The sequence below is a fragment of the Candidimonas sp. SYP-B2681 genome (assembly GCF_003971065.1).
In the GTDB taxonomy this organism is placed as follows: domain Bacteria; phylum Pseudomonadota; class Gammaproteobacteria; order Burkholderiales; family Burkholderiaceae_B; genus Pollutimonas.
In genome coordinates this window covers 172,173-228,427 of the sequence record NZ_RYDV01000002.1, presented here as the reverse complement: position 1 = coordinate 228,427, position 56,255 = coordinate 172,173, and the positions used below count along the sequence as shown (strand labels likewise).

Here is a 56,255-nt window from a genome sequence, read left to right as displayed (position 1 = left end):
TAGCTGTAGGAATAGAAAGCCGGAAAATCGACGCCGCCCCCGCCCGGCCAGAAACCCGCCGACGAAACCTCGTGGCTGTAGGCCTCGCGGGTAACATCATCGGGTAATCCCGCCGCGCCACCCGGGTGTCGCGGCGCGGCCCGCCCGGAGAAACGGGTCACCGCCAAATCAAAGCTACCCCAGAAAAGATGAACGGGACTGACCTTGCCGAGAAACGAGGTCCGAAAGCGCTTAAACACGCGATCTACATGGGCGCACGCATGGAAGTAACGGGTCACCGCCTCGGCATCGTACGGCCGCTCCGCATGATCGTCGACAAAGGGAATCGGGTTGGGCACCTCGTTCGGGCGGCCGTGAAAATTTGTTGCGGCCCCAAGTTCGCGTAAGACATCGGTAAATCGCTCGTGGAAAGCTGCGACTGACATCGGAGCGAGTTTGAACCGTGCTGCCCTCCCCCCAGTTCCTAAGCCAATCACCGCGTGGTCGATCAGGTCGAGCATGATCTCCACGTCGCCAGACGCTTCGGGAACGGGTGAGGTAGTAAAGCCGCGCGCATTGACATAAAGGGTCGCATGCCAGGAATGATTTACCCACGGCGTGCGGGCGAGCCGGTACTTGCCAAGGATTTGCGTATAGAGATGAAGCGCAGAACAGGTATCGCGCCAGGGCGCGTAGGGGATCTTCGGCCAAGGAAGCGTCATATTCGTCAGTAATCCTATAGCATGTCGCCGTTTTTATGCCGCTCCAGGCTGCTCTCGCCCCTTCGGCTCAGCTAACGCCAGCATGTCGCATGCCAGCAGCGTGACGCCGCGGAGTATATTTAACGACTGCCAATGCTCGACAGCGCTGCCTAGAGGACCGCCGCGTCGTGAAGCTCGAACTTGCTGCAATGGGGCAGAAGTTGTGGCCCGTATATTGCCGGCAGTGGTCGTACACAAAACCGCTATTTGGAACGATTCCGTAAAGCTGAAATCGAAACCCTGGCGGAGCTGCTGCAGCGCATGGTGGCTAAAGGCCTACATCCAGTAGAACGTCGTATTGATGCTTCAGCGTGGAGGTTCACCGCAATAAGAATCCGCGTAACTGTTGTCAGGTTTTACTGCTTCGAACGATACCAACTTGTGATTATTTATATTCAGCTCATTGTAAGCCTATGCGAACTTGCCCTGTGCTTTTCGGCTCACCGCCCATGAAGCTATTTGTCTCCCTGCTACTGATTGCAGCGCTGTACGGTTGCACGGCGCTGGATCCTGGCCAACCCACTTACGCAGCACTGCAAGCCCGCCAAGCGGGGTTAGACGACGGCGCGATTCCATGGCCAACGGCGCAATGGTGGCTACGATATCAAGACTCCCAATTGAATCAGCTAATTAGCCAAGCCCTCGTAGGAAGCCCATCCCTTGGCGCCGCACAGGCGCGGGTGAATATAGCCAACGCTGCCGTGACAGGTGCTCGCGCAATTCAACTGCCGCAACTGAACGCTAGCTACAACTTAGTACGCGAGCGCTTCTCGGAAAACTATATATTTCCACCCCCATACGGCGGTTCTATGCAAACCGACAACAGCCTGCAGTTAGAGCTGGGACTCGACTTGGACTTATGGGGTCGCAATCGCGCGCGCTATGCCGCCGCCGTATCGGAACACGACGCCGTCATTGCCGATCTGCAAGTCGCTCGCAACAGCTTGATCAGCAGCGTGATTCAGAGCTATTTCAATTTGCAAAATGCGTTGGCGCAAAAAGCCGTAATCACCCGGATCGTCAAGCAGCTGGAAAACGTGGCGCGCATCACGCGTCAGCGCGTACGCGCTGGGCTGGACACTGAAGTGGAAGTGGACCAGGCGGACTCGGCCGTATCGGCAGCGCGAGTGCAACTGAGCCAGGCGGACACCAACGCCGGCTTATTGCGCAACCAGATAGCGGTCCTGACAGGCTCCGGTCCTGATCGCAGCGCTAACATCGACCAGGCAAATCTCTCCAATGCTCCGGACGGTGCACCAACCAGCATTCCCTTTGCACTGTTGGGGCGACGCCCCGACATCGTTGCGGCCAAGCATCGTGTGCAAGCCAGCTCCAGCCAGATATCGGCAGCCAAGGCAGAATTTTTTCCCAACATTAACCTATCGGCGTTTGCAGGTTTCATGTCGCTGGGCTTAAGCAACTTGTTGCAATCCGGCAGCCAGGTGTATGGCGTTGGGCCAGCCATAACGTTGCCAATTTTCAGTGGCGGCGCGCTTAACGCGAGCCTGCGCTCACGACAGGCTGAACGCGACCTCGCCATTGCCGATTACAACGAAACCCTCCTGAGCGCCGTGCGCGAAGTCGCGGATGCCACGATCGCCATCAAGGCCTTGCAACAGCAAACAGTGGATCAGGCAGCCAGCCTGCGCGCGATTACCTCGGCCTACAACATTGCCGTCCAACGCTATAAGTCGGGACTAGGCAATTTTGTACAAGTCCTACTGGCTCAAAATGAGGTCCAGAAACAGGCCATCCTGAATACCGACATGCGCGTAAGGGCTTTCAACCTGAATGCCCGGCTTGCCACCGCCCTGGGTGGCGGCTACGGCGAAGCTTTTCATACCCAATGAAAGAAGAACTAACCATGACTGCTGACAAAAACATAGTCTCCCGGCGCAAACGTCTATTGGTTACCGCCACGGCCGTTTTTGTCGTTATAGGGGTCGCCTATGCTGTTTGGTGGATCTTGTTCGCGGCCGATTATGAGTCGACTGACGATGCTTATGTGCACGGCAATCTAGTACAAGTCACGGCACAAATTCCCGGCACAGTCGTAGCCATTCATGCCGACGACACTCAATGGGTGAGCAAAGGGACGTCACTGGTTCAGCTGGATCCAAGCGATGCCGACATTGCCCTGAAACAAGCTGAAGCCACACTTGCCCAGGCCGTACGGCGCACTCACACCGTTTATGTACAAAACGACGCCGCGCAAGCTGACATCGCCATGCGCAGGGCCGACATAGAGCGTGCTCAGGTAGACTTGGAAAAGGCCGGAAGCGACCTGAAACGACGTCAGGCTCTGGCACGCTCCGGAGGTGTCAGCGGCGAAGAAATCCTGCATGCCCAGACGACATTCAAAGCGGCACAATCCGGGCTGGCACAAGCCCAGGCCGCTTTTACGGCCTCTCAAGCCGCACTAAGAACCAACGAAGCATTGACCGCGGGCACGACCGCGTCCGCCCACCCCGATGTCATTCAAGCCGCTGACCAATTTCGCAAGGCATGGCTGGCCAACGCCCGCACACGCCTGCCCGCCCCCGTAGACGGCGTGATTGCACAACGCTCAGTACAAGTCGGCCAACATGTTGCACCGGGCACACCGCTGATGACTATCATTCCATTGCAACAGGTCTGGGTAGAGGCCAACTTCAAGGAAGCCCAACTGCGCCACATGAAACCCGGCCAACAAGTCAAGCTTACGGCGGACTTGTACGGCGGCAACATTACTTATCACGGCGTCTTGCAAGGCATTGCCGCTGGAACGGGCAGCGCATTCGCCCTGTTGCCGGCACAGAACGCCAGTGGCAACTGGATTAAGGTCGTGCAACGGGTCCCCGTCCGAATCACGCTGGATCCCAAAGAAATGGCCAGCCACCCTTTGAGGGTGGGCTTGTCCATGAACGTGGAGGTCGAACTTAGCGAACCAACAGCACCAAGTACCGGTGCGCCCGGCGGCACCCAACTGCAAACTGCCGTGTTCACCGACAACACAGGCGATGTCGATACCCGCATCAATAGAATTATTAACGAAAACCTGGGCTTATGAGCACTGCCGATATTGAGAACCCGAAGCCGGCGGCCAGCCCACATTCGGCGACGCCTGGGCCGCTGGAAGGACGGGCACGGGTTTTTGGCACGATAGCCTTGTCGACCGCCGTGTTCATGAATGTTCTTGACTCTTCCATCGCGAATGTGTCGATACCCACCATAGCAGGCGACCTGGCGGTGAGCGCCACGCAGGGCACCTGGGTCATTACATCGTTTGCGGTCGCCAACGCCATTACCGTTCCCTTGACGGGATGGCTCACCCAGCGATTTGGCCAAGTGCGCCTGTTTGTAATGTCGGTGCTGCTCTTCGTTCTATTTTCATGGCTCTGCGGTTTCTCATGGTCGCTGGAATCACTGGTGGCATTCCGGGTCCTGCAAGGCGCTGTCGCGGGCCCCATGATCCCCTTGTCCCAGTCGTTGATGCTGGCCAGCTACCCTAAAGAGAAGGCCGGAATGGCGCTGGCGATGTGGGCCATGACTATCCTCGTTGGACCGGTCGCCGGTCCGCTGCTGGGCGGATGGATATCCGACAACTACAGCTGGCCTTGGATTTTCTACATTAATGTACCCGTAGGGCTATTGGCCGGCTGGGCTTCCTGGCAGCTTTATAAAGACCGGGATTCAGAACGGTCCAAGCTGCCTATCGACACCACGGGGCTGGCGCTACTGGTGCTATGGGTAGGCGCTCTGCAACTCGTGCTGGATAAAGGTAAAGAACTTGACTGGTTCGCAAGCACGACCATCACCACCCTAGCCGTCGTCGCTGTCGTGTCCTTCGTATTCTTCGTTATCTGGGAGGTGACCGCCAAGCATCCGGTGGTGGACCTTACCCTTTTCAAGGACCGCAACTTTACCGCCGGGGTAGTGACGATTTCGGTAGGGTACGGCTTATTTTTTGGCACGGTGGTGTTGCTGCCGCTATGGATGCAAAGCACACTGGGGTACACCGCCACTTATGCGGGCATTGCATCAGCGCCGGTAGGCATACTGGCCATTATGTTCTCCCCTTTGGTGGGGAAATTGCTTAGCAAGCATGATCCCCGACGAATCGCCACGTTTGCCTTTCTGATATTCGCACTTATCAGCTATATGCGCGCCAACTTCAATACTGAGGTGGACCTGGTCACCATCATGATTCCTACCTTTATCCAGGGTGCAGCAATGGCCACTTTCTTTATCCCGCTCACCACCATCACATTGGCGGGATTGGAGCCCCATCGCATTCCTTCTGCTGCTGGGCTTTCGAACTTTGTACGCATACTTTTCGGCGCCTTCGGCACGTCCATCACGACCACTATGTGGGACAGCCGGGCAAGCCTGCATCACGCACAACTGACCGAAATCGCGCGACCCGGCGAACCCGCCTTCGATGCCACCATGGCGGGCCTGCGGCAGAAAGGCCTGTCTGTGGAACAGTCGGCGGCCGTTATCAACAATATGATCAACCAACAAGCGTACACACTTTCAGCGACTGATATCTTCTACGCCTCGGCCATACTGTTCCTGATTTTGATGGGCCTGGTATGGGTCGCCCGTGCGAAACCCGCTAAAGGCGGCGCAGGTGACGTGGCAGCGGGTGCGCATTAGGCACACCACATATAACGCTGAGCACCGCATCCTCTACGCTAAGCGGGTCAGCGTCAATGCCGGCCTATGACTTGCTGACCATCCAAGATCAGCGTGGGGAGAGTAGACAAGCGACTCCACGGCCCACCCTCGTCAACAAAGCGTTTCAGTGAAGAGGTTGCCGCTGGGACTAAGGAGATCTCTATGGGGAAATGCGATTCATGCGGCAATGAATACGACAAATCTTTCCAAGTGAGCATTGCGGGAAAAACGTATACGTTCGACAGCTTTGAATGCGCGATTCGGACCGTCGCGCCACGTTGCGAGCATTGTGGAGTGCCGATTATCGGGCATGGGCTAGAGAAGAACGGAAGAATGTTCTGCTGCGGCCACTGCGCCAGTGGAGAAGGCGTGACAGAGCTGCGTGATCGTTCCGACTAAGCGCCTCAGATATAAGACGGTTGCCAATCATAAACGCCGACAAGCAGTTAGTGGAATTTGTCGCATTGGGCGATATAGCGACCGGCGGTGCTGATATCAAATCAGCGGGTAAAGCGTTATCGAATCTCTCCGTACTGGTGCAATGGGCCGACGATTCGACTCATGCAACGCGCCGCGACTGTGGCAGACCCCCATGCCCCATGGAAGTCGCTTGCGCATGTATCGGCCGATTGCGAATGTAGCTTCCTGCCTGGCCTGACTGAGATTACAACCGGCTGAAAACATCCAACATCGCCGGAGAAACATCGGTGTGGTGATGGACAATCTTCCACGCTCCAGCTTCTCGCTGATAAATGTTCGTGACGCGGTGCTCAATGGTAATTTGCTGTCCGGCAAGCTTAAGATGCCCATGCTCTATGCCCGCTTCGCAGGCCACATCGCCTGCGAGCCGTATGAATTGATCTTTCAATTCAATCTTCCCTTCCGAGGCCAGTTCAGCCACTTTCTGAAATGATGCCCTGACTGCATCCCAACCGACTTCCCGACCGCCGATAGGGTGCATGGCCATCACGGCCGCGCTGTGCGACCAGATGTCTGCCAGTGAATTGCCATCTCCATTGGCCATGCGGTTTAATCCGGTGTAGAACTGCTTTGATGCGTTGCGAACTTCGTCTTCTGTTGACATGATCATCTCCTTCTACAAAGGTTTGATAAGGCTTAACGCCCATTCCGCATCGCACCATCAGTTGATGCCCTCGCGATGGGCAAGATCATCAACTCTCCTGGCTGATACGCAATTGGAGGCTGTGGGATGTTGACGGCGACCACAGTACAGCTTCTGATTCAGCAGGCGCCTAAGGCTGAAGCCGCCTGCTGTCGGCTCCAACGAAGTATGAGGCATTTCGCTGTCAGTCGTCCATCAGTTCTCGAGGAAGTAGATGTCTGGTTTGTCGACCACCCCTACTTCTTGCATCTTCTCGCGCAGGTCTGTAGATGCCGCAAACGCTTTCGCTCGCTTGAGATCCTGCGCTTCAAAAAGGATAACAACCTCGTTGGCGTCGTCTGAGCTGCAAAGCAGGTATTTTTCGGTAAGACCTGCTTCGGTGCGTTTTGGCTGGTGACCGTCGTAACCGGTCTTCCAGGTCTTGAAGTCCCTCACTTTGTGCCTGATCAGTAAGAATGCCATGACTGACTCCTTTTGTAGCAGGTGTCAGCAGATTAGAGGGGCGCCTAGGTATCGCTGACAAATGCCTAGCGTTATATAGACTTCAAACGGACCAAAGCAAATCCTGAACCAGTCGACGAGGAATGTCAAAGAAACAGAGTGACGGGCAAACAGAACAACGGCACGTGCGGCGCTTCAGTGACAGCCAACGCTACATGGCAGTCGCCAGCGCCGGGTACCTAACTACCGCTTCAGGCCGATTTGTCTTCCCTCTCCTGACGAGGGTCCTAGCGGCAGGATGGTGTACTATTTGCCAAAATATTCAAGCAAAACCTGAGGGACCTTTCGCGACCCCTCATTACTCAGGCTTAGTACGCTGCCTCTCGCGTTCACTGGCCAAGAGATGATGAAAGATGGCTGAGAAAGCAGAATTTCACCTCGGAAGCTCAAATCACAGCTTTCTGTCACCCGAGTTCGAGAAGGCACTGCGCACTCACGCTCGCCTGCTTCGAGTGCCGAAAAAAAGCACGCTCTTCACCTATGGCTCCAAATCGGACGGCCTTTATTGCCTGGAACGAGGGATATTGCGCCTCAGTGTCACGGCCAGCAATGGTCGGGAAGCGGTGCTTAGCGTCCTGTCTCCCGGAAGATGGTTCGGCGAAGCCTCTTTACTCGGCGAAGAACCACACGTTCATGACGCACGCGCAGTGGTCGATTGTGAGGTGATCGTTGTGCCGGCAGCCGCGGTCCATCAGGTACTCGAGAACAGACCGGATTTTCTCCTGGAACTCGCCCGGCTTGTATGCAGACGCTATAAACAGTCGCTCCAACGGATTGACGCAACCATCTTGCTTCCACTACCGGTGCGTTTGGCCAAGCGCTTACTCGAAGTCTGTAAAGCTCAACATCCACACTACGCTGGTACAGGCACTCCCGTATTGAGACTATCCCAAGAAGACTTAAGCCAGATGCTGGGGGTGTCCAGGCAAAGCATCAACAAATTGCTGAAGGACTGGGAAGGGCGCAGTATTGTTGGTGTCAAGTATGGGCAAATCACACTTCTCGACCACGACGCCCTACAAAATCTAACGTAGCCCCTGGCAAGCCTACTGTAATTTGTCGTTCCGGCGATATCCAGACACCAATAATGGCCAATTGCCATTAGGCGACAGTTCTCTAGATTCATTCATCCCATAATTCCTGCAATAACCGCGCAACATAAGTGCGCTAGATCAGGAGTCATGGATGGATACGCATATGGGACAGACCCCGACCGGCGGTCAAATAGAACATTTCGACGTCGTCATTGTCGGAGCCGGAATGTCCGGCTTGGCAGCGGCGTATCACCTGCAACGAACTCTGCCGCATCTTAAATACGTGATACTCGATTCGCTGGAGAGCTACGGCGGTACTTGGCTCACCCATTCATATCCCGGGGCACGGTCGGACAGTGACCTTTTTACTTTCGGGTACCAATTCAAACCTTGGAAGGGCAACCCGATTGCGACACGCAGCGAAATTCTCTCGTATTTGGGAGAAGTCATTCAAGAGAACGGACTTGAACCGCACATTCGCTTTCGCCATCACATTGCTTCAGCCGCTTGGTCCAGTGAGGATGCTCGATGGAACCTTGAAGCATTTGCTGGGGATTCAGGCGAGTCTGTACGCATTTCCACGTCGTTCCTTTGGATGTGTCAGGGATACTATCGTCATTCCGAGGGTTATACGCCCGGCTGGCGGGGCATGGACGATTTCAAAGGCGAGATCGTCCATCCGCAAAAATGGCCCAAGGATCTTCAATATAAAAACAAACGTGTGGTCGTGATCGGTTCGGGCGCAACCGCAGCAACACTGCTACCTGCGATTGCAGAAGAGTGCGCGCACGTGACGATGCTGCAACGCACCCCAACCTACTTCTCCACGGGTCGCAATGCGGACAAAATGGCAGATGAACTGCGCCGGCTACAGATCAAGGACGAGTGGATTCATGAGATCGTCCGCAGAAAAGTCGTCTGTGACCGCGCCGCGGTGCTGAAGCGAGCCAAGGAAGAGCCAGAAACACTAAAGCAGGAATTACTGGCACAGGTGCGCGCCGTGCTGGGAGCTGACTACGATGTCGACACCCACTTTACACCCCCATACCGTCCCCATCAGCAGCGAGTGTGCTTCGTCCCCGATGGCGACCTTTTTAAAGCGATTAGAGGCGGTAAGGCGTCGGTTGTCACCGATGAGATCGAAGAATTCACATCGGACGGGCTGTTGCTCAAATCCGGCGAACGAATTGATGCCGACATCATTGTTACCGCCACTGGCTTCAACATGAATTTCCTCGGCGATATCAAATTCTCGGTCGATGGAGAGGCTCTCGACTTTTCGAAGACAGTGACCTATCGCGCAATGATGTTCACCGGGGTGCCGAATCTCGTGTGGATATACGGATACAACCGTTATAGCTGGACCCTGCGGGCTGAGATCATCGCGCATTTCGTATGTGGGATGCTCAAGCATATGAGTAGCGCGGGAGCAAAGAGCGTGCGCCCTTCATTTCGTGCCGAAGATCATGATATGCGCATTTCTCAGTGGGTCGATCCGGACAACTTCAACCCAGGCTACTTAATGCGTGCGCAACATTTATTACCCAAGCGAGGAGATAAACCAGAGTGGCGCCACACGCAGGACTATCTATCAGAGAGTGTCGATATGAACGCGATCGACTATACGCACGAACCCTTGCAGTACGAATGAAAAGAATGACCAAGTGATTGGATCAAGCAGGACAAATCTTAAACAAAAAGGAGACAGACTATGCAACAGTTCTCAAATGGTGTCGCGGTAATTACCGGAGGCGGCTCCGGACTCGGCAAGGCTTTTTCAATGTATGCGGCAGCACGCGGCATGAAGATCGTGCTGGCCGATGTTCAGCAAGATGCACTCGATGCCACCGTGTCGGAGCTTCGCGCAAGCGGCGCGCAGGCCATAGGGGTTCGGACCGACGTATCCAATGCCGCGGACGTTCAAGCGCTGGCCGACGCAGCGATGAGCACTTACGAAAAGGTCAATTTACTGTTCAACAATGCTGGCGTCACGGCTGGCGGCGTAGTTTGGGAAAACACAGAGAAAGACTGGAACTGGCTGCTTGGAGTGAACTTGCACGGAGTCATTCATGGGCTGCGCATATTTACCCCTCTTATGCTCAAATCGGCGGCATCAGATCCCGATTATGAGGGCCACATCGTCAATACGGCCTCCATGGCAGGCCTGCTTGCTGGCGTCGCCTCGGGTATCTACAGCGTATCCAAGCATGCCGTGCTCGCACTGTCGGAAGCGCTTTTTCAAGATTTGAACTTGGTAAGCGAACAGGTGCACTGTTCAGTGCTGTGCCCGTCGTACGTTCCAACGGGAATTGGAAGCTCTGAGAGAAACCGGCCCGATTCGCTCTCTTCCAACACACCCCTAACGCCTTCGCAGAGGGTTGCCAAGGAGCTTTCCCAAGACGCCATCGTTAATGGGCCGGTATCTGCAAATCGCGTGGCGGAGATTACCTTCGAAGCAATAGAAAAGCAGCGCTTCTATATTTATACGCACCCGGACACTTTGCTGGCAGTCAGGAATCGTTTTGACCATATTGTCGACCAACAGAATCCCCCCCTTTCTTTCGAGGGAAATCCCAGCCGTTCCGCGCGCAGGACAAGACTGTTGGATGCCTTACAGCAGCCCGCCTAACACCAATCCAAGGCGCGATAGATATACAAGTTTTACTGATAATTATGGAGACAGTGAATGACAAAGAAATACATGCTGGCCGTTCTCAAGGCCGCCTCCCGCTGCGTGATCGGCGCGAGCGCCCTTGCGTTGGCCGCTGCAGCCCACGCGGAGGGTAACTATCCAGACCGACCGGTCACGTTTATCGTTCCCTACCCCGCGGGCGCAGCCAGTGACACCTTAGCCCGCTTGATCGCCTCGCACTTGCAGAAGGCATGGGGACAACCGGTTGTCGTACAGAATAAACCCGGTGCCGTCGGCACTATCGGAGTGAGTCTCGTCGCCCGTTCGCGCCCCGATGGCTATACCGTGCTCGTGAGCAACACGTCGCTGATACAGCTTCCTGCAATGATGAGCAAGTTGCCGTTCGACACCTTCAAGGATCTAACCCCGGTCGTTCAAACGGTGCGAATTGCAAATTTGTTTGTTGTTCCAAAGTCCTCGCCGGCAAAGAGCCTGGACGACTTCGTAAAGACCGCCAGACTTAAGCCGGGACAATACAATTATGGAACATGGGGTGCGGGAAGTTCAGCGCATATCCACGGCGAATTGCTGAGCCAGCAAACGGCCACCCAACTCGTTCCGATACCGTATCAGGGGTCGGCGCCCATGATGACTAACCTACTCGGTGGGCAGATAAATTCCGGAATTGCAGACGCTGCTTCCGTCAAACCTCACGCCGAATCGGTGCGCGTATTGGCCGTAACGGGGCCCGAGCGGATACCTGCATTCCCCGATGTCCCGACATTCACAGAGCTCGGCTACAAATCGTTCGAAGCACGCGGATGGCATGGCCTGTTCGTACCGGCCGGCACTCCGAGCGCTATCGTCGACAAAATTTCCGTGGACGTAAATCGAATCTTGAAAGACAGCGAGGTTCAGACCACGATCGAGTCCTTCGGCATTCAGCCTGGCGGCGGAACACCCGAGGAATTCGCAACGTCGATGCGGTCGGATGCTGGGATCTACTCTGCCGTTGTGAAAGCGGCCAATATTCGCTTGGATTAATGAATCCGAACTAAGAAATCATCGTGTTAGTGGGGGAAGTCACATGGCAGTTGAACAAGCGCTTGAGAGCCGGTACGTCGAGGTGGTTTTGGACCAGAGCGCGGTAAAGGTCCATTACCACGACTTGGGCAACTTACGAAGTGACCTGCCCCCAATTGTTATGTTGCACGGATCCGGCCCGGCGGCATGCGGCGCGCACAACTTCAGTCAGAATGTCGGTCATTTTATTGACCTCGGTTTCAGGGTAATCCTGCTCGACTGGCCAGGTTGGGGAAAGAGCGATTCGCTTGTGTCTAAGGGTTCGCGATCAAGCCTGAATGCACAAGTACTGCGGCGTGTGCTGGATGGCCTTGGAATAGACCGGCCGGTACATATCGTTGGGAACTCGATGGGTGCGCACAGCGCCACAATATTCGCCATTGAAAACCCCGGACGTGTCTCCAAACTGGTATTGATAGGTGGCGGCAACGGGGGCCGCGGCCTTTTCCAGGCGGCGCCCACCGAGGGGATTCAAAAAATCATAGCGTTCTACCAGCATCCCAGCCTTGAGCGGATGCGCGACCTACTGAGCACGGTCATATACAGGCGGGGCCTGATAAGCGATGAGACCGTCCAGAGTCGGTTCGAAGCGGCTATGATGCGAACAGATCATATCGAAAACTACTGCAAAAGCATTCACGTGAATCCAATGCAATATCCGGACGTGAGTGCTAGGCTGCCAGAGATAGACGTGCCCACGCTTATCTTCTGGGGCCAAGACGATCGAGTCGTGCCGTTAGATCTGGGCCTCCGTGTCGCAACCTTGATCCCTGACGCGGATATGCACATTTTCAGCCAGTGCGGACATGTTCCTCACATGGAGCAGGCATCGAAATTCAATCTGTTGGCCTCTTGGTTTTTAAACGATCGAACCGGGCAGACGTAAGGAAAGCCCACTATCCACATAACGAATTACGCAGAAAATGACGAATACTTTTTTGAGCCAGCTAGTCGACCTTCTCGGCAATGATGTCGTACAAACCGAAGCGGCTGAAATCGAACCTTGGCTGTCCGATTGGCGAGGTGTTTATAAGGGCCAAGCTCAGGCTCTGGTACGGCCGTTGACCACGCAGCAGGTTTCCGACTGTCTTCGCTTGTGCAACGAGCACAAGGTGCCCGTCGTACCTCGCGGCGGCAATACAGGCTTATGCGGGGGCGCGACGCCCGATGGATCCTCGGCAAACGTTATCCTGTCGCTTGATCGCATGAACACGGTCCGGTCGATCGACACCATTGCCAATACACTGGTGGCAGACGCGGGCTGTATTTTGGGCAACCTGCGCCGTGCTGCGCACGAGGCAGATCGCTTGCTGCCATTGAGCTTGGCCGCCGAGGATTCGTCACAAATCGGGGGCAACATTGCGACCAATGCAGGAGGCGTGAACGTTTTGCGATATGGCATGGCACGTGAACTGGTATTGGGCATCGAGGCCGTATTGCCGAACGGCGACATTTATAACGGACTCCAGACGCTGCGCAAAGACAATACCGGCTATGACTTGAAGCAGTTGCTCATCGGTTCGGAAGGCACCCTAGGCGTCATCACCGGCGTGGCGTTAAGGCTTCATGCGCCGATGCATGTGCGCTCCGTCGTGTTGGCCGCCGTGGATTCCCCTAAGCAGGCCCTCGAATTGCTTCGCCTGGTATTTGGAGCCTGCGGCCCGCGACTGCAGGCGTTCGAATTCTTCACCGACGAATGCCTTGACCTGGTTCTGGCCCATGTCGACGGGGTGCAACTGCCTTTTGATCAGCGTCACCCGGCCTACGTGCTCATTGAACTTGCCGACACCGCCAATGAAGAAGCACTTCAGACTTTGCTCGAGGATGTGATCGGCCGAGCGCTGGAACAGGAGCTTTGCCAAGATGCCGCGGTATCTGCATCAATGGCGCAATTGCAGGCACTGTGGCGCTTGCGAGAGGAAATCTCTGAAGCACAACGCTCGGACGGACCTCATCTGAAACATGACATCTCCTTGCCCATTGAACGCATTCCTGAATTCATTGACTCAGCCGAGCTGCGCTTGCGCACGGTAGCCAATGATTGCCGCTTGTTCATCTTTGGTCATTTTGGCGATGGCAACCTCCACTACAACGTATCCCGCCCCCTACACGCTGAAAAGACTTGGGCCCACGAATGGGAAGAGCGGATCGCCGACTTGGTGTTTGCCGAAGTTGCTTCGTATGGAGGCAGCATCAGTGCAGAACACGGCATCGGCCAACTGAAGCGACGCTCATTCCACGAACACAAAGATCCGTTGCAGATCCGGCTGATGGAGCAAATCAAAAAAGTGTTCGATCCGAATGGAATAATGAATCCAGGCAAATTGTTGTGACCGCCAAGCGGTGCCACCGGGCGCCGCTACTCTCAGGTCAAGCTTTCCTTGGCTGCACGATAAGAACGAAGCAGCAGTGACTTTGCGTGTTCTTCAGCGCCCGCTATGTCGCGCGCCATGATGGCTGAAGCGACGCGACGCCAATCTTCGGCCGACTCCTTACGTCGAGAGCGGGTTGCAAAACTGATAGCTTTTCCTCGGACGACTGAACGCCAAAGCGCAGCATCGCTTAACGACTCGTAGATGGTTTGTAGACGTTTGCGACTTCCATAAGAAATCAGGAATTGTTGAGCAGTTATCGAGGCATGGCCGTAATCAGCAGGGGTCGTGGCGGGGTCGGCAGCTAGCCGCTCTAACTGATCTATACGCAGCTTGAAGCTGTCCATAAGCTCTTGAGGCGCATTGGCTGCAAATAGCCTTGCGGCCAAACCAAGTAATTGCGCCCGAATCAGGAAAATCTCTTCAATTTCTCCGGCGTCGACGCTGACAACCCGGGCGCCTTGACGCGCGATTCGCTCCACTACCCCTTTGCGCTCCAGCAGCGCGATAGCTTCCCGTACCGTAGAACGGCTGACTTCAAAGCTTTCCGCGAGTAATTCTTCCTTAAGTCTCTCTCCGGGCGCCACTGAGCCATTATGAATTGCCGCCAGCATCTGTTCTGCCACCATGTCAGGAAGCGATTTGGCAGAGCGACCGGCCGGAACTGCGTTTCGTTCCAAAAAGAAAGACTTGCGGGTATCAGCGTTTTCGGGCTTCATCTTGTCGCTCTGTTTAAGGTTAGGCGTCGGGTCGCAGGTATTTAATGTCAGGTTACAAAACAAATTCAACTTGTTCTTGTCGACAATCGACGGAGTCCAATAATTTAAGTATAGTAAACGATGTAGCACCTAAGAACACTGCACTCAATTAATGTCGACAGTCGACACTCGACAGTCGACGGAACTAAGGATTTCAGATGAACAACGTAAAAATCAACCCGCTCGCCTACGCGGCCGGCGCCAGCGTGACCGGCGTAGACCTGCGAAAACCGCTTACCAACGCAGAACTCGAAGCAGTCACGAAGGCATGGCACAACCATCTCGTGCTCGTGTTTCCTGAACAAAACTTGACACCGCAAGAACTGATTGACTTTACGAGCCAATTCGGCCAAGTCGAACGCAACGACAATGTGCCCTATTACCGTCACCCGGAATTTCCCGAGGTTTTGCTCGTGTCGAACAAGCCTGTCGACGGGAAGCCTTCACAGACAAGGAATACTGGCCGCAACTGGCATGCCGACTTAACCTATACCGATCGTCCAGCGAAAGGATCTGCACTGCTTTGTAAAGAAAAGCCCAATGTGGGAGGCGACACCATGTTCGCAAACCTTTACATGGCATACGACACATTAAGCCCTGTTATCAGAAATTTTATCGACACACTGGAAGCGGTGCACGATATCACGCTCATTAAGGGTTTCAGTCGTCGCGATCCCGCGCAGATTGAGGAAATGCGACGGCTAAATCCGCCCATCGCTCATCCGGTAGTGCGCATTCACCCCGAAACCGATAAAAAGCTGCTATTCATTAGCGAGCGCGTTCGCAACTTTGTCGGCATGTCGGAAGAAGAGAGCCAACCCATACTCGATTTTCTTAATCGTCATGCGACCTCGCCCGAATTTGTCTTCCGTCATCGCTGGAGCGTTAACGATCTTGTAATGTGGGACAACCGCGCAACCCTTCACGTTGCACTGGCCGATTTCGATCAATCGCAAAGCCGCCATATGATGCGTTGCTCTTTGCTCGGGGAGCGCTCTGGCTACGTAATCAATGTCGATGAGGACCAATCAGCCGGCTCCCTCAAAAGCGCACTCGCTGCGGTCTCCTGAAATTCAACCCTGTCATTTTGAACACAAAGAGTAGGAGACAAATAATGCAACGCGCTTTTAAAACCATAGCGACATCCGTTCTCACAATAGTCTGTGGATTGACGATGTCCTTTGCTCAGGCAGCCCCGCCGATTCGAATGCTGGTCGGCTTCTCTCCCGGAGGAACCACCGACATCATTGCCCGATTGGTGGCCAACGAGATGGGGAAACGACTCGACACTCAGATCGTTGTCGAAAACCGCGCAGGGGCAAGCGGCAACATCGCAGCTGCACAGGTTGCCGACGCCGCGGCAAACGGCCTAACGATGCTATTTGCGCCAAGTAGTCATGCAACCAACGCAACGTTGTATTCGAGCAAGTTTGATAGCGAGAAGGACTTCTCAGCCGTTGGACTCGTCGCAACAACGCCATATATTTTGGTGACACATCCATCCTTGCCTGTGAACACGGTGCCTGAGCTTATCAAGTATCTTAAGGAGCGTCCCGGCGAGATCGCCTACGCGTCGGCTAGTCCTGGGACGGCGCAGCACCTTGCGGGCGAAATGTTCAAGCGGGTAGCCGGAGTAAATATGCTACATGTCCCGTACAAGGGAAGCGCCGCTGCATTTCCGGACCTAGCAGCAGGCCGCACGCCGATCATGTTCGACAACATTGCGGTTGTTTTGCCACATATCAAAAGTGGTGCCGTAAAAGCCATCGCGATGACCTCGAACACTCGTTCATCCTTGCTGCCGGATGTTCCAACCATTGCTCAAAGCGGACTACCGAACTTCGAAATGTCGGGCTGGTTCGCGCTTTTAGTTCCTGATGATACCGAGCCTGGTGTTATTTCGAAGCTAAATCAGGCGCTGAATGAAACGGTCAATGATCCAGCGTTCAAACGGCAACTGGAGAACATGGGCGCCCAAACCGCTACGACGAGTCCCGAAGAAGCGGATGCTTTCATCAAAACCGAGATTGCAAAATGGCGCGAAGTTATTAAAAACGCCGGTATTGCGACAAACTAAAACAATGCGCTTGCTCTGAAACTAGACGCAGCTAAAAAGCTCAAGCAAGGAAGCCACGAGTGGGTTCCTTGCGTCGCGACGAGAGAATTGCGAAGCTGCGCTGTGGCGGTTCCGGCCTATAACTTGCTGATTCTTTAAGCACCACGTAGGGAGCGGACCCCCAACCCCATGGTCGGTCACTGTCAACAGAGCGTTTTAGCGGAGAGGTTGCCGCTCGGACTAAGGAGACCCCTATGGGGAAATGTAATTCATGCGGCAATGATTAAGACAAATCTTTCGAGGTCAGCACTGCGCCAGTGGCGAAGGTGTGACACAACTGCGTGATCGATCCGACTAAGCGATTCAGCCATAACTAAAAGGAGTTGACGATGCAAAAGCTTAAAGATGTGATGAGTCAAAGTGTCAAAATTTTGAATCCCGAGACATCCATCAAAGACGCTGCACGGCAAATGCGTGATGGCGATTTTGGCCTGATGCCTGTCGGAGAGAATGATCGCCTGGTCGGAACCTTATCGGATCGGGACATTGTGATCCGCGCGGTTGCGGAAGGGATGGACGCCAATACGAAAGTGCGCGATGTCATGTCGACCCACGTCATATGGGCTTACGAAGATGATTCCGTGGAAACGGCGAGCCAGATCATGAGCGACAATCAGATAAGACGGTTGCCAATCATAAACGCCGACAAGCGGTTAGTGGGAATCGTCGCCTTGGGCGATTTAGCAACCGATGCTGCGGATATCAGATCAGCAGGCGAAACGTTATCGGATATTTCAAAACCTGGATAGGACGAGGATTCAAATTCAGGCGCTGACATGGCCGCGCTTAAGTGCGCAACATTAATATCGATAGGTGTATGTCAATTGCACGATATTGAGACCCGGATTCGATTTCTCGATACTAGCGTTCGAGAAATGTGAGAAACGCAGACCAAGACGACTGGTGTTGGAAAGATAGGCTCCAACACCTATATGATCTCCAAACTGAAACGCAGTGCTAATGACCTTATCTGCAAAGCGCGTTCGCGTAAACGCGGTTGGACCGACACCAGCCTCTATGTAATAGCGTTCATTCAGTGTCCATCTGAGAATTGGAATGGCACTAAACTGCCACGAGTCTGAAGGCGAACGCGACCCCTTGGCTTTCCAGTATGCGGCGCCCACCTCTGCGATCAGATCCAAGCGCCCGTAGCCCCCGGAAAACTGATGCCTCCATAGCGAAGGTGACTCCCAAGCGAGCTCAATCCGCTGATAATGCTCGCCAACTCCAGCTCGCACGCTGATTCCACCCACCATAGTCTCGGTCGCCAAAACATCCGAAATGGCGAAAGCCATCATGGCACCCGCGATGGCAACCGTTATCGGTCGGAACATTAAGTTATTAGCACTATTCATTTTTTTTAGCCCTACCTCCATAAATTCGGCCTTTCGTCACAGGCCGGACATTGCCATACGCCAGAACGAAAAGCTCACTAACCTGGGCGGCCATGAGTCCTGCACTCTTCCTTAATAATGGGCTCATACGCACCCATGAAAACACTAATCAGGTCCACCTTGCATAGAGTGAAATCGCCTGATGCATTCAAGCGCTGAGAAAGCTCCCGCGCTATCATTGCTCCATAATCCAGCAGCGAACGACCAGCGCAACGCAACGGGCACACCGCGAGTGGTATGGTAACTCCCAACCTTTATAGGAAGATAACTATGCAAAAACGTACCCTTGGTCAGTCAGGTGTCGAAATCGCTCCGATCGTGTTCGGCGGCAACGTGTTCGGATGGACAGCGGATGAAGCCCGATCATTTGAACTGCTGGACCGGTTCGTCGAACAGGGTTTTAACGCAGTCGACACGGCCGATGTCTACTCAGCATGGGTCCCTGAAAATACAGGCGGTGAGTCTGAAAACGTGATCGGACGCTGGCTGGCCAAGCGCAAGCGACGTGACGATATCGTGTTGATGACCAAGGTCGGGATGCTGCAATCTCGCAAGGGGCTCTCGGCGCAGAATATCGACGCAGCGCTGAATGACTCGCTAAAGCGGCTGCAAACCGATTATGTCGATGTGTACTTCGCACATATTGACGACAAGGACGTTGCCCTGGACGAAACGCTTGAGGCCCTCCATCGGGCGGTCAAAGCAGGCAAAGTGCGCACTATGGGCGCGTCGAATTATGATCCCGACCGTATTCGCCAGGCGCTGCAGGTTTCCAGCGACAAGAATCTGCCGCGATATGAGGTGATGCAGCCAGAGTACAACTTATACGACCGTCATGATTTCGAAAGCGGAACTGGACAAGTCGCACTGGAAAACGGTCTTGGGGTCGTGACCTATTTCTCCCTGGCGAGCGGCTTTTTGACCGGCAAATACGAATCCAAGGCCGATGCAGCCAGGGCCGCCCGCGCAGGTATGCTGGAAAAATACTTCGACGAGCGCGGCATGCGCATCCTGAAAGCGCTACGGGATGTCGCGAAGGAACACAACGCCACGCAAGCCCAAGTCGCTTTGGCCTGGCTGATTGCCAAGCCGGCCGTTACTGCGGCGATCGCGAGTGCAACAAAGCTGGAACAACTTGAAGATATTATGGGCGCTGCGTCCCTGAAGCTGTCGGCGGAAGCCATGTCGACGCTTGAGAACGCTAGCCGCTGAGCATGCTTTAGGGCTTCTGACCGTAGCTCAGACGTGACTGAATTTTAAACATGGTTCGCTTCGTATTGATGAAGTTAGGCCGCACACGACTGCTCCATTCCGTTGCCCTAACCTTCAACCACGGCTCCGAACCAAAGGTTTCCCGGTTTTCCAGCAGGTACAGGGCGTGGTAGCGTGGTGAACCTGTCGCATTGCGAAGCCGCATGGCCCGCACCGTGCCGGGTACGGCTGCCAATCCAGGAAGGTGTTCCTGAACATACCAAGCGTTGAAGTCGCGTTCCGCTCCAGACAAAACATCGGTCTCGACAACGTAGTGCCAGCCCGCCGCCCGCGTAGCTGACGCGCCGTCGATGACTTGTGTGACCTCGAGAATAGCGGCCTGAGCTCCGGGGTAAAGGGAGCTAGCTGCGTGCTGTAAGCCCGAGAGCTCGTTATTCGAGCCTAAGGCGAGTTTCGCGTACGGTGCCGTTGCCGACAGATATAAGTAGGTCTCCGGCGCGTCGACGCTGTGGCATAGATGCAGGTGCTCGGTGACCGCAGCAGCCCCATGGCCTTCGCCCGACGGAACGGCGCTTCCCAGCAACGCTAGCCCATCTTCGTGGGATAGCAGAACACCGGGTAGTTTGAGGATGATCACCTTGTCGCCTTCCCCTGAGCCATCAAGGCCAGACCTACAATACGCCGGCCGGTCCGGCTGCTTACTAGGCTGCTTACTATTAACCATACTTCCGTCCTGTTCAGTGCGCGCGCCGCTACAGGCATTCCGGCGGCCCGCACCCCCACTCACTCGTGCACCGTGATTTTTTCTGATTTGATCAGGCTAGCCCATTTTTCGCTGTCGTCGGACACCATTTTCGCGAACGCTTCAGGAGTGGTCGAGAACGACTCCACTCCCGTACTCTTCACATATTCCTGCACTTTGGGCGTTTGCATGGCCTTATTGAACGCTTCGTTCAGGCGGCTAACCGTTTCTGCTGGCGTGCCAGCCGGTGCAAAAACGCCATACCAGTTGATGGCGATCACATCAGGGTAGCCCAGTTCCTTGAATGTAGGCACCGCCGGCAGGGCCGGAGAGCGCTCTTGCGAAGCCACCCCGACCGGTGTGAGTCGACCGTCTTTCAAGAATTGCAGCAATCCCGAAATATCGCCAAAGAAGCCGTCAACCTGCCCCCCGATCGAGTCGTTGATCGCGGGGGCCGCTCCGCTATAGGGCACGTGCAACACATCGACTCCGGTAGTGCGCGTGAGCTGGGCAATGGCCATGTGCGGCATGCTGCCTATTCCCGAGGAAGCAAGGGTCACTCCGTTGCCCGATTTCGCCCGTACTTTCAGATCATCAAACGACTTCATGCCCGTCTTTGCCGAAAGCGCGAGCACCTCCGGCGTCGCAACCAGCATGGTCACTGGGACGAAATCCGCCGGCTTATAAGTCAACTTGTGATAAAGAGCCGGATTTACGGCGATGGCCCCCGTGGAGCTCAGAAATACCGCCTTGCCGTCCGGTTTGGCACGGGCGACCTCGTTGGCTGCCAAGGCGCCATTGGCGCCCGGCTTGTTCTCGACAATAACGTTACCGCCCAGTATCGGGCCGACTTCATTGGCCACGACGCGCGCCAGCGTATCAGCCGGCCCGCCCGGAGGAAAGGCGATGATGATGCGCGTCGTTCCGCTTTGTGCCATTGACGTGGCTCCCGCCGCGGCGAGGATAAGGCCGGTCAGGCCATGGATAAGTATTTTCTTTGACACGGACTGTCTCCAATTCAAGTTGACCCGTCGAACGGGCAATTGGTCTTTTAATCAGGCCTACAATGGCCGGCCTGTCTGCGCCACGCTCAGGTCGCTTACGCGGCCTCAAATCGGTAAAGCATCTGCGGATTTCGGACGAGCAGTTTTTGCAATGCCTCTTCATTGGGTGCGATACGCTCAAGCGCGTTCACCAGCGCGCCGTCATCAGGGATGTGCGTATGGTTCGGATGCGGCCAGTCCGTACCCCAGAGAACCCGATCCGGAAACCGCTCCACCAGCGCTCGTGCCAGCACTTCACCGTGGCGGTACCGCTCTTCAGGGGCTGCATCGGCGTCCACCCGGTCGATCCCGCTTACCTTAACGAAGAATTGGTCATCGTCCAGCAGGCGCATCAGTGCCTGAAAATCGACGTGTCCGGTTCCCAGCCTGGCGTCCACCCTACCCATATGATCGATGACGACAGGAACCGCACTTCGCCTAAGCGCCAGCCCAAGCTCATGCACCAGACTGCTTTCAAAATGCACTTGCAAATGCATACCGTGCTGGGCGAGACGCGGAGTCAGCGCAACGATAGAGTCGATATCGGCGCCGGCAAGGTGCTTCATAAAGTTGAAGCGCACACCTCTGAAACCGGCGCTTGCCAGTCGGGACAATTCCGCATCGGACACATCCGGGGCGACGAGCGCGATACCCAGGTACCGCCCCTGGCCGTGTTTGATGGCGTCTTCAGTTGCGCTGTTGTCGTAGCCGTGCGTAGCTGACTGCACGACTACGCAGCGTTCGATGCCGAGTCGCTTATGCAAGGCATAAAGCGCTTCCTTAGGCGCGTCCTTGGGGGTGACCTTCAGCCCTTGAGCATAAGGAAACCGGGGCCGCGGCCCGAAGACATGAACATGGCTGTCGCACGCTAAGGCCGGTAGACGAAACGTCGGCGTAGAGGGCTCGTTTAAAAAGGTCTGCACTTCTGTACTGGCTGCATTCATGGTCCGGGCCTCGTCAATGGGAAATATTGAGCGCAACAAGAAAGCGGGAAACCATGTTGTAGGCGGCGACGGTCGCTACTAATTCAACCGTTTCCTTTACGCCGTATACCTCACGTACCTTTTTCATTAATGCCTCCGGTACAGCGACATCACGCGTCATGCGGTCGGTGAGCTCGATCACCAGTCGCTCTTCATCGGTGTAGCCATGCTCCGGCTGCGCCTCGCGCAGTCCATAAATCTTGGCGTCGCTGAGGCCGGCTTTCACGGCGTGCGGAATATGCGCGTCGAACTCAAACTCGGCCTTGTTGAGCACCGCGACACGCAGAATCACCATTTCCCGAATGGCCGGGTCGATGGCGGTTTGATTTCGCACGGCCGTCAGCATGGCCTCCCACCCTTGAGCAATGGGTTTGCTGTTGAGCAACACCTGATACAACAGCGAAATACGGCCCCTTTCCGAGAGGATTTTCGCTTCAATATCGGCCAGCTCGGGGGCCGTTCCCGGCACCACAAGGGGTACTCGAATGTGATCTGTACTCATTATTCAGGCTTGATGTTGTTGGCTTTGATCAAGGCACCCCATTTCTCGGTGTCGGCGTCCAGCATTCGCTTCAATTCCACTTCGGTTGAAGCCTGCGGTTGGGTTCCAGCCCGTACGAGACGATCCTTCACGGCGTCGTTCTCCATCGTCTTACGCACCGCCGCATTCAGCCTCGCAACGACGTTATCCGGCGTCTGCGCGGGAACGAAAAGGCCGTACCAGTTGTTAGAATCCACCGCTGCGATGCCTTGCTCTTCAAACGTCGGAACGTCTGGCAGCGCCGGGTGACGTTGGGCAGCGGCTATACCCACGGCGCGCAGGCGGCCCGCCTCGATCTGTGGCAAGACAGCCGCGACGTCGGCAAAAACTCCTGATACCTGTCCGCCCACCACATCGGTAATGGCCTGCGCCATGCCGCGATACGGCACATGCAGGAAGTCGACCCCTGTCGACTGCTTCAACTGCAACATGGCCAGGTGCGGAATTCCGCCTACACCCGATGAGGCGATGGCTGGAGGCGTGCGCTCTTTACGCGATTGTTCGACAAATTCCGCGGCGTTGCGGGCGGGAAGATTGGCGTTTACCACGAACACTTCAACGTTGTTCGCGATGAGCGACACGGGGCGGAAATCCCTTTGTGTGTTGTAGGGAATCGTCTCAAATAGTGATGGATTGATGGCCGCCGTACCGACGCTGGAGATCCAGATCGTGCTGCCGTCAGCGGGTGAACGCAGCACGTCCTGGGCACCGAGGAAACCGCTGGCACCGGGCTTGTTGTCAACGATCACAGGACGATTCAATTCCTTGCCCAGCTGCTCCGCCACAATCCGGGCAACCATGTCCACCGGCCCTCCGGCACTGAAAGACACGACAATGCGGGCGGGGGCTTGGCTCTTTTGTGCCAGCACGGGTGTGGTCATGAGCATTGATGCAGCCAATGCGCACAGGAAGGTTCTTTTCTTCACTCTGGTCTCCGTAGTAATCAGATTAAAATCATGGGGTTGTAACTAATCGCAGCGCGCGGTCATGCCGCCGTCGACCACGATCTCGGTTCCGGTGATAAAGCGGGCGTCATCGCTTGCCAGGAATAATGCGGCGCCGGCCGTGTCCCGACCATCACCCATAAACCCTAGCGGTATGCGCTTGATCCTCGATGCGAGCAAAGCGTCCACATCCCCACCGGTACGCTGCTTGGCCAAACGAACCTCCACCATAGGGGTATGAAGCTGTCCTGGAACGACGGAGTTGACCCGCACACCATCGCCGGCGTGCTGTACCGCCACGACCCGCGAAAGGTGAATAACGCCTGCTTTTGTGGCGGCATAGGCAACCTGCGCGCTTCCCGTCCAGCGCAGGCCCGAGGTCGAGGATACGTTGACGATTGCTCCCGTTTTGCGCTCCACCATATGAGGCAGGACGTGCTTGCAAGTGAGGAACACGCTTTTTAAGTTCAGATCCACTTGGCTATCCCAGACCTCTTCATCCAGTTCGATGGGGCCCCCGGCAGCGGAGCCGCCCACGTTGTTGATGAGGATGTCCGGGGGACCAAAGGCGTCGACGCAGGCCTCGACCATTGCAGCCACGCTGGAGGCGCTGGTGACATCACACTGGAACGTTCGTATGGCGCCCGCGGCGTCGCCGGCTCTCTCCAGCGTCTCTTCTAGACGCGCCTCATCGCGGTCAACGGCGAACACCATGGCGCCCTCTTCTGCCAGGCGCACCGCCATGGCGCGACCATTGCCCCAGCCTTCCCCGACACAACCGGCTCCGGTGACAATCGCCACCCGTGATTCGAATCTGCGCATTAGCAACTCCCTCCATTTCATTATCCGGGCTATCGAACCCAGCCATAGAGCAAGTGTGCCAAAGGCGCGGTAAAAGGTAAACTCAATACCTCCTATATCACCTATGCCTTTATTCTATGGATCTAAAGCAGCTCGAATATTTCGCCCGCGTCGTAGAGGAAGGCAGTTTTAGCAAGGCTGCAGCGGCGCTCAACCTGTCGCAGCCCAGTGTTAGTCGCCAAATTAATCTGCTGGAACAGGAACTGGGGCAGAAGCTTTTTGAGAGAACAGGACGGGGCGTGCTGCCGACTGCTGCAGGAACTACCCTGCTAGGGCACGCGCGGACCATGCTGAATAGCGCCGCACAGGCGACTTTCGAGCTCAAGGAGTTGCGCGACGAACCTACGGGAACCATCATCGTCGGCATGCCCAACCGGCTGGCGGTTGTCTTTGCCGTTCCGCTGATCCTCGCGTTCAGGAAGGCGCTTCCGTTCGCAAAGATTTCGATTGTTGAGGGCTTGAGCCCTTATCTGCGCGACAACCTGATTGAAGGCAGTGCGGACGTTGCCCTGCTATTTGTGCCTAAGCCCACGCCGCTGCTTTCCTACGAGCGTCTCCATCAGGACACTCTCGTGCTCGTGGCGCCCCGACATGTGAACCTGCCTCCGACGCTGAAGTACCAGTCATTGCCGGAATACGAGCTGGTGCTGCCTTCCACCTCGAAACCTATACGCAATCTGGTAGACGAAGCGCTGGCGGCGAATGGAGGGAAGCTGAATATCGTTGCGGAAGTCGGCGCGGTACAAACAGCGCTACGGGTCGTGGAAAGCGGGGTAGCTTGCTCGATCATCCCAAAAAGCGCCCTGACGCTAAAGGCCCCTGACAGCGGCATACAAGTCGCGGAACTGACTGACCCGACGGTTTCGAATGACTTGTTTCTCGCCTTACCGAAGTCCCGTCCGATCAGCCGCTTGACGCTCGAGACTTGCCGGATCATTCGAGCCCTGCCATTTTCATAACGGACCGCTCTGTACGCTCTTGAAGCCGATGAGCGTTTAGAGAGAATAGCAATAGGTTCTAACAGAACGCTGCACAATCATTCCCTAACGTCAGATTCCACGTAGGCCTGGAGTTCGCCCTCATGTTACATGTTAGAGGCTCCTGTGATTTTCAGGCAGCCTCTAACATGATTAGAATTCGACCGTAGCGCCGTCTTCCGGAACTTCGACGCGATCCTGTATGCCCTTTTCTTGCACATATTCCCTCAGTTCTTTACGGCTTTGAAACATGTGATTGATGGCATCCATGTGCGTGGCGACGATTGTCGCGCCGGGGGCCGCTTGAGAGGCGCGCAGCACGTCTTCCTTACCCATGATGATGGAGCCTTCAAAGCCGCTCATGACCGCATATCCTGCATTGATTACAATGACTTGCGGATCGTACTGAGCCAGTGCCCGATCGACTTCATCGCGCCAGATGGTATCGCCGACAAGATACAGCGTCTTGTGGCCAGGCGCCTCGAATACGACGCCCATAGCAGGGCCAAGCGCTTTGGCCACGTCGGGCGAGGCAAACATTTCATCGGTTCCGTGTTGTCCGCCAGTCTTGCGAAGCGTTACGCCACCGAACCCGGCCTTATCGGACAGGACCCGAACATCGGTAAAACCCTGTTCGCGAATCATTGTCGCATCGGCTTGGTTCTGTGCGAAAAGCGGGATGTCTTTGGGCAGGAGTTTCTGCGCGGCATCATCCCAGTGATCAAGATGGGTGTGGGTGACGATGACTGCGTCGACGCCAGCCATGACATCCTTTTCGGAAATGGGAAGGTCGACGAGGGGGTTGCGCAAGCTGCTGCGGTATGTACCCTCAAACCCAGGGTAGCTGCCTTTCTTCGACAGCATCGGGTCGATCAGGAACGTGGTGTCAGCATAGGTAATTTTTACTGTGGCATTGCGAATCTGCTGCAGCCGTACCTTTTCGGTGATGGACTGCGGGGCGGCGACAGCTCGCGTTTGGGCCAATGCGACGCCGGCGGTGAGGCTCAGGGCCAGAGCAAGAGTACTGGCGAGGGTTTTCATATACATGCGGCTACTCCAATGTGTCGCTAACTAAAGAAGGGCTCCATTGTGAGTTCAGTGCGCCGGACGGAACAGTGGCCTGAATGACAATAAAAGATAGAAACGGGCCATTATTGTCCCGAACCGTCACGTAGATTAAAATTGGGCCAACTTTCCACTCTGTTCGCCCGTTACCCTATGTCTCCCATTCGAGTCGCTGTCTTCGCCTTTGAGGGCGTAAGTCTGTTTAATCTGTCTGTTCCAGGCGTTGTCCTGGGCACTGATAACGGCCCCGACCGCGCTCAATACAATTTGCGGTATTTCGCCCAAGCGCCTGGTCAAATTCGCAGCGACCAGGGCGTCTCGATCGAGATTGCCAATGGTTTGGAAGCCATGGACGGGGCCGATATCATTATCATTCCCGGCTGGAGCCATCCTGAAGTACCCGCCCCAACCGAACTCACCGAAGCACTGTGGCGGGCTCATGAAAAAGACACATTGATCGTGGGCTTATGCCTAGGCGCGTTCGTGTTGGGCGATGCGGGCTTGCTCGTTGGAAGGGAGGCCACAACCCATTGGGTAGCGCGCGAGGTGTTCGCTCGGCGCTTTCCGCAAACCCTGTTCCGGCCTGATGTACTGTATGTGGCCGCTGACAACATCATCACATCAGCCGGAACGGTCGCCGCCATTGACTGCTGCCTGCATTTGCTTCGCGAGCGTCACGGTTTCGAGGCGGCGAATCATATCGCCCGGTTGCTGGTGACACCACCACATCGGCCGGGCGGCCAAGCTCAATACATCGAGCGGCCCGTGCCTAAGCTGGTTAACGACAATCGCTTGCCCGGCGTGCTGGAATGGGCGCGTGAAAATCTGGCGGAGCCTCTGTCGCTCGACACTCTCGCCGACGTGGCGAAGATGAGCCGGCGTACCTTCACTCGGCGCTTTCGCGAAGCAACCGGCACCACCGTCACCAAGTGGCTGAATACCGAGCGTGTCGCCAGGGCCCAGCAGTTGTTGGAAGCCACCGACATGCCAATCGAATGCATCACCTCGGAGGCCGGTTTTGGTACGACCTTGGCGCTGCGCCAGCAGTTTGCCGCCCAACTGGGCACGTCGCCATCGAATTATCGACGCAACTTCTGCAAAACGTTGGGTTCGGTCGCGCAGCAGTAAGTCTTCCGTCCCGAAGCCGCTGAACTACACCGGCGCTGTCCAGGCAGTCAAGATCAGGGGCGTGCGCCACGGCGCGGTGCCATCGGCAGTACTAGCTCCAGCGGAATTATGGCGACATCGGCGTCGCACGCGGGCACCGGGCGGTAAAGAAAACACACTCTTGAATTTCCCTATCCATGTGAGTACTCCATGGAAAAGGCTTGCTTTGAAATACTGATAGCAGGCGTGCTGATTGCTGGAATACCGACCGCAGCAGCCCTGTGTGCCCTTTTCATCGAGCGGATGGTGGTCAGTCTAGTTTGAGCGCCGTGCCACAGGATTAATTGCAAGCAACTCTAGCAAGGGTCAAACGCGTGATGCCAGAACCCAAAAATACCAATACCCCTGAAACGCCGGCCGTGGAACGGGACAAGAAGCCCCTCCCACTGGGATATCGGCAAGGGATTATCACCGCCATCACGGTCTTGCTCGGCTTCTCGCTTAGTTTTCTCAGGTTCTGGGCACTTGAAGCACCAGGAGAATGGTCATCCCGGTCCATCATTCCAGCGATCACCTTGTTCGTCGCGATCGTGTTCCAGATCATCGCGCTATATCGGTCCTTGCGTCTGATCGATGATGAAGAATCTGAATACCGACAAACAGTCTTATGGTTTGTGGCGTCAGCGGTAATGCTTCTGGTGGGTGTGGCTTCGGCGGCGTGGGAAATCGCATAGAGGCGAGTAGCCGCCCCCTATGCGCATCGACGAAGAGGCCATTGTTAATCTCAAGGCCGCACGCTTCCGCCAAGGCGGTATTAGGTTGTAAACCGATGCCCACTACGATCGGAGCGAACGCTTGACTGTTTTTATGAGTCGGTGCGCTCAGCATGCCGCCGTCTGGTTCGTTTATGGCCGTCGCGACTTGGTCTGACAGTTACCTATTTACCAGCACCGGCTTGTCTCGATAACGCTCGCCAAACTCCTTGGCCAGGTTAGCTATCTTGGGCATATCGTTGAAGACGATATACAAGCTGTCTGGATGCTGTACCAGATAGTCCTGGTGATACGCTTCGGCCGGATAGAAGTTTTTCTGGTCTTCAATCGTGGTGACTATTGGCTTGCTGTATACGCCGGACTTGCCTAGTTGCGCAATATAAGCCTGTGCAATCTTATGCTGCTGGCTGTTCGTGGCAAAAATCGTTGAGCGATACTGGGCGCCCGTGTCGGGCCCTTGCCGGTTCTTTTGTGTGGGGTCGTGCGCGACCGAGAAATAGATTTGCAGCAACTGACCGTAGGTAATTTGCGATGGGTCATAGGTCACTTGCACGGCTTCGGCGTGGCCAGTGTCGCCCACGCTGACAGCGTCATAGTGCGCGGTATCAGCTTTGCCGCCGGCATAGCCGGATAAGGCCTGGCTTACCCCTTTCACATGCTGAAATACTCCTTGCACGCCCCAGAAGCAGCCGCCGGCGAAGACTGCGGTTTCTTGGTGAGATGGCGAGGCCGGTTCGTCCATGGCCGGGGGCGCGATGATGAAAGGCCGCTCAGCGGCATGCGCTGGGCGGACACCATAAAACAGCGCGGCGACGGCGAACAGGATGGCCGCGCCGATGCGTGCGGACGTAACGCGGTTTATATGTATATGCCTGGTCATGATGGGGTATCCTGAAAACGAGTGCTTTGGAGCGTGTCGGAAGGGCGATATGCAGGCCGCAGTTACGTTGTAGCAAGACGAAAATTCATGGCGATGCCATTCATGCAATAGCGCAGTCCGGTCGGCTTGGGGCCGTCGTCGAAGACATGGCCCAGATGTCCGCCGCAACGGCTGCAGTGCACTGCAATGCGCATCATCCCAAAGCTGCTGTCGCGCGTTTCACCCACGGCGTGCTCCAGCGGTTGATAGAAACTGGGCCATCCAGTGCCGCTCTCGAACTTGGTGTCCGAGGCGTACAGATCCTGCTGGCAGCCCGCACACGTGAACGTCCCCTTGCGATGCTCGTCGTTGAGGGGGCTGGAATAGGGGCGTTCGGTGCCGGCCTGGCGAAGCACCTGGTATTGCGCAGGGGACAGCAGCTGGCGCCATTCGGCGTCAGTGTGGGTAACCGGGAACGGGGTTTTTGCCGTCTGCGCCATTGCTAGCCCATGCGTGCGGCCCAGCGTGCTCAATAGCCCGGCCAAGGCGGCAGCGCCGCCCGCGCCCAGAAATAGCCTGCGTGTGTATGCCATGATGTACTCCTGGTTTGCTACTTCATGCCATTATCCGATGTGGAATCCTTGTCCATTTGATCGTGTTTCATGCCGCTTTTGGACATGCCACTCTTAGACATGCCGTCGTGCTTCATACCCTCCTTGGACATGCCACTATCCTTGGACATACCGCCCTTAGACATACCGCTATCCTTAGACATACCGCTATCCTTGGACATACCGCTATCCTTGGACATGCCGCCATGTTTCATGCTGTCTTTCGACATAGAGCTGTTGCTCATGTTGTCTTTACTCGTGTTGTCCTTGCCCATGGTGTCCGCGGCGAATGCGCTGCTCACGCCCAGGGACAAGCACATGGCGAGTACGGTAGTAGTAAGTTTCTTCATGGTTAACTCCTAGCTCCGGTTATGGTGAAAACGGGCAATATATGTTTATGTTGCACAAGAAAAAAAGAATGGCGTGCTATCAACTTCCGCCGAACCAGTTGTAGCCCTGGTCCTCCCAATAGCCTCCGGGATACGTGTTGGTGACGAAAATAGCCTGGATATGCTTGGGGTTCTTGTAGCCCAGCTTGGTCGGCATACGCAGCTTCATGGGAAATCCATATTCGCGTGGTAATGTTTTACCGTCATAGGTCAAGGCCAGCAATGTCTGCGGATGCAGCGCGGTAGGCATGTCTATACTGGTGTAGTAGTCGTCCGCACATTTGAAACCCACGTACTTGGCAGAGACATCAGCACCGACCTGCTTCAGAAAATCGGAAAATCGCACACCTCCCCAACGGCCGATGGCGCTCCAGCCTTCAACGCAAATATGCCGCGTAATCTGCTCGGTTTGCGCCATGGCGCGTAAATCGTCCAACCGCCAGCGGTGGGTGTCAGCGACGAACCCTGTCACCTCCAGGCGGTACTCTGTTTCATCTACGGCGGGGGCATCTTCCATGCCGTAAAAAGCATTAAATGGAAATGGACGAGTGATCATCGATGCGGGGTAGGTCGGAGCCAGAGCGTTCGGATCGAAAATCCAGCCTTGCACGCGGTCATTCCAGCGTGAGATTGCCGAAAGGGCTGTTTCCACATTTTCATCATCGCTTAGTGTGCAGCCAGACAACATGGCCACTCCGCCCAACGTCAGTGTATGCATAAGGAATGCGCGGCGCGATGGTTGTTCGACGCGGGGGGCAAGCAACTTACGCGCTTCCTTTAAAATAGATGCGGCATCCAGGCCGGGGCGGACAACAGGTTTTTGTATACGCATGGCGATTCCTTAGCGGCCGCGGATCATGGTGCGCAAGGTGCGCGGGACCAGAGCCACCATGACCAGGTGTACGCCCACGAACCCCACCAGCAACGACATGGCCACAAAATGTACGCGGCGTGCGGTTTCATACCCTCCCAATAGCTCGCGTAGCAAGCCGAACTGCACCGACTTCCAAAGAACCAGACCGGAAATCACAAGTACGCAGATGTCCAGTATGACGAACAGATACGCCGCACGCTGCACCTGGTTGTAGCGGCGCAGGTCATCGTGGGCGAGCTTGCCGCGCAGGGCAGCCATGGCGTCATGCAGCACCCCTCGAGGGGATACCGGAAAAAAACGGTGAAACAGCCGGCCACTGGCAATATTCAGAAAAAGGTAGAGCACGCCGTTTGCCGCCAGCAGCCACATGCCGGCGAAATGCCATTGCAGGGCTCCAGCCAACCATCCTCCCAGCGTAATCCCGTCAGGAAATGTGAAATCGAAGATGGGCGATGCGTTATAAATCCGCCAACCGCTGGAGGCCATCACAACCACGGCTAGAGCATTGAGCCAGTGCGTCACGCGCAGCCAGCCCGGATGGATGGCGCCGTTTTCCTGGTTGGCGTGCATCGCCAAACGGGGAGGATGTAAGGCAGCAGGCATGTTGTACTCCTGGGCATTGCCATTGACGGGAATTCATTGTTGCCCGCTCGTCATATCGAAGTCCTCACGCAAACTTAAAATAAATGTGATAAATCAGACCTTGGTAAGGGACGATAATAGGAAGTATGTTTTTGGAGGCCGCCTATGGACCGAGTCAAACGCGTTTTGATCGTGGAAGACGACGTCCACATTGCCGAATTACTGCTCATGCACCTGCGCGACGAGGGTTATGCGGTGGAACATGCGGCCGACGGCACAGTTGGTTTGCATATGCTCGATCAGGGAAACTGGGACGCGCTGGTGCTGGACTTGATGCTGCCCGGCGTGGATGGCCTGGAAATCTGCAAGCGGGCTCGCGCCATGGCCCGCTACACGCCCATCATCATTACCAGCGCACGCTCTAGTGAAGTGCACCGTATCCTGGGCCTGGAACTGGGCGCCGACGACTACCTGGCCAAGCCATTTTCCATGCTGGAACTGGTGGCACGCGTCAGGGCTTTACTTCGGCGAACAGATGCCATGGCGCGCAACGCACGCATGGATGCCGGTCTGCTGGTGCGCCATGGAGTGTCTATCGATCCATTGGCACGCTCAGCCATGCTGGACGGCAAGCTTCTGGACCTAACGCCACGGGAATTCGACCTACTGTATTTCTTTGCGCGCAACCCCGACCAAGTGTTCTCTCGGCTGGGCTTGCTCAACGAAGTTTGGGGCTACCAGCATGACGGCTATGAACATACCGTCAATACCCATATAAACCGACTGCGCAACAAGATTGAACTGAATCCGGCCGAGCCAAGCCGCATACTCACGGTTTGGGGGCGCGGCTATAAATTTGCCACCGGGCCTGACGAGGAGAACCCGTCGTGAAACGACTGACGCTTACCCAGCGCTTGTCTGCGGTATTCGCTGCGTTGCTATTGGCTTGCAGCGGCGTATCGATGTGGTTGCAAATCGATGCCAGTACACACCACGAGCAGGAAGTCATACAGCGGCTTTCCAGCGGATTAGCCGCGCATATCGCCGACACGGCCAATCTGATGGGCGCAAACGACTGGCGACCCGACTCCGTGAGGGATCTCTTTGACAAGCTTATGGCGGTTAATCCCTCGGTCGAGCTTTACTTGTTGTCCAGCGACGGACACATTGTGGCCAACGCTGCGCCGCAAGGCCATCTGAAACGGAATAGTGTGGATCTGGGACCGGTGCGCCAATTGCTAGCGGGCGCGCCATTGCCAGTACTCGGCGATGACCCGCGCAACACCTTGGCACGCAAGGTTTTCAGCGCCGCACCCGTGCAGATAAATGGCAAAGATGCGGGCTATGTGTATGTGGTTTTGCAGGGCGAGGCCCATGATGCACTGGCCGCCGACCTGGCTGCCAATTCGGTCTTGAGTACGACGTTATTGGCCACGGGCGTTGTCGCCTTGCTGGGTCTGATCATGGGGCTGGTCGCGTTCCGATTGATCACGCGTCCGTTACGCGCCCTCACGCAATCGGTCCGTGGCTTCGACGGAAATGGCAAGCTGGCGGCATCGTTGAAGACGGAGGCGACCCACGATGTCCGCGGCGACGAAATAACGGTCCTGCGCGACGCCTTCGCGCAGATGAAGCAGCGCATTGCCGAGCAGTGGCACGAACTGGCACGACAGGACCAGCAGCGTCGCGACCTCGTCGCGAACATTTCCCATGATTTACGTACGCCCTTGACCTCCTTGCACGGTTACCTGGAGACCTTGCGTATCAAAGACGAAAGTTTGAGCGCCGCAGATCGCCGTCGATACCTGGATATCGCACTAGGACAAAGCAGCAAGGTGGGGCGGCTTGCGCAGGAACTTTTCGAGCTGGCGCGCCTGGAATCAGGCTCAGTTCAGCCCGAGCTGGAACCCTTTGCCTTGCCTGATCTCGTGCAAGACGTACTGCAGAAGTTTGAACTAGCCGCCGAAGCGCGCCGCCAACGCTTGACCGTCGACATCCCGCAGGCCGTTCCGGCCGTGCGCGCCGACCTGGGCATGATAGAGCGCGTACTGACCAATTTGCTGGACAACGCAATACGCCATAACCCTCCGGGCACGCAAATCACGGTTAAATTGCTGGGTGGGCCGGGGGCCGTGCAGGTCGAAGTCAGCGACACCGGCCTGGGCATCTCGGCAGAATTGCGCGAAGGCCTGTTTACACATGCCTCGGTGTTACGACGAACAGCGCATGAAAGCGGCGGCCTAGGATTAATCATCGTACAGCGGATGTTGCAACTGCACGGCAGCGAAATCAAAGTAATTGATGGAGAAAAGCCCGGAGCGGTGTTTCGATTTATGCTGGCAACAGCATAGCGCCTGTGTAGGCCAACGTACGATCGGATCTTTTCTTTGTGTACCCCATACGCCACGTAGGCCCTTCACAATTAAACCAAAGCACGGCAGGAGAAAAAAACACAACAAAAAGCTTTTGCTCGCGTGCGGCGCCAAACTAAACGACGATGGCACTGACGCGGGAGGCGGAGTGTATCTTGTCGATGTCGACACGCGTGAAGAGGCCCAGGCATTGATAGACGCCGATCCGTTTCACAAGGACGGGGATTTATTCGAGCGCGTAACGATTACTCGGTGGCGCAAAGCCTATCTTGACGGTCAGTGTTACATCTAGCACGGATACCGCGATTGATCGGTTAGTTGGCTTGGTTTAGGGCTGGATCACCTTCCAGCCCTATCCCGAGTGCATTCGATGGAGAACATGTCGGATCCCGATGCCTGCCGACTCGAACTATTAACGGTACCTGTGCATCGGCGACCTCATCAAACCGCACAGCGTGCGAACTGTCTCCAAAGTGGGCGGCGGACGCTTATAAGCTGCTCCCAACGCAAGATTGAAAGGCGGTAGCCATCGAAACCATCGTGCTGGCATCCTTCCACTACGGGGAATACTTATTCAAGACGCCCGAACCCAGCTATGACGTCGCGTTGGACCTGTTCAGAAAAACCAGACAGAGCGCAATGCAAAAGACCACAAAGACGACAGCTCTTTTGCCGGTCCTTGTGGCCTCTTAAGTTTGGCGCTGACTTTGGACTATTTTCGGGTATAGAACCGTAGCTTGTCTTCGTCCAGCTGCGTACCAAAGCCCGGCGCATCGGGTACAACCATCTCGTAGTCGCGGAACGTAATAACTTCGCTCGCGATATCATCCGTCAGCAAATGCGGACCAAAAAGCTGCGCCCCTAGCGTCAGATTGGGCATCGTCGAAAAAATCTGGGCATAGGCCGAGGTACCTATTTGCCCTTCGATCATGGTTCCACCAAACAGCTTGATGCCGGCGGCCTGCGCGATGCCGGCCACCTCTTTGGTGCGCACCATGCCGCCATGCTTGGTGACCTTGACCGAGAATGCATCAGCTGCGCGTTTGCTTGCAATCAGCAAAGCTTCCTCCGGCGTACTGATGCCCTCATCGGCCATAATGGGTACCGCGAACCGCTCAGTCAGGCGGCGCATTCCTTCGTGATCGTGCCGCGGCAAGGGTTGCTCGATGACGTCGATACCGCCCGCCTCGAGCTGCGCGATGCCCCAGGTCGCCATTGCCTCATCCCAGCCTTGGTTGATGTCGACCCGCACACTTGCCTGGTCGCCAAGCGCGTTTTTTACCGCAAGCGCCCGCTTAACGTTTTCCTTTGGATCGCCACTGCCGATCTTGACCAGGAACAAACGGTACTGCTTGGCATCGAGCTTGCGCTGTGCTTCCTCGACGTCTTTTTCGATAACGCCATTACCGAGCACCCACAAGAGGGGAATTGTGTCGTGCACTTTACCGCCAAAGAGTTGATGCGCCGGCACACCCAGCACGCGGGCTGTCGCGTCCACGCACGCCATCTCGATGCCGGCTTTCGCATAGGCGTTGCCTTTGATGATTTGATCCATGCGCTGCACGATCCGACCAAATTCGCGCGCATCGTAGCCCTTCAGATAAGGCGTTAAGCACTCATCAATGAGAGACTTGATGGCGCCCGGCGCCTCTTCCCCGTAATGGGGGATGATTGCAATTTCGCCCAGGCCCTCAACCCCGCTTTCCGTGCGAATTCTTACGATCACCTGACTGTGCGCGTTAATAGTGGCCATGGACAGCTTGTGAGGCCGCGCCACCGGCAAGTCAATAATGAATGTCTCAATCGAGGCGATCTTCATGACGCCACCTGCAAAAAGCTCTTGCCGTCGACATAGGCCTTACGCCAGCGGGTGATGCGCACCTCGGCGAAAAGGTCGCCCTGATAGAAGGGGTCAGCCTCGATGAAGGCGCGCGCCTCTTGCTCGTTCTCGGCCGTGATGATGTACACGCCGCCGCCCTGGTCTTTACCATCCTCATGTAGCTTCGCGCCACACGCAAGCAGGCGGTGGGCATTGTTCTGCAAAAAGTCCAGATGGGCGGGGCGCAGCTCCTGGCGTCGCGCCTGGTGGCTGGGTTTATCAAAGGTTTCGATGAAATACGTCATGATCTTTCCAACTTAATCAATGGTGCCAGCAAGGTTGGTAATACGCAGCAATGTCCTGTGGCTCTCCAATTGCTCTTTAACCAAGTCGCTCAAGGCTTCGGGGGTGGAAGGCGTCAGCATAAAGTCCTGAGCCGTCATGAATTCCTTCACTTTTGGGTCCTCCATTGCCTTAGTAAACGCCTCGTTCACCTTAGCCACGACGTCGGCTGGCATGCCTGCCGGTCCGAACAGCCCCAACCAAGGCGCAATCGGAAAGTTCTCGATGCCGGCTTCTGCCATCGTCGGCACGTCGGGGGCGTTCAGGCTACGCTTGGGCAGCACGGTGGCGTGGACCTTGAATTTGCCGGTCTGGACATGCGGCATGCCGGTACCCGAAGTGGCAACCATGGCGTCGATATGACCGCCCAACATATCGGTGATGCCCGGCGGCTCGCCTTTATAAGGCACATTCAGTATTTCGAGCTTGTTTGCGTTCGCGACGTGAGCAAACGACAGCAACCCCGTGATGTTTCCCGAGCCATAGGTCAAGGTGCCTGGATTCTTCTTGGCGTAATCGACGAATTCCTGGAGGTTGTTACCCGGTGTTTCGGCACGGGTATACAAGAAGAACGAATAGCGACCGATGTCTGTGATGGGCGTAAAGTCGTTGACCGGGTCGTATGGCGCTTTCTTGCGAATCACCGGCACGCCGGACATAGGGCTGTTCGTGGCAATAAATAGGGTATAGCCATCGGGTGCCGAACGTTGTGCCTCTTGTGCCGCAATGGAGCCGTCAGCCCCCGGCTTGTTATGAATCACAATCGGCTGACCCAACACCTCACCCGCCCCTTGAGCCAGCGTTCGCGCAATGACGTCTGTAGAAGAGCCTGCGGGGAAGTGAACCAGCAGCTTAATGGGTTTGTCGGGATAGGCCGCCAAGGCGGTTGCGGAGAAAGCCAGCGCGGCACTTAGGACTGCGGTGCGTCGAATAAACTTTTTCATTACAGGTCTCCTGCTTGTATGGATTTAAAACCATTATAGGGACCCATACCACATGCGTATAATGATTTAGAAAGCTCAAACCGTTCGTTATTATCGATTGGTTGAAAATGAAGGAGACCCATGGAACTACGACAGTTACGCTACTTTCTCGAGGTGGCACGCCAGGAGCACGTTACGCGCGCGGCCAAAGACCTACATATCACCCAGTCCACACTATCGCACCAACTACGACAGCTGGAAGAGGAACTGGGCACGCCCCTCTTTGACCGGGTCGGCCGCCAAATCCAGCTCACGCAAGCCGGCCGCATGTTTGTGGGTTTCGCGTCGCGCGCCCTGCGCGATCTTGAAGATGGCCGCCTAGCCCTTCAGTCGCTAAGCGGCCTTCAGCGGGGTGAGCTGCGCGTTGGCGTCATCACGACCTACACCAACTCCTTGTTGCCGCAAGCCATACTGGATTTCACCAATAAATATCCCGGCATACGCCTTCAGATCGAAGATTTGCCCGCCACTCAGATTGCACAACGCGTGCTTGAGGGCTCCCTGGACCTAGGCCTGGCTTTCACGATGTCCGAGACGCCCGGCCTCAAAACCGAACCACTGTTCTCTGAACGCCTTATCTTATTGGTGAGCAAGGATCATCCGCTCGCTGATCACAAGTCCGTGCACGGACGCAATTTGTCTACCCTTAAAATTGCCTTGCAGTCCAAGCAATACGCCTCCCGCCAGCTCATCGATCGGCACTTAAGGCGCTACTTTGAAGACGGTGTATGCATGGAGCTCGATTCGATCGAGACCATGCAGCTGATGGTGGCCAAGAGCGATCTGGCCTGCATTCTGTTTGAGGGCGCCGTGTTGCCGCTACCGAACCTTCGCGCCATTCCTATTTCCACACCCGAGGTTGTGCGCACCGCAGCCCTGGTCTGGTCGCGCGAGCGATTTCACTTGGCCGCCGCCAAGGAGTTCGCGGTCGAAATCAAGAAAAGCGTGGCGCAGCGCCGGCAGCCCGCCATGACCTGAAGATGCGATCGGCTTCAGGTACCATTAAAAAGCACTCTTAATTTTTTTGGAAACATCAAGCATATGGAATACGTATTAAGTGGCGGTGTGCGCATCGCGTGGCGCAGCGACGGCGATGCCGGCAAACCTGCCTTGTTTTTATGTAACTCGATCGGCACCGACCACACCGTCTGGGATGTCATCCTGCCACAGCTCACCCAGAATTTCCGACTGATCCGCATGGATACGCGCGGCCACGGCCAGTCCGATGCCCCTCGTGCCGACTACACATTGGATCAGTTGGCCGGGGACATTGAGGCCGTAGCAACCGCTGCGGATTTGAAGCAATTTGACCTATGCGGCGTGTCGCTGGGCGCAATGATGGCCATGGCCTATGCCGTTAACCAACCTCAACGCTTGCGGCGCCTAGTGCTTTGCAACACTTCTACGAATATGGACCCACAAGCCTGGCAGCAACGCATGGACACCGTGCGCGCACAAGGCTTGGCCGCTATCGCTGACATGGCTATGTCGCGCTTTTTCACACCCGAATACGTAGAGCAGAATGATGCGACCTTGCAAGAGGTGCGTAATCGATTTCTTAAGTTGTCGCCTGAGGGATATACCGGATGCTGCGCAGCCATCCGCGATATGGCACTGACTGAGCAGTTGCCTCGTATACAAGTCCCCACGCTAGTATTGACTGGCGCACGTGATGTCTCAACGCCCCATGCCGCAGGGCAAGCCATTGCCGAGCGCATCCGTGGCGCCCAGCTTCGCCAGCTGCCAGCCGCCCATATTGCAGCGAATGAAGTGCCGGACTTGTTTTGCGAGGCGTTGGTCGACTTCTTGATCGACTGACCGCACGACCGGACGCGGAGGCAGTTGTGCCCTGCCTTCGTTGACACACCCGAGCCAGTACAACTCCAAACTGGCTTACAGTCCGGCCACCGCTTCTGCAACTCGACAACCGACGATGGGCTCCGCCAAGTGGCTGGACCCGCTTACCCACGGCTGCGCATATGTTGCGGGGAGAGTCCCACGGCCGCCAACGCCTCGCGGCGTTTCATACTACGTACAATCGCATTCAGCGCTACGCCGTACATGGGAACGAACAGCAACAGGCTGACGGCCAGCTTGATAACATAATCCACCAAGGCAATTTCGCCCCAGTTGGCGGCCATGAAAGGATTGCTGCTGCGCCAGAAGGCGATGCTAAAGAAGGCGGCGGTATCGAGCGCCTGCCCGAATACCGACGCTGCCGCCGGGGCAATCCACCATTGCGCGTAATTGCGACGCATGCGGTCGAATACCTGCACGTCGAGCAACTGGCCCAGCACATAAGCGGCGAAGCTGGCAAAAGCGATGCGGAACACAAATGCGTTGAGCTCGCCGAGCGCGCCCAAGCCGTTGAAACGGCCTTCATGAAAGAGCACCGACACAATATAAGAAACAATCAGCGCCGGAATCATGGCCCGCGCAATCACCCTGCGCGCCTCGGTCTTGCCGATCAGCCGCACCGTCAGATCGGTGGCCAGGAAAATCAAGGGAAAGCTGAACGCGCCCCAGGTGCTATGAAACCCGAAAAGATCAATGGGCAACTGCACCAGATAATTGCTGGCGATGATGATGAGGACGTGAAACGCCACCAACAGCGCAAGATAGAACTGCACCCGCGACTGCGGGACGGATACGGGCGTCATAGAGAACCTTTTTAATGGATGGGGTTAGGGAACCCATGGAAAGCAAGCCGGAATTATACGCGATGCTCACCGCTCACCTTAGCCGCCCAACCATTTCAAGTAAGCCGGACGGGTGACATCAGAGACCGAATCCAATACTTTCTGATAGTCGACCTTGTGGCGCAGCATGAGCCGGGCGTCGGCAACGCCGCGTGATTTGCAGTACCAGTGGCAACTGTGCTGGAACAAATACAGTTCGGCCAACAGACAGAAAGCGCGGTCTTTGGGTTCCAAGTTCTTTTCGTTGTCGACCACATGACGCAGGCCATCGGCATGAATCTGCAGCAGTCTGCGTAAGTCGCGTGTCAGCGCAGGCCGAAAGCGTTCTATATGCGGCACGCAAGCGCGCAGCACGCCCATGCCGGCGGCCTGTTCCCCTTCCTTTTGCATGGAATCCGCCAGGGTGCGCACTTGCGCGGCAACGGCGTGTTCGGTCTGCGCAAAGGTTTCCAGCACCTGCAGCTGCCGCGATTCGGTGTCTGCGCTGATGGCCCGGGTATACCCCTGAGTGAGCGTTTCCATGTGGCGCTCAAGCTGCAAGCCGGACAGATGGCTGCCCAGCAAAGCGATACGCCCGCGCTGGTACTGCACGCACAAAATCCGCCATATGACGGCGACCACGAAAACGCTCAATACGATATCCATTACTTGCCTTCCCTCATCCTGCTTTTTCAAGATCAACCCATTACCAAGCCACGGTCCACATACAGCACCAGCCCCGGTCATGAAGCGACTCCAGTCGGAAGCCGGAAACATCACCGGCCCGGTGCGACACAGCTTATGCATATGCCCGACGGCCCTAAGCTCGGCGCTCAGGTGCCGGCTGAAGCCGATCAGCGTCGCCTTGGCGCTGGCGATGACATGGTAGGGCACGACGGGGTGTTCCACCAAATCGCTGGCGATATTCACAATGTAGCCATCGGCGCGCCTGCGCATATGGGGGCATCGGCCTTGCAGGCGCTTTGTACCGCAGCCCTATTCTATTCGGTCGGCGAAGTCCAATCTCCGTATTGAAGAGCGGAAATAAAGTCTGTCGATTTATTCATACGGCTAGGTTTAATCGAAAAATGAGTCGAAGTCTGTCGACGTACCCTTAACTGTCTCGCTTACCCAACCGAATTGAACAAAAGTCTGTCGATCTGCCTATTGCGAGGGCCGGCTGAATTGGACGTGCCGATCACGGTTACGCCAGTCGGCTGCGTCGAGCGCCGGAGCGTCGTTCACCGTAGCAGGTCCTAGGCACCTTGAGGCCCTCGCGGCGGAATGCTCCACAGGAGCAGGATGGGCGGGCAGACGACCGTCCGGTTTGATTGGGGCGCTCGTGCTGGATGAGGCCGCCCCATCGTTTGTATTCGTCCGCAATATATTGGCCCATTTCTTGCGTGGTCATCAGATTCGGCACGGCGCCCTGCTGTAGGAAGTGATCACGCACTTCCGGAATTCCATGGTCTTTCTGCTAACGTCCTTTAAAAATAGGCTTTCGGCGCTCTTTGAACGCCGAAATCGCCTCTTTATAATCGTCGGTCGATTGCACGACCGCCATATGCGCCGATACTGCACGCAGGCTAGTGCGCAGATCGGTGTTCAACGACTGATACAGAAGCTTCTTGATTTCACGCTGCTGAATCGGCGGACCCTCGGCTAGGCGCTCGGCAAAGGCCAACGTTTCGGTCATGAGTTGCTCGTCGTCGTAGACGCGGGTAACGATACCCAATTCGAGTGCCTCATCGGCCGACAGGAACTCGCCCGTCCAGAGAAGTTCGAGCGCTTTGGCTATACCGACGATACGCGGCAGGAAATAACAGCCGCCATTACCCGGTATAAGGCCCACCCGGATATAAGACTCCGCAAAACGGGCTGATTTTGCGGCAAACCGGATGTCGCACATCAATGACAAATCCATGCCGGCGCCTACGGCGGCCCCGTTTACCGCGGCAATCAGCGGCTTCTCGAATTCTTCTACCGCCCGGGCGACCCGGTGCGTGATCGCATGAAGCCTGTCCATGCGATCCAGCGGTGTCGGGACGGCGGCAAGTTCGTTGGAACGTCGACCCAGGTCGCCCCCGGAACAGAAGGCATCGCCGGCGCCGGTCAGCACAAAGCAGCTTACCTCGGGGTCTTCGTTCGCGGACCTCAACGCATCGACCAGCGTCTCCAGCATTTCTTCGCTTTGCGCGTTCTTTTTTTCGGGACGATTCAGGCGTGCGACGATCACCCGGCCCTGCTTGCTTAATTCCAGATCTGCCACTTGGGTTCCTTTCTTGATGTCTTGATACGCTCTTACAGTCATGAACTACCTGAGACAGTCGCTCAAGCCGTTTCCGCCTGCCTGGCGTGCTCACGATGGCGTGTATGTTCGAGGCGCGCCTCGGCAATGGCAGCTTTTAGCTTTCTATTGATCCAGGGCTTGATCGCGCCAAAGGTTATTACGTCTTTGGCGCCCAGGCCGCTGGCAATGTCAGTCGCCGCCGCTTGCAGGTTTACACCGTCAACAACGGCCCGGACAATACCCCTATGTAACCCCTCGTTCGCCGAAAGCCGCCGGCCACTCAGGATTAAGTCCAGGGCCAACGCGCGACCACCGATGACCTCGAGAATATTCGCGCCCGAAAAGGTTGGAATACCAATATCGATCTCGGGCAGCGAAATACTGGCCGACTCCGCAGCAACACAGGCATCCGCGAGAAGAGCAATCATTGCTCCGGCGCCGACGGCCGTACCGTTCAGGGCAACAATCACAGGTTTGGCACTATTGAGAACCGCATCCTGCAAGCCCGCAAGCCCTTGGGAGCGGGCCTCGCGCTGAGAGGCCATATCGCCGTCTGCAGGCTTCTCTCTGATATCAACCCCGGCGCAAAAAATTCGCTCTCCGGCCGCGGTCAGTACCACGGCATTAACGCTGGGGTCTTTATTGGCCCGCGCAATTTCCGTCGTCAAATGCGTCGTCATGTCGACGGTGAGCGCATTCGCCTTGGTCGGCCGGTTGAGCGTTAGCCAGAGCAGCGAATCGCGCTGCTCTGACAGAATGAGACTGTCTGGTGTCGACATGAGTGCAAAGCCTTTTCGTGATCAAGTAATTAACGTGCCAATCGTGCAAACACGGCTCAAGACTTCTTGAATTCATCCGTGAAGAAGTCTTCAGGATCGAGGCCGCAGCGCGTGGTGAGTTCTTTGCGGGTGGCCTCGATCATGGCGGGCGCTCCACAGATATACACCTGATGCTGACGTAGATCCGGGAAATCTTCGGCTACCGCATGATGCGGGAAGCCCGTTCTGCCGGACCAGTTATCTTCGGCTATGGCATCGGACAAGACCGGCACATACGTCATGTCCGATTCATCGGCCCACGCTTGCGCCATGTCATTAAGGTAAAGATCTTTAGGTCGCCGACCGCCCCAATACAGGGCGGCCGGCCGTGTGGAACCCTCGAGCCTCAAGCTTTCTATCATCGATTTTATCGGCGAGAACCCGGTTCCGCCGGCCATGAAGATGATCGGCTTACTGCTCGAACGCCGGATGGCGAATATGCCTAACGGCCCCTCGAGACGCACCAGATCTTTCTCTTTCAATTTCTCGAAAATGTGACGGCTGAGCGCGCCGCCATAGTTCTTCAGATGCAGTTCGAGCAGATTGCCTTCCGAAGGTGGATTGGCAAGCGATATGCAGCGGCGCACGCCAGCTCCGAGCACGAAGTTGACATGCTGGCCCGCGGCGAATAACAGGCTGTCTTTCTCGGCCAGTTTGACCCATATGCGCATCACGTCGTCGGCGGCCCTTTCAAGGCGATGCACACGGCCCATAATGCGACGGACCGGTATTTGCGCCGTTTCGGGAATGACATTGCACTGGACCGTGACATTGGTTTTGGGCGTGGACTGGCACAGTAGTGCGAAGCCGCCCTCGGCATCAAGGTCAGACAAGGCGCCATTGGCCGGGCGGTTTTGCTCGACCGTGCCGTCAACGACGCGGACCTTACATGTACCGCATAGACCGTTACCACAGCAATGCGGCAGCACATGACCATTTCGCAGGGCAGCCGCGAGCAGCGTCTCGCTTTCGTCCGCTTCAAACACCACGTCCATGGGTTTACAGTAAATCAAGTAGCTCATAGCACACCACACCTTGCCTTCATTAGTTTTCAGCCAGAGCCGCTTCTGAATCGGGGCGGGGGCATGGGGCCTGCTCCGCCTTCACAAGCGATTTGGGAACCACCAGCGCGTCAGCCGCGATTACGCCCATCGCCGACAGGAACATTGGGTTGATATCGATCTCTTGCACCACGTCACGGCTGGCCCATGCAAATTGGGACAGCGAAGCGAGCGCCCGGGCCGCCGAATTGACATCGAGCACCGCACCGCCGCGCGCGCCATCAAAAATGGGCCGACACTTCAGTTCGTCAAGCATCTCGGTGGCCGTCCGGACATCGAAGGGCGCCAGTCGGAAGGTCACGTCCTTGAGGATTTCGGCGTAGATGCCGCCTGCCCCCACCATGACCACCGGACCGAACACCTCGTCGTTGACCACACCCGCAATAAGTTCATAGCCGCCCGAAACCATTTCCGACACGAGCACGCCGTCAAGGGTCGCCTTCGGAGCGAGCCTGCGGGCGTTGCTCGTGACTTCCTTGATCGCCGCCTCGACCGCTTCGGCGGTTCGCAGGCCAACCTTTACACCGCCAATCTCGGATTTATGAGGAATATCGCGTGAAACAATCTTGACCACCAGTGGAAACGTAAGCCCGAAGAAATTGGGCATTTCACCAATGTTAAGCAGAATATCCTTGGTAATGGGGACGCCCACGTCCGCCAACACGTCTTTGGATTCCGCTTCTGACAATACGTTTCCGGCCTGCAAGATCGACGGCAGCTGATACGCACGGCCGCCCAGTTCGTCTAACCGGTTATTTGACTGATCGAGATGGCACTCGCGCGTCGTCCGATACTTGAGAAGCATGGCGATGGCGTTGGCCGCCCGCGATGGCGATGGCAACACAGGCACTTTATCGGCGGCAAAAACAGCCAGTGCTTCGGAATTCGAAGCGGCTGGCGTAGACGAGAAGATGACGACAGGCTTCGGGTAATCGCGCGAAACACGCCCGATTACTTCGGCGGCGACAGCGCTTCCCGCTGCTCCCGTGGTAGCTAAATTGACACACAACGACCCGACATTCTCGTCTTCGAGGACCGCCCGAAGCGCGACTTCCAGCTTTTCCTTATTCTGCTCAGAGAAATATCCCGCTGTCAGATCGATGGGGTTATGAATGGCCCCGATATTGGGCACCACAGGTGCAAGACGCTGCTGCGTGACTTCGGTCAGCTCGCACAGTGACAAACCACGGGGTTCGCCCGCGTCGGCAAACACGATGGCCGACCCGCCCGAAACGCCCATGACGGCCACGCCGTTGGACTGCGGGTACTTGCCTGGAGCGAGCGCCTTCACGTAGTCAACGACTTCATGAAGTTCGCTGATCTCGACAATGCCGGTTTGCTTGTACATCGCCTTGTAGAAATCGTAGGTGCCGGTCATGCTGGCTGTGTGCGACTCGGCTGCGCGCGCGCCTTGTTCTGTGATGCCGCCTTTCCATAACAGAATGGGCTTGCCGGCCGCCAGGGCGCGACGCCCTACCTCGAGAAGCCGGCGACCGTCGCGCGTGCCTTCGATATAGGCCACGATGCAGCTCGTACGCTCGTCGTCGATAAGCGAATCGATAAATTCCACCGTATCCACATCGGTTTCATTACCGGTTGCGATCACGTGTCGGAATCCGACACCAGCCTCGGCACACGACAGCGCGATGCTATAGCCAAAGCCTCCGCTTTGCGTGACCAGCGAAACTGAACCCGGAGTCAGCCGGGGTTCGCGCGTGATGCTGCCGAACGCCGCGTAAACATTGGAGTGAATGCTCGCAAACCCCAGACAATTTGGCCCAATAAGACGAATACCCGATTTGCGCGCTATCTCGAGCAGCTGGCGCTCGCGCTCCACACCTTCGGGGCCGCTTTCGCGGAACCCGCCGCTAAGCACCACGACATACGAGACGGACTTGGCTGCGCACATTTCCATGACGGAGACGACACCCTTGGCCGGCACGCCGATGATCACCAGGTCGATTGGCTCATTGATGGCTTCGACGGAGGGATAGCAGGTCATTCCCTCGAACTCGGCGTACTTTGGGTTGACAGGAAAAATCCGCCCGGCGTAACCATATTTCAGTAGTGCGCGGACGGCTTGCGATCCGGGGCGACCGGGTTCGTCGGAGACGCCCACGACGGCGATCGAGCGGGGTTCAAGAAGATATTTGAATTTATTCATGCTGGGCTACCACCGAAGGCGTGTTTTTAATGCTTAGACTGTATCAGCGCCAACGGTCAATGTCAACGATTTTAGGAACCAGTTCCACTAGACGAAATTGCCAGCCTCCGCATCGGGCTGGCCATCTCACTACCCCGCCGTAGCCACCATTCCCATCCAATACTGCATTTCATTGTCCGGCACCTCGACGTCGTATTTCCTCTCGAACGTCAGTCGCCCGTCGGTAATCCGGAATACCGTAAGCGCCGCCGGCACGGTGACAACCCCACCGTCTGACCCCACCGTCATCTTTCGTATGCTTGCAGCCACAAGCAACTGGCCGGTCGGATCGCAGGCGAATGTCCGCACGTGGAAGGAATGCGTGTCGGCGTGCTGTATGAGCGTCGGTTCGCCGGTTGCGTCGTCAATTCCATACACAGCGATGTTGTTTTCGCCACCCCCGAACACCTTGTGGCCATCGAGCTCAACGGTCTGATCCGCCCTATTCGCGGCGTATACGAACTTGCCGCTCGGGTGAACATGTATCGGCCCTGCAATTTGCCGCGGCCGAACGTTGTCGGCGTCCGCCAGCATTACGCGCGTGTACGCGGGCGCTTCTTCGATTGTCTCTTCGTTGAACCGAAACATATACAGTCGATTGAAACGCTCGTCCGATACGTACATCCACGGTTTGGACGGGTGAAAATCAGCATGGCGGGCTCCGAACCCGTATCCACCGCCAGGGGCCACAGTTCGGCCCTCGGACAGCGAGCCATCATTCAGCATGAAGCTGCGCAGGGCTCCCGGCTCTTCGCCGCGCGAGTCCGTAGCCTTGTTTCCCCTGTCAATAATCAGGGCGGCCTTTCCGGACGGAAACGCCAACACCTGGTGGGGATAGATACCGTAATCCAGCCGACGGGTTTGCGCGACCTGCGCGCCCAGGGTCCCATCCTGGTTAAGGGTATGCACCGTGATCGCACTTTCGGGGAAGTTATGCGTGTTCAGCGCAAAGCGTCCCTGGGGATCTACGCACATGTGAACGGCGCGCGCCGGAAGGGCGATCGGCGCACCCAGTGGCTGTAACCGACCATCCTCGTCCAACGCCCAGGCGCTAAGGTGATTGACATCGGACTTTTGTCTAGGCCCCGAAGCGGCGGTGGTCACGTACAGAATCGGTAGTAACGGATGCCGCCACGCATATTGCACGCGACTTGGCATATCGACGACCGACACCTTGGTGAGGCTTGCATCCTCGACACCGACCCGGTAGTGCGTCAGCACTGATCCGACCGCGCTATATAAATTAAGCCCTGCACTCATTTGTCTCTCTCCGTTATTTTTCCGCACGTAAGGCGCGCCGCATGTCTACGCTACCGGCGTAAACATTGGAATGGCATAGTCGCCTTCGCTCGGCTTGAAAGTCACCTTGACACGCTGTCCTATACGCACGGCGTCCAGATCGCAATCCACGATGTTTGTCATGAGCGCGGGGCCTTCATCTAGTGCAACGTAGGCGATGCAATACGGTGCTCCGGCCCCTCTGCGGGTAACGCTGAAGGTATAGATTTCGCCCGTTCCGGCAGCGGGAACCCACTCCACCGCGTCGCTCCAGCAAAACGGACAAATCACCCTGGGGTAGTGATGCGCTTCACCGCAAGAATTGCATCGTCCATACAAGAGCTGACCGGCCTTCGCCGCGCCGAAGTACGTTTCGTCACCCGGATTCAGCATCGGATCGCTCAGTTTTCTGTCTTTTGATACTGTCTGCATGAAATCACTCCCTTTCCATAATGATTGTTGCTGCGCCGTGACGATGACCAATGGCGCCGCCTATGCCGCTTGCCAACGCCAGGCTGCAACCCGGCACCTGGACACGCGGATGCGCTTCGCCACGGAGCTGGCGCACGGCCTCGATGATCTTGGTCATTCCGCCGCGATTGGAAGGATGGTTATTGCAGAGCCCGCCTCCATCGGTATTGAATGGCAGCCGCCCCTGACCAGAAATGAGGTTGCCGTCAGCGACAAAACGGCCGCCCTCTCCTTTGGGGCAGAAGCCAAGGTCTTCGAGCTGGAGCAAAACGGTTATCGTGAAGCTATCGTAAATAGAGGCGTACTGAATGTCGCCGGGCTTGACGCCCGCTTCTTCGAAGGCCCGCTGACCGGCCCATGCGACACCGGTGTAGCTAAGATCCACCTTTCCGCCGCTCTGGTGCTTCGTCGTTTCGCCAGCGCCAATGACTTTGATGCGCGGTCGATTAAGCGCCCTGGCGATATCCCGCCGCGCGACGATGATCGCACCGCCACCGTCAGTCACCACGCACGAGTCGAGCCTGCGAAGCGGATCGGAAATCATGGGAGAAGCCAGCACGTCTTCGACGGAGACCAAATCCCGCAGCATCGCCTTCTCGTTATATTGCGCGTGGTGGGACGCAGCCACCTTGATCCACGCCAGCTGCTCGCTCGTCGTGCCGAACTCGTACATGTGCCGCATGGCGGCCATGGCGTAAAGATTGAGAGTCACCGGACTGTAAGGCAATTCATAGGGCGCTTCGGGGAGGCTGACGCCGCGTATGCGCACCTGCGTGCCCGAAATGCCGTCGGATTTCGGACGACCAGCAAGTGTTATGAGGGCAACGTTGCATTTTCCCAGCGCGATGGCTTGCGCGGCATGGGCGACGTGAATCAGATATGAGCAACCGCCCATGTCGGTCGAGTCGATGTGTTTCAGCTGCGACAGATTCAAATAATTGGCCATCGACCATGCGTTGCCGCCGGGTGCGTCGCCGGCGCAGAAAAAACCGTCGATGTCGTCTTTGCTCAGGCCCGCGTCTTCAATGGCACCCTTGGCCACTTCCGCATGCAACTGCGCCACAGAATGATTAGGGGCATGCCTGAGCGGATGCTCGTAGGCGCCCACAATATATGCCTTGTCTTTTATCGTCACGTTCAACCCTTTCCTCTATAAGCCAGCTCGTGGCCGGAGCGACCGTATAGGGCCATATAGCGAAGCTCGCAGCCCTGATTCCGGCGCCTTCCGTTGATGTTTCAGTCAATGAAACTAATACCACTGAATGATTATTATGATAACATGCCATTAAAGAGAATATTCATTCTTCGGAAAGTATTGGCCAAGAGGTAGATGATGGAACAAACCGCTTTAGTTAGCTATCGGGTGCAAGATCGCATTGGCGTCATTACGGTCTTCAATCCGCCCCTGAATGCGCTCGCTCCCGGCATGCGCGAAGGCGTCATCGACTCGGTCCGGGAGGCCAATCTCGACCCCAACGTGGACGCCATCGTGCTTATGGGCGCCGGTGGTCATTTCATTGCCGGCGCCGACATTCGTCAGTTCGGCAAAGCCCGCAGTGTGTCGACCCGCGATAGCGCCGCCGTCATTGCAAACAGCTCAAAGCCCGTGGTGGCCGCCATCGACGGCTATTGCCTCGGAGGAGGTCTCGAACACGCGCTCGCCTGCCACTATCGGGTGGCCACTCGCCGCGCGCGATTCGGACTGCCCGAGGTAAAAATCGGTCTGGTACCTGCAGGCGGAGGAACGCAACGCCTGCCCCGTCTTATCGGCGCTCAGGCCGCGCTGGACCTGATCCTGAGCGGACGCCATGTCGATGCGGACGAAGCCGTAGGTCTTGGCCTGGTGGCGACTGAACTCTCTTCCGGCGACCTTCAATCCGACGCCATTGCGTTTGCCCGGCAAGTCGCCCATGACCGCCCCCTTCCCGCCGTGCACGAAATGACAGAAAAGCGCCAGGCCGACCAGGCGAACCCCAGCGTCCTGGACAACGCCCGCAAGGTCGCTGCCCGGCAAGGTCGCCACATAAAGGCCCCCCGCTATGCGCTTGAACTGGTCGAGGCGTCGCTGAATCAGCCGTTTGAAGAAGGGCTGCGCCTCGAGCACACCTACTTTTCCGAACTTGAAACCTCCGACGAAGCGCGCGCGTTGCGATACGCCTTCTTCGCCGAACGCACTGCCGCGAAAATCCCCGGCGCACCGACCGACTACAAGCCGGCCCCCGTCACCTCTGCCGCCGTAATCGGTGCCGGCACCATGGGCAGCGGCATCGCCATGGTGTTTGCCGACGCCGGCATCCCTGTCAAACTGCTCGAAGTGTCGCCCGAAGCGCTTGAACGCGGCATGCAACGCATCGCCTCCACCTATGCAATCAAGTTAAAGCGCAACAGCATCACGCAGGCCGAAATAGACGAACGCATCGCGCTGATACAGCCGGTCGAAAGGTATGAAGACATCGCACAATGCGATGCGGTCATCGAAGCTGTATTCGAACGCATCGACCTGAAGATCGACATCTTCAACCGACTCGAGGCCGTCATGAAGCCGGACGCGCTCCTGCTTACCAATTCGTCGGCTATCGACATCAACGTCATGGCGGGCGCCACACGACGCCCTCAGCTCGTTGCCGGTTCGCACTTTTTTGCTCCCGCCAACGTCATGAAGCTATGCGAAATCGTCAAAGGCGACTCGACTTCACCGGAAACAATACTTCGCGCGGCCAAAATGGGACGCGATCTGGGAAAGATCAGCGTTGTTGTCGGATCGTGCGACGGCTTCGCCGCCAACCGCAGCCGCGCGGCGCTCGTGACCGAGATGATGCTGCTGCTTGAAGAAGGCGCATTGCCCCAACAGATCGATAAGGTCATGATAGATTTCGGCTACCCCATGGGGCCTTTCGCCGTCAGCGACCTCTCGGGCCTTGATGTCAGCTACGACACGCGCAAACGGCGCGCGGCGGCCGACCCGACGTATCGCAAGCTGCATGTGCCCGATCGGCTGGTCGAGATGGGTCGGCATGGCCAGAAGAATGGTGCCGGCTGGTACCGTTACGAGCCAGGTGACCGCACCCCCCACCCCGACGAGGTGGTCGGCCAAGTCATCGCGCAGGTCGCCAAAGACTTCGGTATTGCGCAGCGCAGCTTTTCTGACGAAGAAGTGCTCCGCCGGCTATTGTTTGCGTCCGTCAACGAGGCCTGCAAAATTGTCGACGAAGGGAAAGCGCTGCGCGCCAGCGATATCGACGTCATGTGGCTCAACGGCTTTGGCTTTCCGCGACATCGCGGTGGTCTGATGTACTGGGCAGACGGCATTGGCGCCGCAGAAATCCACCGCCAGGTTTGCGCATGGCACGAGACTTACGGAAAACGTTGGAAGCCAGCTTCGTTGCTTGCTGAAATCGCAAATTCGGGCGGCCGGCTGCGCGACGCTGTCGCCTCAAAATTGTCTTAACTTATACGAGCGTATCTAAAATGGAAAACAGCAATTCGCTCAACGTCGACACGGCCGGAAGCGAGTCGACCGAGTACAAAACCTGGCAATGCATATTGTGCGGGTTCATCTATGAAGAGGCCGAGGGGATACCCGAGGAAGGCATTCCGGCCGGTACGCGCTGGGCCGATGTTCCGGAAGACTGGGTCTGCCCCGAATGTTCGGCACCTAAAGCTGACTTCGAGATGATAGAGATCTAAAAGCCCTGTTACTGCATTTTTCCGCCGAATTGCCGCGTGATCTCGAGCGCCGCCTGGACCAGCATGTCGGTAAGCGCTTTTTCGTTTCCTTGAATGCGCACGCTCGGGCCACCCAGCGACAGGCAGTACTTCACCTCTTCGTTGACGTCCATAATGGGCGCCGAAATGGCCGACACACCCAGCAGCCGCTCGCCGTGCGATACCGCATAGCCGGCCTTGCGTACCTCTTCGAGCTCTTTCAAATATTCTGACTGCGGCCGCTTCGACGCTTTCGCAATAGGCGCAAGTAAAGGCGTCAATTCTTTCTTGGACATGTATGCCAACAGGACTTTCGTCGCCGAGCCTGCGACAAGCGGTACTTGCTCGCCGGTCTGTATGACACTTCTCAGTGTGGACGCCGCAGCCACCGACTCGATACATACCCGGTTCCGGCCGATTACTGTGTGGACGGATATCGCCTCTTGAGTCTTCTCGGACAGATCAACCATGATAGGTCTTGCAATGTCCCGGATGCCCAGCGTACTTTTGACGAGCCCCGCGAGTCGCAAGAATCGAAGTGACAGGCAATACTGCTTGTCTTCGAGCCGGACAAGATAGCCGGCCTTTTCAAGGCTTTGAACGATTCGAAATGCGGTTGATTTTGGCAAGTCGATACGATCGGCCAGTTCTTGCAAAGACAAACTGGTTCGTTCGACACTGAAGCTTTCGAAAACCGCGAGTATTCGTTGAACCGAGCGCATCATTTAGTTTTTCTCATAGAATTGGTGGCCTCCGAAAGAAGTTTCAGCACGATTGGCTCGCCCTGAATTGCTTCATGCGTGTCCGGAGCAAAGGCATCCAGACGAGAAAAACTGGATTTCCAGGTTTTAAAGGACGAAACCCATCCCGTCTAAGAGATGCCAAGTATACACATCGGCATAAAGATGGACAATCTAGAGCCTGCCCCTTCTTACACCCTCATTCATTATCCGTGAGCTGACTGCTGAACGACTTCCATTTGGCCAGATCAGCTGCTACGTATTCCTGTAGCGATTCAGATGTACTGACCTCTGGCTCGTAGATCCTGGCCTGCATATAAGCTATGGTCTCGGGCATTTTCGATACTTCGTTGATGGCATCGTTCAGCTTCTTGACGACCGCTTCAGGCATGCCCTTGGGACCCACAACAGCATAATAGGTATAGGGGTCTACTGCACCCAGACCGGGTATTTCGACTTCTGATAACGCCGGCACGTCTGGCAGCGCGGGTACACGTTTGGAGCCGGTCACAGCCAGCGGCCTTATGTGGCCATTCTGAATGGATGGCATGGCGCCTTGCAGAGGCGACAACCCAATTTGCACCGAGCCGCTGGCAATGGCCGACATAATCTCGGCATCGGCCTTGAACGGTATATGAGTCATTTTAATGCCTGACAGGCTCTTCAGATACTCGGTTTGTAAATTGCTAGCGGAGCCGAGGCCGGACGATCCATAGTTGATTTTGTCCGGATGCGCCTTGGAATACGTCGCCAGTTCGCCAATCGTCCTGATTGGCAAACTGGCCGTGGTGACAATAACGCCTGGTGCGGTCGCCGCTAGCGCAATGGGTGTGAAGTCCTTTAGCGGATCGTAAGGCAGATCCGTGCGAACACCGGGGCCTTGGGACATCGCGCTTCCCGTCGCCATGAAAAGTGTGTAGCCGTCGGGCTTCGCCGCCAACAATGACCGGATCGCAATAAGTTGCGAGCCACCAGGACGGTTGACGACAACCACCGATGTTTTAAGCACTTGGGCAAGCTTGGTTGCATAGTAGCGCCCAACGGTATCAGCCGACCCCCCCGCACTAAAACCCAGCAACAGCCTGATCGGCTTTGAAGGATATTCATCGGCAATGGCCGCTACCGACCACGAGGCGGCTGTACAGGCCAACAGGGCTCCGCACAAAATTCTCTTCATCTTCACGTTTGTCTCCATATTCTGATTGAGTCTGATAACCGGCTTCAGGGCGGTAGTTGCGGGTTAACTGTTCCCGGCACAAGCTATTGGGGAAGAATCCAGTATACCGACTATCACCACAGAATAGAATTAGTTTCACCAATAGAAACTAATTGACTCTGCCGGAAGCCATGTGGCGGTTCGAAATCGTGGCCACTACGCCGTTACCGATAGTGCGGCGCCAGTTCTGATCAGCAAAACTAATTCCACAATTAGGAATTCGACGGTATTATTGCCCGAACGCAGCTTGCGTTCATAACTACTATTGGAGACCACGCATGTTAAGCAAAAAACACAAGGTTTCGGCTGTTGCCCTTGTACTCGGATTCGCTGCTTTGGGCCACGCCAACGCGGCTGACCAATTCCCGACAAAGCCGATCCGCATCATCGTGCCATTCCTGGCCGGCGGCTCCACCGATGCCGCGGCCAGGCTCTTCGCAAGAAAGATGGGCGAATATCTGGATCAGTCCGTAATCGTCGAGAACCGCGTCGGTGCCGACGGAACCATAGGTGCGCGGGCTGTGAAAAACAGCTCAGCCGACGGCTACACCCTATTGGCGACGTCCAACGCGTTCTCGATTGTGCCCGCGCTGAAGACCAATCCCGGTTACGTGCCCATGGACGATTTTCGGGGTATAGGCCCGATGGTGACCGCGCCGTTCTTCATCGATGTGGCGGCAAACCAACCTTATAAAACTATCCACGAGTTCATTGAAGCCGCCAAAGCAGACCCGGAGAAAATCTTATACGCGATACCGGGTATCGGCAGTCCAAATCACATTGCCATCGAGACTCTCTTTCAAAAGACCGGTGTCCAGAACGTGACCAGCGTTTCCTACAGCGGCACAGCGGCGGCGATCATTGACGTCGCGGCCGGACGCATTCCCTTTTATGCGAGCGACTACGTCAGCACGGCACCGCACGCCAAGACCGGGAAAATCCGGATCCTGGCGGTAACGTCTGAAAAGCGTCTCCCGGTACTTCCGGATGTCCCCACATTGCTCGAACAAAACATAGACGTCGCCTATACCTATTGGCTCGGCCTGCTCGTTCCGGCCAAAACGCCCGACCATCACGTTCAGCGTCTGTCCGATGCCTTGCAATTCGCCATGTCCAGCAAAGAGTTGCAAGAGCATTATCGGAACGAAGGCGCGGAGCTGGCATTCATCAAGCCGGCCGATTTCGATCGTCTGATTACAAAAGAAGTCAGCGACGCGGCCAAACTCCTAAGCGATCTGAAGATCGAAAAGCGGTAATTGTGCGGTTTGTCGATAAGCCACACACCGCGAAGGTCGTGGTAGCTCGTCGGCAATCCGGGCGGGGAATAGTGGCAACGCCACCACCTGCCCCACCTGCTAACCTGATAATGAACCGAACACCATAATGAACTCAAACAATTCCGCTGTATTTGGTCGTGTCGTACGTCCCGACCACGCGTGGCTCTCTAGCGCCGCACTCGAGCCCGCGATCGAGCCAGACCTTCCCATTGTCGATTCACACCTGCACTTCTGGGACCAGCCCTACAGCGGTAAGTACTTTGTAGAGGACTTTGCTAAAGATGCAGCCGCCTCTGGGCACAACATCGAGGCAACTGTCTACGTCGAATGCGACTCGATGTATCGTGCAAGTGGTCCCGATCATTTGAAGTGCGTAGGCGAAACCGAGTTTGCTGTGGGCATGGCGGCAATCGGCGCGAGCCAGAAATACACCTCCACACGCGTCGCGGCCGCTATCGTCGGGTACGCCGACCTGACAGCCGGCGACCTCGCACGTGAAACTCTCGAAGCACATTTTAAAGCAGGTAACGGACGATTTCGTGGGGTACGGCAGCGCGCCAAATGGGACGCTGACCCTGCAGTACGGGGTGCAATATGCGCCGACAGACCTCAGCTGTACCTCACGCCCGAGTTCCAGAGAGGTCTTGCGCTAGCGACGTCAATGGGTCTGGTTTTCGAGGCCAGTATCTATCATCCTCAAATTCCGGACGTCACGGCACTGGCAAGGGCACAACCCGACGCCAATATCGTCGTGATCCACTCGGGCAGCCCAGTTGGTCACTCATCCTATGCCGACAACGAAGAGGGAAACCGCGTTCAGTGGTTGGCAAACATGCAGGAGCTCGCGCACTGCCCTAACGTGTCGGTCAAACTTGGCGGTCTATTAATGCACCTGGCCAACTTCGACTTTACGGCCGCCGATGCGCCCCCTTCGTCGGCGGAGCTGGCCGAACTTTGGCGTCCGTACATCGAACCTTGTATAGAACTGTTTGGTGCCGGACGATGCATGGTCGAATCCAATTTCCCC

At 56.3% G+C, this 56,255-nt stretch carries 56 protein-coding genes and 1 pseudogene (2 of these 57 cut by a window edge); 25 read left to right on the top strand and 32 right to left on the bottom strand.

Annotation, left to right across the window (positions count from 1 at the left end; translation table 11 throughout):
• Positions 1-701 carry the 5' portion of a DUF5996 family protein gene (locus tag EKL30_RS05710; RefSeq protein ID WP_126706235.1) on the bottom strand. It extends 235 nt beyond the left edge of the window, so only the first 701 of its 936 coding nucleotides appear in the window; it begins with the start codon at positions 699-701; its stop codon lies beyond the left edge, outside the window.
• A gap of 488 nt (positions 702-1,189) precedes the next feature.
• Here EKL30_RS05710 and EKL30_RS05705 point away from each other — a divergent pair, with 488 nt between their 5' ends.
• From EKL30_RS05705 to EKL30_RS05695, 3 genes are read left to right on the top strand one after another with little or no spacing between them, the layout of a single operon-like run.
• Positions 1,190-2,590 (top strand): efflux transporter outer membrane subunit, encoded by a 1,401-nt coding sequence (locus EKL30_RS05705; RefSeq protein WP_126706234.1) that lies wholly within the window; start codon positions 1,190-1,192, stop codon positions 2,588-2,590.
• Between the two features lie 14 nt (positions 2,591-2,604).
• Positions 2,605-3,789, top strand: coding sequence for an HlyD family efflux transporter periplasmic adaptor subunit (locus EKL30_RS05700; protein WP_126706233.1), 1,185 nt, complete (start codon positions 2,605-2,607; stop codon positions 3,787-3,789).
• Positions 3,786-5,378, top strand: a complete 1,593-nt coding sequence (locus EKL30_RS05695; RefSeq protein WP_126706232.1) for a DHA2 family efflux MFS transporter permease subunit — start codon at positions 3,786-3,788, stop codon at positions 5,376-5,378. Before EKL30_RS05700 ends, EKL30_RS05695 begins: the two co-directional genes overlap by 4 nt.
• A 685-nt stretch (positions 5,379-6,063) precedes the next feature.
• Here the strand turns inward: EKL30_RS05695 and EKL30_RS05685 are convergent.
• Together EKL30_RS05685 and EKL30_RS05680 are read right to left on the bottom strand one after the other, a co-directional pair.
• Positions 6,064-6,483, bottom strand: coding sequence for a nuclear transport factor 2 family protein (locus tag EKL30_RS05685; protein ID WP_199748492.1), 420 nt, complete (start codon positions 6,481-6,483; stop codon positions 6,064-6,066).
• A gap of 234 nt (positions 6,484-6,717) precedes the next feature.
• Complete coding sequence (locus EKL30_RS05680) at positions 6,718-6,984, bottom strand: hypothetical protein (protein WP_126706230.1); 267 nt, start codon at positions 6,982-6,984, stop codon at positions 6,718-6,720.
• 392 nt (positions 6,985-7,376) lie between these two features.
• On the opposite strand from EKL30_RS05680, the gene EKL30_RS05675 reads away from it, so the two are divergent.
• The 6 genes from EKL30_RS05675 to EKL30_RS05650 all read left to right on the top strand — a co-directional run bounded on the left by EKL30_RS05675 (position 7,377) and on the right by EKL30_RS05650 (position 14,105).
• Positions 7,377-8,057 carry a Crp/Fnr family transcriptional regulator gene (locus tag EKL30_RS05675; RefSeq protein ID WP_126706229.1) on the top strand — a complete coding sequence of 227 codons (681 nt, stop codon included), beginning with the start codon at positions 7,377-7,379 and terminating at the stop codon, positions 8,055-8,057.
• A 151-nt stretch (positions 8,058-8,208) separates the two neighbouring features.
• Positions 8,209-9,708 (top strand): NAD(P)/FAD-dependent oxidoreductase, encoded by a 1,500-nt coding sequence (locus EKL30_RS05670; RefSeq protein ID WP_126706228.1) that lies wholly within the window; start codon positions 8,209-8,211, stop codon positions 9,706-9,708.
• Positions 9,709-9,768: 60 nt separating this feature from the next.
• Positions 9,769-10,686: an SDR family oxidoreductase gene (locus EKL30_RS05665; RefSeq protein WP_126706227.1), complete on the top strand. Its 918-nt coding sequence runs from the start codon at positions 9,769-9,771 to the stop codon at positions 10,684-10,686.
• 57 nt (positions 10,687-10,743) lie between these two features.
• The gene (locus EKL30_RS05660) at positions 10,744-11,733 is read left to right on the top strand and encodes a tripartite tricarboxylate transporter substrate binding protein (RefSeq protein ID WP_126706226.1); all 990 of its coding nucleotides are present in this window, start codon (positions 10,744-10,746) and stop codon (positions 11,731-11,733) included.
• Between the two features lie 43 nt (positions 11,734-11,776).
• A complete protein-coding gene (locus EKL30_RS05655; RefSeq protein ID WP_126706225.1) occupies positions 11,777-12,658 on the top strand; it encodes an alpha/beta fold hydrolase in 882 nt (293 codons plus the stop codon).
• 37 nt (positions 12,659-12,695) lie between these two features.
• Positions 12,696-14,105, top strand: a complete 1,410-nt coding sequence (locus EKL30_RS05650; RefSeq protein ID WP_126706224.1) for an FAD-binding oxidoreductase — start codon at positions 12,696-12,698, stop codon at positions 14,103-14,105.
• Between the two features lie 32 nt (positions 14,106-14,137).
• On the opposite strand, the gene EKL30_RS05645 is transcribed toward EKL30_RS05650, so the two are convergent.
• A complete protein-coding gene (locus tag EKL30_RS05645; protein ID WP_126706223.1) occupies positions 14,138-14,863 on the bottom strand; it encodes a GntR family transcriptional regulator in 726 nt (241 codons plus the stop codon).
• Positions 14,864-15,060: 197 nt separating this feature from the next.
• Between EKL30_RS05645 and EKL30_RS05640 the strand changes: the two genes are divergently transcribed.
• The 3 genes from EKL30_RS05640 (at position 15,061) to EKL30_RS05630 (ending at position 17,767) form a co-directional block, all read left to right on the top strand.
• Complete coding sequence (locus tag EKL30_RS05640; RefSeq protein WP_126706222.1) at positions 15,061-15,972, top strand: TauD/TfdA family dioxygenase; 912 nt, start codon at positions 15,061-15,063, stop codon at positions 15,970-15,972.
• 44 nt (positions 15,973-16,016) lie between these two features.
• The gene (locus EKL30_RS05635) at positions 16,017-16,979 is read left to right on the top strand and encodes a tripartite tricarboxylate transporter substrate binding protein (protein ID WP_126706221.1); all 963 of its coding nucleotides are present in this window, start codon (positions 16,017-16,019) and stop codon (positions 16,977-16,979) included.
• 368 nt (positions 16,980-17,347) lie between these two features.
• Complete coding sequence (locus EKL30_RS05630) at positions 17,348-17,767, top strand: CBS domain-containing protein (protein WP_126706220.1); 420 nt, start codon at positions 17,348-17,350, stop codon at positions 17,765-17,767.
• 51 nt (positions 17,768-17,818) lie between these two features.
• Here the strand turns inward: EKL30_RS05630 and EKL30_RS05625 are convergent, their stop codons facing one another.
• The gene (locus tag EKL30_RS05625) at positions 17,819-18,316 is read right to left on the bottom strand and encodes an acyloxyacyl hydrolase (protein WP_370246236.1); all 498 of its coding nucleotides are present in this window, start codon (positions 18,314-18,316) and stop codon (positions 17,819-17,821) included.
• 366 nt (positions 18,317-18,682) lie between these two features.
• Here EKL30_RS05625 and EKL30_RS05620 point away from each other — a divergent pair, with 366 nt between their 5' ends.
• Positions 18,683-19,624 carry an aldo/keto reductase gene (locus tag EKL30_RS05620; RefSeq protein WP_199748491.1) on the top strand — a complete coding sequence of 314 codons (942 nt, stop codon included), beginning with the start codon at positions 18,683-18,685 and terminating at the stop codon, positions 19,622-19,624.
• A 7-nt stretch (positions 19,625-19,631) separates the two neighbouring features.
• Here EKL30_RS05620 and EKL30_RS05615 read toward each other — a convergent pair whose 3' ends face one another.
• The 6 genes from EKL30_RS05615 to EKL30_RS05590 form a co-directional block, all read right to left on the bottom strand.
• The gene (locus EKL30_RS05615) at positions 19,632-20,261 is read right to left on the bottom strand and encodes a DUF4286 family protein (RefSeq protein WP_126706219.1); all 630 of its coding nucleotides are present in this window, start codon (positions 20,259-20,261) and stop codon (positions 19,632-19,634) included.
• 146 nt (positions 20,262-20,407) lie between these two features.
• A complete protein-coding gene (locus EKL30_RS05610) occupies positions 20,408-21,370 on the bottom strand; it encodes a tripartite tricarboxylate transporter substrate binding protein (protein WP_233582845.1) in 963 nt (320 codons plus the stop codon).
• A 95-nt stretch (positions 21,371-21,465) separates the two neighbouring features.
• Positions 21,466-22,353, bottom strand: coding sequence for an amidohydrolase (locus tag EKL30_RS05605; protein WP_126706218.1), 888 nt, complete (start codon positions 22,351-22,353; stop codon positions 21,466-21,468).
• 13 nt (positions 22,354-22,366) lie between these two features.
• On the bottom strand, positions 22,367-22,894 hold the full coding sequence (locus EKL30_RS05600) for a carboxymuconolactone decarboxylase family protein (protein WP_126706217.1): 528 nt from the start codon (positions 22,892-22,894) through the stop codon (positions 22,367-22,369).
• Entirely contained in the window at positions 22,894-23,859 is a 966-nt protein-coding gene (locus EKL30_RS05595) for a tripartite tricarboxylate transporter substrate binding protein (protein WP_233582843.1), read from the bottom strand. The genes EKL30_RS05600 and EKL30_RS05595 overlap by 1 nt, the downstream gene beginning before the upstream one ends.
• 42 nt (positions 23,860-23,901) lie before the next feature.
• A complete protein-coding gene (locus tag EKL30_RS05590) occupies positions 23,902-24,699 on the bottom strand; it encodes an SDR family NAD(P)-dependent oxidoreductase (protein WP_126706216.1) in 798 nt (265 codons plus the stop codon).
• A 116-nt stretch (positions 24,700-24,815) separates the two neighbouring features.
• Between EKL30_RS05590 and EKL30_RS05585 the strand changes: the two genes are divergently transcribed.
• A complete protein-coding gene (locus EKL30_RS05585) occupies positions 24,816-25,697 on the top strand; it encodes a LysR family transcriptional regulator (RefSeq protein WP_126706215.1) in 882 nt (293 codons plus the stop codon).
• A 171-nt stretch (positions 25,698-25,868) separates the two neighbouring features.
• Here the strand turns inward: EKL30_RS05585 and EKL30_RS05580 are convergent, their stop codons facing one another.
• Positions 25,869-26,762 (bottom strand): MBL fold metallo-hydrolase, encoded by an 894-nt coding sequence (locus EKL30_RS05580; RefSeq protein WP_126706214.1) that lies wholly within the window; start codon positions 26,760-26,762, stop codon positions 25,869-25,871.
• A 171-nt stretch (positions 26,763-26,933) separates the two neighbouring features.
• On the opposite strand from EKL30_RS05580, the gene EKL30_RS05575 reads away from it, so the two are divergent.
• Positions 26,934-27,908, top strand: a complete 975-nt coding sequence (locus EKL30_RS05575) for a GlxA family transcriptional regulator (protein ID WP_126706213.1) — start codon at positions 26,934-26,936, stop codon at positions 27,906-27,908.
• Positions 27,909-28,264: 356 nt separating this feature from the next.
• Positions 28,265-28,621: an NADH-quinone oxidoreductase subunit J gene (locus tag EKL30_RS05570; RefSeq protein WP_126706212.1), complete on the top strand. Its 357-nt coding sequence runs from the start codon at positions 28,265-28,267 to the stop codon at positions 28,619-28,621.
• A gap of 199 nt (positions 28,622-28,820) precedes the next feature.
• Here EKL30_RS05570 and msrA read toward each other — a convergent pair whose 3' ends face one another.
• The 5 genes from msrA to EKL30_RS05545 form a co-directional block, all read right to left on the bottom strand.
• A complete protein-coding gene (gene msrA / locus EKL30_RS05565; RefSeq protein ID WP_126706211.1) occupies positions 28,821-29,540 on the bottom strand; it encodes a peptide-methionine (S)-S-oxide reductase MsrA in 720 nt (239 codons plus the stop codon).
• A 62-nt stretch (positions 29,541-29,602) separates the two neighbouring features.
• Positions 29,603-30,112, bottom strand: a complete 510-nt coding sequence (msrB, locus tag EKL30_RS05560; protein ID WP_126706210.1) for a peptide-methionine (R)-S-oxide reductase MsrB — start codon at positions 30,110-30,112, stop codon at positions 29,603-29,605.
• Between the two features lie 17 nt (positions 30,113-30,129).
• Positions 30,130-30,480, bottom strand: coding sequence for a pentapeptide MXKDX repeat protein (locus tag EKL30_RS05555; protein WP_126706209.1), 351 nt, complete (start codon positions 30,478-30,480; stop codon positions 30,130-30,132).
• A gap of 79 nt (positions 30,481-30,559) precedes the next feature.
• Entirely contained in the window at positions 30,560-31,351 is a 792-nt protein-coding gene (locus EKL30_RS05550; protein WP_126706208.1) for a molybdopterin-dependent oxidoreductase, read from the bottom strand.
• A gap of 9 nt (positions 31,352-31,360) precedes the next feature.
• Positions 31,361-31,996: a cytochrome b/b6 domain-containing protein gene (locus tag EKL30_RS05545; RefSeq protein ID WP_126706207.1), complete on the bottom strand. Its 636-nt coding sequence runs from the start codon at positions 31,994-31,996 to the stop codon at positions 31,361-31,363.
• Positions 31,997-32,140: 144 nt separating this feature from the next.
• Here EKL30_RS05545 and EKL30_RS05540 point away from each other — a divergent pair, with 144 nt between their 5' ends.
• The 3 genes from EKL30_RS05540 (at position 32,141) to EKL30_RS19320 (ending at position 34,639) form a co-directional block, all read left to right on the top strand.
• The gene (locus tag EKL30_RS05540; protein WP_126706206.1) at positions 32,141-32,866 is read left to right on the top strand and encodes a response regulator transcription factor; all 726 of its coding nucleotides are present in this window, start codon (positions 32,141-32,143) and stop codon (positions 32,864-32,866) included.
• Entirely contained in the window at positions 32,863-34,326 is a 1,464-nt protein-coding gene (locus EKL30_RS05535; protein WP_233582841.1) for a HAMP domain-containing sensor histidine kinase, read from the top strand. Before EKL30_RS05540 ends, EKL30_RS05535 begins: the two co-directional genes overlap by 4 nt.
• A 70-nt stretch (positions 34,327-34,396) precedes the next feature.
• Positions 34,397-34,639 carry a YciI family protein gene (locus EKL30_RS19320; protein WP_370246235.1) on the top strand — a complete coding sequence of 81 codons (243 nt, stop codon included), beginning with the start codon at positions 34,397-34,399 and terminating at the stop codon, positions 34,637-34,639.
• A 420-nt stretch (positions 34,640-35,059) separates the two neighbouring features.
• On the opposite strand, the gene EKL30_RS05525 is transcribed toward EKL30_RS19320, so the two are convergent.
• Genes EKL30_RS05525 through EKL30_RS05515 form a run of 3 tightly spaced genes read right to left on the bottom strand, consistent with a single transcriptional unit; the run spans position 35,060 to position 37,452 of the window.
• The gene (locus EKL30_RS05525; RefSeq protein ID WP_126706204.1) at positions 35,060-36,166 is read right to left on the bottom strand and encodes a muconate/chloromuconate family cycloisomerase; all 1,107 of its coding nucleotides are present in this window, start codon (positions 36,164-36,166) and stop codon (positions 35,060-35,062) included.
• Positions 36,163-36,471 carry a YciI family protein gene (locus EKL30_RS05520; RefSeq protein WP_126706203.1) on the bottom strand — a complete coding sequence of 103 codons (309 nt, stop codon included), beginning with the start codon at positions 36,469-36,471 and terminating at the stop codon, positions 36,163-36,165. Before EKL30_RS05520 ends, EKL30_RS05525 begins: the two co-directional genes overlap by 4 nt.
• Positions 36,472-36,483: 12 nt before the next feature.
• Positions 36,484-37,452 carry a tripartite tricarboxylate transporter substrate binding protein gene (locus EKL30_RS05515; protein ID WP_126706202.1) on the bottom strand — a complete coding sequence of 323 codons (969 nt, stop codon included), beginning with the start codon at positions 37,450-37,452 and terminating at the stop codon, positions 36,484-36,486.
• 120 nt (positions 37,453-37,572) lie between these two features.
• Between EKL30_RS05515 and EKL30_RS05510 the strand changes: the two genes are divergently transcribed.
• Together EKL30_RS05510 and pcaD are read left to right on the top strand one after the other, a co-directional pair.
• Positions 37,573-38,469, top strand: coding sequence for a LysR substrate-binding domain-containing protein (locus EKL30_RS05510; protein WP_126706201.1), 897 nt, complete (start codon positions 37,573-37,575; stop codon positions 38,467-38,469).
• Between the two features lie 63 nt (positions 38,470-38,532).
• Positions 38,533-39,309: a 3-oxoadipate enol-lactonase gene (gene pcaD / locus EKL30_RS05505; protein WP_126706200.1), complete on the top strand. Its 777-nt coding sequence runs from the start codon at positions 38,533-38,535 to the stop codon at positions 39,307-39,309.
• A 143-nt stretch (positions 39,310-39,452) separates the two neighbouring features.
• Here pcaD and EKL30_RS05500 read toward each other — a convergent pair whose 3' ends face one another.
• The 10 genes and pseudogenes from EKL30_RS05500 to EKL30_RS05460 form a co-directional block, all read right to left on the bottom strand.
• Positions 39,453-40,151: a 7-cyano-7-deazaguanine/7-aminomethyl-7-deazaguanine transporter gene (locus EKL30_RS05500; protein WP_126706199.1), complete on the bottom strand. Its 699-nt coding sequence runs from the start codon at positions 40,149-40,151 to the stop codon at positions 39,453-39,455.
• Positions 40,152-40,229: 78 nt separating this feature from the next.
• Positions 40,230-40,835 (bottom strand): hypothetical protein, encoded by a 606-nt coding sequence (locus EKL30_RS05495; RefSeq protein ID WP_126706538.1) that lies wholly within the window; start codon positions 40,833-40,835, stop codon positions 40,230-40,232.
• Positions 40,836-40,867: 32 nt separating this feature from the next.
• Positions 40,868-41,111: pseudogene (locus EKL30_RS19435) on the bottom strand (3-oxoacyl-ACP reductase); the annotation flags it as partial.
• A 535-nt stretch (positions 41,112-41,646) separates the two neighbouring features.
• A complete protein-coding gene (locus EKL30_RS05490) occupies positions 41,647-42,480 on the bottom strand; it encodes an enoyl-CoA hydratase/isomerase family protein (RefSeq protein ID WP_126706198.1) in 834 nt (277 codons plus the stop codon).
• A 20-nt stretch (positions 42,481-42,500) separates the two neighbouring features.
• Positions 42,501-43,238 carry an enoyl-CoA hydratase/isomerase family protein gene (locus EKL30_RS05485; RefSeq protein WP_126706197.1) on the bottom strand — a complete coding sequence of 246 codons (738 nt, stop codon included), beginning with the start codon at positions 43,236-43,238 and terminating at the stop codon, positions 42,501-42,503.
• Between the two features lie 56 nt (positions 43,239-43,294).
• Positions 43,295-44,299, bottom strand: coding sequence for a 2Fe-2S iron-sulfur cluster-binding protein (locus tag EKL30_RS05480; RefSeq protein WP_126706196.1), 1,005 nt, complete (start codon positions 44,297-44,299; stop codon positions 43,295-43,297).
• Between the two features lie 22 nt (positions 44,300-44,321).
• Positions 44,322-46,502, bottom strand: a complete 2,181-nt coding sequence (locus EKL30_RS05475) for an acetate--CoA ligase family protein (protein ID WP_126706195.1) — start codon at positions 46,500-46,502, stop codon at positions 44,322-44,324.
• Between the two features lie 129 nt (positions 46,503-46,631).
• Positions 46,632-47,801 (bottom strand): beta-propeller fold lactonase family protein, encoded by a 1,170-nt coding sequence (locus EKL30_RS05470; RefSeq protein WP_126706194.1) that lies wholly within the window; start codon positions 47,799-47,801, stop codon positions 46,632-46,634.
• 45 nt (positions 47,802-47,846) lie between these two features.
• A complete protein-coding gene (locus EKL30_RS05465) occupies positions 47,847-48,251 on the bottom strand; it encodes a Zn-ribbon domain-containing OB-fold protein (protein ID WP_126706193.1) in 405 nt (134 codons plus the stop codon).
• 4 nt (positions 48,252-48,255) lie between these two features.
• Positions 48,256-49,425, bottom strand: coding sequence for a thiolase domain-containing protein (locus EKL30_RS05460; protein WP_126706192.1), 1,170 nt, complete (start codon positions 49,423-49,425; stop codon positions 48,256-48,258).
• A 195-nt stretch (positions 49,426-49,620) separates the two neighbouring features.
• Here EKL30_RS05460 and EKL30_RS05455 point away from each other — a divergent pair, with 195 nt between their 5' ends.
• On the top strand, positions 49,621-51,738 hold the full coding sequence (locus EKL30_RS05455) for a 3-hydroxyacyl-CoA dehydrogenase NAD-binding domain-containing protein (RefSeq protein WP_233582827.1): 2,118 nt from the start codon (positions 49,621-49,623) through the stop codon (positions 51,736-51,738).
• A 20-nt stretch (positions 51,739-51,758) separates the two neighbouring features.
• Positions 51,759-51,977: a rubredoxin gene (locus tag EKL30_RS05450; protein WP_126706191.1), complete on the top strand. Its 219-nt coding sequence runs from the start codon at positions 51,759-51,761 to the stop codon at positions 51,975-51,977.
• Positions 51,978-51,985: 8 nt separating this feature from the next.
• Here EKL30_RS05450 and EKL30_RS05445 read toward each other — a convergent pair whose 3' ends face one another.
• Together EKL30_RS05445 and EKL30_RS05440 are read right to left on the bottom strand one after the other, a co-directional pair.
• On the bottom strand, positions 51,986-52,720 hold the full coding sequence (locus EKL30_RS05445; protein WP_126706190.1) for an IclR family transcriptional regulator: 735 nt from the start codon (positions 52,718-52,720) through the stop codon (positions 51,986-51,988).
• Between the two features lie 214 nt (positions 52,721-52,934).
• On the bottom strand, positions 52,935-53,912 hold the full coding sequence (locus EKL30_RS05440; protein WP_126706536.1) for a tripartite tricarboxylate transporter substrate binding protein: 978 nt from the start codon (positions 53,910-53,912) through the stop codon (positions 52,935-52,937).
• A 317-nt stretch (positions 53,913-54,229) separates the two neighbouring features.
• On the opposite strand from EKL30_RS05440, the gene EKL30_RS05435 reads away from it, so the two are divergent.
• Both EKL30_RS05435 and EKL30_RS05430 read left to right on the top strand, forming a co-directional pair.
• Positions 54,230-55,207 carry a tripartite tricarboxylate transporter substrate binding protein gene (locus tag EKL30_RS05435; RefSeq protein ID WP_126706189.1) on the top strand — a complete coding sequence of 326 codons (978 nt, stop codon included), beginning with the start codon at positions 54,230-54,232 and terminating at the stop codon, positions 55,205-55,207.
• A gap of 127 nt (positions 55,208-55,334) precedes the next feature.
• On the top strand, positions 55,335-56,255 hold the 5' portion of the coding sequence (locus EKL30_RS05430) for an amidohydrolase (protein ID WP_126706188.1). 126 nt of this gene lie beyond the right edge of the window; the window shows 921 of its 1,047 coding nt (coding positions 1-921); it begins with the start codon at positions 55,335-55,337; the stop codon falls past the right edge of the window.

What these genes read in the sequence shown, in the direction of transcription:
- EKL30_RS05705 (WP_126706234.1), top strand. Translation starts at nt 1,190, where the DNA reads ATGAAGCTATTTGTCTCCCTGCTACTGATTGCAGCGCTGTACGGTTGC.
- EKL30_RS05700 (WP_126706233.1), top strand. Translation starts at nt 2,605, where the DNA reads ATGACTGCTGACAAAAACATAGTCTCCCGGCGCAAACGTCTATTGGTT.
- EKL30_RS05695 (WP_126706232.1), top strand. Translation starts at nt 3,786, where the DNA reads ATGAGCACTGCCGATATTGAGAACCCGAAGCCGGCGGCCAGCCCACAT.
- EKL30_RS05685 (WP_199748492.1), bottom strand. Translation starts at nt 6,483, where the DNA reads ATGTCAACAGAAGACGAAGTTCGCAACGCATCAAAGCAGTTCTACACC.
- EKL30_RS05680 (WP_126706230.1), bottom strand. Translation starts at nt 6,984, where the DNA reads ATGGCATTCTTACTGATCAGGCACAAAGTGAGGGACTTCAAGACCTGG.
- EKL30_RS05675 (WP_126706229.1), top strand. Translation starts at nt 7,377, where the DNA reads ATGGCTGAGAAAGCAGAATTTCACCTCGGAAGCTCAAATCACAGCTTT.
- EKL30_RS05670 (WP_126706228.1), top strand. Translation starts at nt 8,209, where the DNA reads ATGGATACGCATATGGGACAGACCCCGACCGGCGGTCAAATAGAACAT.
- EKL30_RS05665 (WP_126706227.1), top strand. Translation starts at nt 9,769, where the DNA reads ATGCAACAGTTCTCAAATGGTGTCGCGGTAATTACCGGAGGCGGCTCC.
- EKL30_RS05660 (WP_126706226.1), top strand. Translation starts at nt 10,744, where the DNA reads ATGACAAAGAAATACATGCTGGCCGTTCTCAAGGCCGCCTCCCGCTGC.
- EKL30_RS05655 (WP_126706225.1), top strand. Translation starts at nt 11,777, where the DNA reads ATGGCAGTTGAACAAGCGCTTGAGAGCCGGTACGTCGAGGTGGTTTTG.
- EKL30_RS05650 (WP_126706224.1), top strand. Translation starts at nt 12,696, where the DNA reads ATGACGAATACTTTTTTGAGCCAGCTAGTCGACCTTCTCGGCAATGAT.
- EKL30_RS05645 (WP_126706223.1), bottom strand. Translation starts at nt 14,863, where the DNA reads ATGAAGCCCGAAAACGCTGATACCCGCAAGTCTTTCTTTTTGGAACGA.
- EKL30_RS05640 (WP_126706222.1), top strand. Translation starts at nt 15,061, where the DNA reads ATGAACAACGTAAAAATCAACCCGCTCGCCTACGCGGCCGGCGCCAGC.
- EKL30_RS05635 (WP_126706221.1), top strand. Translation starts at nt 16,017, where the DNA reads ATGCAACGCGCTTTTAAAACCATAGCGACATCCGTTCTCACAATAGTC.
- EKL30_RS05630 (WP_126706220.1), top strand. Translation starts at nt 17,348, where the DNA reads ATGCAAAAGCTTAAAGATGTGATGAGTCAAAGTGTCAAAATTTTGAAT.
- EKL30_RS05625 (WP_370246236.1), bottom strand. Translation starts at nt 18,316, where the DNA reads ATGATGGCTTTCGCCATTTCGGATGTTTTGGCGACCGAGACTATGGTG.
- EKL30_RS05620 (WP_199748491.1), top strand. Translation starts at nt 18,683, where the DNA reads ATGCAAAAACGTACCCTTGGTCAGTCAGGTGTCGAAATCGCTCCGATC.
- EKL30_RS05605 (WP_126706218.1), bottom strand. Translation starts at nt 22,353, where the DNA reads ATGAATGCAGCCAGTACAGAAGTGCAGACCTTTTTAAACGAGCCCTCT.
- EKL30_RS05600 (WP_126706217.1), bottom strand. Translation starts at nt 22,894, where the DNA reads ATGAGTACAGATCACATTCGAGTACCCCTTGTGGTGCCGGGAACGGCC.
- EKL30_RS05590 (WP_126706216.1), bottom strand. Translation starts at nt 24,699, where the DNA reads ATGCGCAGATTCGAATCACGGGTGGCGATTGTCACCGGAGCCGGTTGT.
- EKL30_RS05585 (WP_126706215.1), top strand. Translation starts at nt 24,816, where the DNA reads ATGGATCTAAAGCAGCTCGAATATTTCGCCCGCGTCGTAGAGGAAGGC.
- EKL30_RS05580 (WP_126706214.1), bottom strand. Translation starts at nt 26,762, where the DNA reads ATGTATATGAAAACCCTCGCCAGTACTCTTGCTCTGGCCCTGAGCCTC.
- EKL30_RS05575 (WP_126706213.1), top strand. Translation starts at nt 26,934, where the DNA reads ATGTCTCCCATTCGAGTCGCTGTCTTCGCCTTTGAGGGCGTAAGTCTG.
- EKL30_RS05570 (WP_126706212.1), top strand. Translation starts at nt 28,265, where the DNA reads ATGCCAGAACCCAAAAATACCAATACCCCTGAAACGCCGGCCGTGGAA.
- msrA (WP_126706211.1), bottom strand. Translation starts at nt 29,540, where the DNA reads ATGACCAGGCATATACATATAAACCGCGTTACGTCCGCACGCATCGGC.
- msrB (WP_126706210.1), bottom strand. Translation starts at nt 30,112, where the DNA reads ATGGCATACACACGCAGGCTATTTCTGGGCGCGGGCGGCGCTGCCGCC.
- EKL30_RS05555 (WP_126706209.1), bottom strand. Translation starts at nt 30,480, where the DNA reads ATGAAGAAACTTACTACTACCGTACTCGCCATGTGCTTGTCCCTGGGC.
- EKL30_RS05550 (WP_126706208.1), bottom strand. Translation starts at nt 31,351, where the DNA reads ATGCGTATACAAAAACCTGTTGTCCGCCCCGGCCTGGATGCCGCATCT.
- EKL30_RS05545 (WP_126706207.1), bottom strand. Translation starts at nt 31,996, where the DNA reads ATGCCTGCTGCCTTACATCCTCCCCGTTTGGCGATGCACGCCAACCAG.
- EKL30_RS05540 (WP_126706206.1), top strand. Translation starts at nt 32,141, where the DNA reads ATGGACCGAGTCAAACGCGTTTTGATCGTGGAAGACGACGTCCACATT.
- EKL30_RS05525 (WP_126706204.1), bottom strand. Translation starts at nt 36,166, where the DNA reads ATGAAGATCGCCTCGATTGAGACATTCATTATTGACTTGCCGGTGGCG.
- EKL30_RS05520 (WP_126706203.1), bottom strand. Translation starts at nt 36,471, where the DNA reads ATGACGTATTTCATCGAAACCTTTGATAAACCCAGCCACCAGGCGCGA.
- EKL30_RS05515 (WP_126706202.1), bottom strand. Translation starts at nt 37,452, where the DNA reads ATGAAAAAGTTTATTCGACGCACCGCAGTCCTAAGTGCCGCGCTGGCT.
- EKL30_RS05510 (WP_126706201.1), top strand. Translation starts at nt 37,573, where the DNA reads ATGGAACTACGACAGTTACGCTACTTTCTCGAGGTGGCACGCCAGGAG.
- pcaD (WP_126706200.1), top strand. Translation starts at nt 38,533, where the DNA reads ATGGAATACGTATTAAGTGGCGGTGTGCGCATCGCGTGGCGCAGCGAC.
- EKL30_RS05500 (WP_126706199.1), bottom strand. Translation starts at nt 40,151, where the DNA reads ATGACGCCCGTATCCGTCCCGCAGTCGCGGGTGCAGTTCTATCTTGCG.
- EKL30_RS05495 (WP_126706538.1), bottom strand. Translation starts at nt 40,835, where the DNA reads ATGGATATCGTATTGAGCGTTTTCGTGGTCGCCGTCATATGGCGGATT.
- EKL30_RS05490 (WP_126706198.1), bottom strand. Translation starts at nt 42,480, where the DNA reads ATGACTGTAAGAGCGTATCAAGACATCAAGAAAGGAACCCAAGTGGCA.
- EKL30_RS05485 (WP_126706197.1), bottom strand. Translation starts at nt 43,238, where the DNA reads ATGTCGACACCAGACAGTCTCATTCTGTCAGAGCAGCGCGATTCGCTG.
- EKL30_RS05480 (WP_126706196.1), bottom strand. Translation starts at nt 44,299, where the DNA reads ATGAGCTACTTGATTTACTGTAAACCCATGGACGTGGTGTTTGAAGCG.
- EKL30_RS05475 (WP_126706195.1), bottom strand. Translation starts at nt 46,502, where the DNA reads ATGAATAAATTCAAATATCTTCTTGAACCCCGCTCGATCGCCGTCGTG.
- EKL30_RS05470 (WP_126706194.1), bottom strand. Translation starts at nt 47,801, where the DNA reads ATGAGTGCAGGGCTTAATTTATATAGCGCGGTCGGATCAGTGCTGACG.
- EKL30_RS05465 (WP_126706193.1), bottom strand. Translation starts at nt 48,251, where the DNA reads ATGCAGACAGTATCAAAAGACAGAAAACTGAGCGATCCGATGCTGAAT.
- EKL30_RS05455 (WP_233582827.1), top strand. Translation starts at nt 49,621, where the DNA reads ATGATGGAACAAACCGCTTTAGTTAGCTATCGGGTGCAAGATCGCATT.
- EKL30_RS05450 (WP_126706191.1), top strand. Translation starts at nt 51,759, where the DNA reads ATGGAAAACAGCAATTCGCTCAACGTCGACACGGCCGGAAGCGAGTCG.
- EKL30_RS05445 (WP_126706190.1), bottom strand. Translation starts at nt 52,720, where the DNA reads ATGATGCGCTCGGTTCAACGAATACTCGCGGTTTTCGAAAGCTTCAGT.
- EKL30_RS05440 (WP_126706536.1), bottom strand. Translation starts at nt 53,912, where the DNA reads ATGAAGAGAATTTTGTGCGGAGCCCTGTTGGCCTGTACAGCCGCCTCG.
- EKL30_RS05435 (WP_126706189.1), top strand. Translation starts at nt 54,230, where the DNA reads ATGTTAAGCAAAAAACACAAGGTTTCGGCTGTTGCCCTTGTACTCGGA.